Origin of the sequence: Bacillus sp. GbtcB14, assembly GCF_019091205.1 — a bacterium.
Taxonomy (GTDB): Bacteria; Bacillota; Bacilli; order Bacillales; family Bacillaceae_G; genus Bacillus_A; species Bacillus_A cereus_AG.
The window spans coordinates 115,344-173,014 of record NZ_JAGXJT010000002.1; the positions used below are offsets into that span (position 1 = coordinate 115,344).

Genomic DNA, 57,671 nt, shown 5'->3' on the forward strand with positions numbered 1-57,671 from the left:
TTACTTCTCCCCACTCATCATCTTTTATTTCCTTTCTTTCATTATGTACAAATGCGATTGGCTGAACTGAAAACATACGCATTCCCCCTTAAATGTAACCACTTACATTATAAAATATTTTCAGAATGTTTTCCACAAACATGAATTAGGTTACATAATATAATTATATTCTATTTCGTAAAGCGAAATTAACTGCTTCAACTGCATGTATATGAGTTGTGTCAAATATCGGAATGCATACGTCTTCCTGCTTTATTAATAATCCTATTTCTGTACAGCCTAATATAATTCCTTGTGCCCCTTGTTGTACTAACTCTTCTACAACTCTTTTATAATACTCTCTAGATTGAGATGTTATCTTTCCTAAACATAATTCTGTATATATTACTTCATTTATCTTATCTCTAGCTTTTTCTGATGGAACCATTACTTTTATATGATTCTCTTCTATGCGTAATTTATAAAAGTCTTGCTCCATTGTATATTTAGTTCCAAGTAAACCAACCTTTTGAATATCTTTCCTTTTAATTTCTTTCGCAGTTGCATCAGCGATATGTAAGACTGGAATATGAATATTTTCCTTTATTTTCTCAACTACTTTGTGCATTGTATTTGTGCAAATAATTATAAACTCTGCTCCCCCACTCTGTAACGAATATGCTGCATTCCCTAATACTTCTCCTGCTCCATTCCAATCTCCGCTAGACTGGAATCGTTCAATCTCTTCAAAGTCCACACTATAAATCATACATTTTGCTGAATGTAACCCCCCTAATCTCTCTTTTATTTCTTCATTTATGATTCGATAATATTCAGTAGTTGATTCCCAACTCATACCACCAATTAAACCTATTGTTTTCATTAAAACCAACACCTACCTTACACTATTTTTTAAGTGAATCACAACATTTTATTATGTATATTATACACAATAAAACAAGACTTTACGTTTGAAATATAAAGTCTTGTTTTAACTATTTCCAAGGAAATTTTATAAGAATATTCTGAAATTAACCTTCAAATGTTTTTATTGAATCTTCATATTGATAATGAAAACATTCTCGATACAACTGTTTAATTTCATCATATGATGGTACACGTGGATTATTTGCTGGACTTCCACTTTCAATTGCATCTGATGCCATTTTAGAAATAGCTGTTTCAAATTCAATTTCCCCAATTCCGTATTCTTTTAAATTTGGAATACGAAGATCAGAACAAAGTTTTTTGATTTCATCCAGCGTGTAGTCAGCTGCTTCTTCATCAGAATTCGAATATAAATCTTTATTTAAACTACGTCCAATTTTTGCTAATCTTTTCACCGCTCTTTCTTTCGTAAACTCCAACACTGTAGGTAATAGTATTGCATTCGATATACCATGTGGTACATGAAATAACGCTCCTACTGGCCTAGACATTCCATGAACGAGCGTAACAGATGCATTTGAAAATGCTATTCCAGCTTGTAAGGACGCAATCATCATCGCCTCTCTTGCCTCCATATTCTCTCCATCTTCATATGCAATACGTAAATATTTCATAATACTTTCAATAGCGGAAAGAGCAAGTACATCTGTAAGTGATTGTGAAACTTTAGAAATATATGCTTCGACCGCATGACATAATGCATCTATCCCTGTTGCAGCCGTAATATGAGGTGGTACAGAACGTGTTAAAATTGGGTCAATAATTGCTACTTGTGGGGTAAAACTTGGATGCTTCATCATCATTTTTACATCTGTTCGCTTATTCGTAATTACTGCTACACTTGTTACTTCCGATCCAGTACCAGAAGTTGTCGGGATTGCAATTAGTGGTAGCGGATCATTGTCTATTTCCATATCCTTTTGGACATAATCTTCCACTTCTCCACCATTTGTATATAACACGGCAACTGCTTTTGCGGCATCAATACAACTTCCACCACCAATACCGATAATAAAATCACACTTTCCTTCTTTACAAATTGATAACGCTTCTAACACGTGCATATTGGTAGGCTCAGCATTTACTTTATTATATGTAATAACAGTAATACCTTTCGTATTTAATTGTTGTATACACCTCTCAACATATCCTAAATTCTCCATAATTGTATCAGTAACTATAAACGCTCTTTTTCCCAGCTTCTTGGATTGTTCCCCCAATTTTTCAAGCGAATTTCTCCCATATAACACAGACTTCGGCATACGAAACTCAGCAACTTCTTGCAAGTACTCCACCCCTTCTTACCCTAATTAATGTTTTAGTCTATAAAATATCTATTTAATAAATCTATTTAATTCATATCGTACCTAATTTTAATAAATTCCTGTTAAAGTATAGAATGCAATAACCAAAAATACAGCAAGCGTTTTCAATACTGTGATAGCAAATATATCTTTATAAGATTGTTTATGAGTTAATCCAGTTACTGTAAGGATAGTAATAATAGCCCCATTATGTGGTAATGTATCCATTCCTCCCGATGCCATTGACACGATACGATGCATTACTTCTAATGGAATATCAAATTGATTGGCCGCTGCAATAAACTTATCTCCCATTGCACTTAAAACAATTCCCATTCCTCCTGATGCAGAGCCTGTAATACCGGCTAAAATATTCGTCGTTACTGCTCCATTCACTAGAGGATTTGTGAATGTGGCAGAAATACCATCTCTCATAATCGCGAATCCTGGAAGTGCTGCGATGACACCACCGAATCCAAACTCAGCTCCTGTATTCATCGTTGCAAGTAACGCTCCACCAATACTTGTATTCAATCCAGCTTGAAATCCTGTTACTACTCGTTTCCAATATAATAATAACGTTGTTACAATACCTATAATAAGTGCCAATTCTACTGACCAGATTCCAACTACTGCACTTAATTCTACTTTTCCAAATGCTTTCATACCAATTGCAGAAAAATCAAAACCATTCGGATACCATTTCGGTATCATAATAGTAAAAACTTTATTCATTACACCTACTAAAATAAGTGGTATAAAAGCAATCACTTGCTGAACTCTTGTAATTTCAATACCTTTAAGCATTGGCATATCTTTTTGTTCTACTTGCACTTGCAAAGAGGCTGCCATTTCAGTATTCCCATCGTTAAAACCAAAATACCCTTCTCCTGCTGCCTTCGCCTTCTTACGTCTACGCTCTAAATATAGTAAACCTAACGTGAGTACAAAAATTGCCCCTACAATACCAAGTATCGGCGCTGCATAAATGTCCGTTTTAAAAAATGTTGTAGGTATTACATTTTGAATTTGTGGTGATCCAGGTAGCGCATCCATTGTAAACGTGACTGCTCCAAGAACAATTGTTCCAGGGATTAAACGCTTTGGAATATCCGCTTGTCGAAACAACTTAGCTGCGAACGGATATACAGCAAACACTACTACGTACACACTAACACCACTATACGTTAAAATAGCACCCATTAATACAATCGCTAATATCGTACGTTTTTCACCAACTAACTCTATAATTGTCTTTGCAATCGAGTCCGCAATTCCTGACATTTCTACTACTTTCCCAAATATTGCCCCAAGTAAAAATACAGGAAAATATAGTTTAATAAAACCTACCATTTTCTCCATAAAGATATTCGAAAAGAAAGGTAATACAAAACTAGGCTCTGTCAAAAATACCGCAAATAATGCAAATATCGGTGCAAATAAAATAACAGAAAACCCTCTATATGCTACAAACATTAGTAAACTAAGTGCTAATAATATAATAACTAGCTCCAATTATACCCCTCCTTTAAACAGAAAATTCAAAATTTTACAGATAAACTTCTACTTATCTTTTGATTCTGACATCCCTCCTCTTATTCATACAAATTTTTCATGCTAAAAATGTCTAATTATAAATATTCGATTACATATGAAAAATCCCTTTAAACAAAAACGATTTCATCGTCATACGTTATAAAGGGATTTTTAGTCTCTATATTTACTTCTTTACCAAACTATTATCTACACAAAAATGATGAAGTTCTTTTACATCATTTACTATATGAGTCGCACCAACTTCAGTCAATTCTGTTTTACTACCATAACCATATAAAACGCCAATTGAAGCAATTCCATTATGATTTGCACCTATTATATCGTGCTTTCTATCTCCAATCATAACAATGTTTTCTTTATTAAGTTCTTCATTTGTTTGTAAAATATACGCAATAATTTCTTCTTTTTTTATTCTCGTACCATCTAAATTACTTCCAATGATACCTTCGAAATAATTCATTAGTTGAAAATGCTCTATAACTTGTGCAGTAAATATAGTAGGCTTGGAAGTTGCTATAAATAAACGGTTTCCGGTATCTTTTAATTGTTTCAAAAGATTTGGAATACCCTCGTACACATTATTTTCTAACAATCCACGCTGCTTTAAATATTCCCTGAAATAAAAAACAGCTCGTTCTACTTCTCCTTCATTCATATTGTATCTTTCTACGAATGATTGCTGGATGGGTGGACCAATAAATGAATCTAATTCGCTTACATGCAATTCTTCAATTCCAATCTTTTTTAATGCATACAATTCCTTCTTTCAGATCCGTCAATGTTCCATCTAAATCAAATAGAAATGTTGTATACAAATTTAATCCCCCGCTTCTATTTACTTTACATATTATATAGAAGGCTTTTTCATGCCTACCTTTTACTATACTACCATTATTTATCTTTTCAAAAAATTACTCCTTCTATGTCACATACTTTCAGTTACAAAGTGTAATACATATGATAAAGTAAAAAAGTTACAATTATTTTAATAGAAACTGGTGAATCTAATGTCAATTACGTTAATTGTTATAATGGCTTTCACAATTGTTATTCACGCGGTTGAAACAAGCTCCTATAGTATTCGATTAGCTGGAGTGCGTTTAAAGAGAATTGCTGTTGCTTTGTCTGTCGTAGGCATGGTGTTACTTATTTCAAGAACATCTAACATGCTACAAGCCTTTTTGATCGGTGGGATTGTCGATGAGGCAAAACGAGACGCATCCATTAATTTAGAACATATTATACGGCTCGTTCTATTATCCGCCTCTGTCGGTACATTGATTACGATTATACTATATCCGACTTTAACCAAACTATTTGGATATGTCATTCAAAACTTTGAAACAGACGGTTCTTTCATTCGAATGATGAAAACAAATAACATTCAAAAATTAAAGTACACAAAAAAATATGTACGCTTCCCAAAATTAGAAATGATTCATAGACTACGCATTGGTGGTATTCCAAAACGTATTATGCTTATTAACATGTTTGCTACTGCTATTTATACAGCTGGTGTTCTTTCAGCCCTATATGCTTCTTTTTTACTTCCAGCTTACGCGACAAAAGCTACTACAGCTTCTGGACTTATTAATGGTTTTGCTACTATTTTATTAACAGTGCTACTAGATCCACGTATCGCTCTTTTAACAGAGCGAGCCCTTCAATCAGAAGAAGGTGCTGAAGCAATGAGTAAAATGTATGGCTGGTTAATGATTTCTAGACTTTTCGGTACGTTATTAGCACAACTATTATTCATACCAGGTGCTTACTGGATCACATGGATTATAAAACTAATGAATTAGCCCTCAATTAAAAAGCAGGTGGGATAACAAATGACAATACAAACAGAGCAAGATATAATTCGCTTAATAGAAAACGACGAATGGATGATGAACGTATTAAAAATGGCAAAATCACTAGAGTTACCTGATTGGTGGATTTGCGCCGGATTTGTTCGTTCTAAAATTTGGGATACTTTACATAACTATGAAGCTAGAACAACTATGCCTGATGTTGATGTAATTTATTATAATGGTTTACAAAAAGACGAGATATATGAACAATTATTAGAAACGAAATTAATGAATATTGATGCTACGATCCCTTGGTCGGTAAAGAATCAAGCTCGTATGCATGTAGTGAATAATATGCCACCATATTCTTCTTCTGTTGATGCTATTTCTAAATTTCCTGAAACAGCAACGACTTTAGGAGTTACACTTGATGAATTAAACAACGTCATATTAACGGCCCCATGCGGTGTTGAAGATGTGCTTTCCTTACAAGTGAGACCAACAGATCATTTTCTTGAAACAAAAGAACGATTACATATGTACAACGCTAGAGTTAATAAAAAGCATTGGCAAAACAAATGGCCTAATATTACAATCACATATCCAGAAATATAGAAAAGGGTGCTTCTCATGTATAGAAGCACCCTTTTCTTCATTTCAAAAAATGCATGACTGTTTCTGCGAATCTATCTGCTTCCTCATAATGAGGTGAATGACCACTCTCTTCAAATACGATATATTTTCCGTTTCGAGCATCTTTATTAAATGTTGCAATTTGTTTCTTACACGTTACTACATCATGTTTTCCTACAATTAATAACATTGGATTTTGTATCTCTTTTATTTTTTGTAATAATGAAGTATGAACTGCTCCTTCTACTTTTAATTTATCAAAATGAATTTTGGAACGATTTGAAAACACTTCCCACTCTTCATCACTATATAAACTCTCGTCTGTCGCATCTTCCTTATAATTGTAAATCTCCATTCTATTTTCTTCTAATTCATTGCTTAGTCTTATATAAGCTTCTAGCAACTCTTCTGAACTCGCATTGCTAGATGAATAAGCGATGGACTCTTCTGCTACTTCTTCTTTTCCATACTTTTTTAATAACTCCCCTGCCTTTTGTAACAAAGCTCTACTTGTTAATGCAAAATCGAAAGTTGGCCCTTCAAATATTATTTTTTCTATTGAACTAGGATATATCGATGCATATAACAACGCTACATATCCACCGAAAGAATGTCCAATTACAGACCACCTCTCAATTTGTAATACTTTTTTTAGTTCCTCACAGTCTTCAATCAAATCATTTAATCCAAAAGCTTCGTCCTCAGTAATTTCTTCTGATCGACAAACACCTCTTTGATCTATCATTATTACATATAAAGAATCTTTTAAACGTTCCGCTTGATGAAATGAAAAATCATAGCAACTTTCTCCTGGTCCACCATGCAAGTATAGGACTGGTTTATTTTTAAGATTTCCATACGTTTCAACGTATAGCTTTTTCCCTCTAATGTTCATGTATTTCCCTGTTCCCATCAAATTCGCCTTTATAATCATCACCTTCTTTTTTACTGAATATTATAACACTTTAGATTAAATAATCCCTATTACATTTAAAAAGACGATGATTATTGCAAGTGGCGCTACAAATCGAAGTAAAAACGCCCAACAAGTAAATACTTTCTTTCCATAATTTCCACCTACAAAAAACTCTGCTTCTTGCACCTTCTTTTCCATTTTGAATGAAACGAAAATACTAATAAATAGTGCTCCAAGTGGCATTAATATATTACTAGATAAGAAGTCTACTGCATCAAAAATATTCTTTCCGAAAATCGTAATATCACTCCATATTCCAAATGATAACGCGGATGGTATACCTACTAAGAAAATGCCGAAACCGATTATCCATGATAATTTCGTTCTCTTTTCTTGTTCACCATTTGCTAATGCTGACACTACTGTCTCTAGTAGAGAAAATGCCGATGTTAATGTTGCAAATGTAAATAATGCAAGAAATACTGTTAAGAAAAACCCACCGAATGGAATTTGACTAAATACCGATGGTAATACGATAAATAGTAATCCAGGCCCTTCTGTTGGTTCCATTCCTAATGAAAATACGGCTGGAAAAATAGCAAGACCCGCAAATAATGAAACAAATAAATTTAATCCAACAATTGTTATTGCTGATTTTGGTAAACTTTCTTTTTTATTTAAATAGGAACTATACGTGACCATAATCGAAATCCCAATACTAATTGCAAAGAATGATTGGCCCATTGCAAACAAAATACTTTCTGAAGTAATCTTTGAGAAATCTGGTTGTAAGAAAAACTTCACACCTTTCATTGCATTATCAAGTGTTAGTGAGCGAACTATAAGAGCGATAAATAAAACGAACAATGCTGGCAACATATATTTACTTGCTTTTTCAATTCCGTTTTGTACACCTTTTGATACAACCCAAATCGTAATAAACATAAAAGCGAAATGTCCCATAATCGCCCAAGCGGGATTTCCAATTGTTTCAGTAAATAATGCACCGTAATTTTGTCCCGGTGTAATTAGTTGTCCCGTTACTCCTCTGAATAAATAAATGAATACCCAACCACCTACAACGCTATAAAACGAAAGTAATATAAAACACGTTCCAACGCCAAGTCGTCCAATCCAGTGCCATCCTGTATTCGGCGCGATACTTTTAAATGCTCCAACCGCTTGTTTCTGTGTACTGCGACCAATCATAAATTCAGCTATAAGTAGCGGTAACCCAATTAATACAGTAAATAATATAAAGATTAAAAAGAATGCTCCTCCCCCGCTTTTCCCAGCGATATAAGGAAACTTCCATATTGCGCCAAGTCCTATTGCCGATCCTGCTGCAGCCATTATAAAACCTAATTTCGAAGTCCATTGCTCCGTCTGTTTCATCTTATTTTCCTCCTAATTAAATCTTTTTATATAAATAATTAAATTTTATAAACTAATCCAAATAAACCCTCCATTTCTATTTCCATAAAATAAAAAAAATGGCTCAACGTCTCTATATAAAGAGACGCTAAGCCATTTACTTAACGCGGTACCACCCTTATTGATTCCATTATGAATCCACCTTAGTAGTAATCGTTTGATTACAAACCTAATATCGAAGGTTAACCGTTAAGATTTACTAAGAATGTAATTCCGTTCCACCTTACTGCTCCTAGGCGAGTTCAGGATGTCATTTGACTATGTCGCACCAACCCATAGCTCTCTGTACAAATACATGACCTTACTACTCCTATTCAACACATTTTAATATTTAGAATATATTTTCTTTTGAAATTAATATGAAGTATATCGGTTATATTTATAACTGTCAAGGGCTATATTAAAATTTGATGAGAAAGTGCTGAATTTTATGAACTAAAAAATCCGTTGTACTATAAAATAGCACAACGGATACATTTCCTTCCCCTATTATTAAGGGATAAGTCTTGTACAGTCCCTTGGAAAAGCACTCGCCTCTCGTACGTTTGTTAATTCTAAAAATTTATATACAACTCGTTCTAACCCAATTCCAAAACCACCATGCGGTGGACAACCATATCGGAAAGTGTTTAAATAAGATTGAAATGTATCTGGATGTAATCCTTTTTCTTTAAAAGAAGCAAGTAACATTTCATAATCATGAATTCGCTGTGCCCCTGATGTTATTTCTAACCCTTTATATAGTAAGTCGAACGAATCAGTAATAGACGGATTCTCATTATTCCACATCGTATACATCGGCCTAGCTTCTTTCGGATAGTGTGTAATGAAAACTAACTCACTCTTATATGTTTCCTTCACATATTTGCCTAGTAGCTTTTCACCTTCTGTATCTAAATCCCCAATTGGCGACTCTTTCCGGTATTTATTTTTCAAAATTTCTTGAGCTTCTAACAATGTAATTTTCGGTATTTCTGTAATAACAGGTACTTCTATTTGTAATAGTTGTAGTTCTTTTTCACAGTTTTTTGCTACTTGTTGAAACATATATCGTAAAACATCCGTTTCTAATTGCATCACTTCATAAAAATCATGAATAAATCCAAGTTCTACGTCTAACGATATATATTCATTCAAATGACGGGAAGAATTATGATGTTCAGCTCTATAAACAGGTGCAACTTCAAAAACACGTTCTAACCCTCCAGCTACCATCATCTGTTTATAAAACTGTGGTGATTGTGCTAAATAGGCTTCTTTTTGAAAGTATGGAAGTTTAAAAACATTTGCTCCCCCTTCTGCCCCTTGTGAAACAATTTTCGGAGTAAATATACGTGTGAAATCGTTCTCTATTAGAAATTCACTAAAGCCCTGAACAAGTGTAGATTTCACTTTAAATATCGCCGCGGTTCTCTCATGTCTTAATGATAATACCCGCTCATTCAGTAGTTGATCTAAGCCAACTTGCAATTTCTTTTTATTTATTTCAAATGGAAGCGGTTCTGCGCCATTTAATATTTTCACTTCATGAGCAAGAACTTCAACCCCTAATTCTGTTTTCGAAGTCTCTACTATTTGACCAACTACTTGCACAACACTTTCCACATCTACTTTAAACCCAGCTAACTCATTTTCTAATACACATTGCATAACTCCTGATCGATCCCTTATTAATAAAAAACTAACATTACCTAGATGACGAATCTTTTTTACCCATCCTTGAAGTAATACAACCTTCCCGCTTTGCTTTGTACATTCTTTCGTGAGTGAACGCTTCATTATTGACTCCATTACTTTTCCCTCCAGTAATTTTATATTGATTTACGTTATTATTGTTGTCATCGTCATCATCCACGGTCACTCACCTCCCTTCAAAGAATACAAAAATCCGCCCCTATAAATAGGGACGGATTTTTCCGCGGTACCACCCAAATTGTCATAATGACCATCTTAGCCCTGATAACGGTAGGTACCGTTTGCTTTTACTAATTATCACGTTCAAAGCAACACTCACAGGTGTCTTTCCATCATGCGGTATCGCAATCTTCTCAGCAACCGATTGCTCTCTGTAGACCTTTGCATCATGTACTTTTCCTGATCCTCACTTTTTATATTTACAGAGTATTCTATCTCTTTGTTTTGTAAAACGCAAGCCTTTTTTAATATATTTTCATTTTTCATATCCAATTTTGTACAATCTCCTCTAACGCCATTCCACGTGAGCCTTTTAATAATACGATGTCCTTTTTCGTTATAACTTTTAATACTTCCTCTGCTATCTTGGCTTTGTTATTAAATGACTGTATTTTTCCTGTATCATATTTCTTTCTCGCTTCTTCCGCTACAATTTCAGCTAATTCTCCAAAAGTGAATACATATTGAATGCTCTCTTGATTTAGCATTTTACCAATTTCTCTATGATATGTTTCAGCATTCTTCCCTAACTCCAACATATCCCCAATTACTATGATTTTTTTCTTATAAGCATTTAATCTCTGAAACGTTTCAATTGTAGCCTTCATTGAAGAGGGACTAGCATTCCACGCATCATTAATAATTGTAAAACCTGTTTTAGCAGTTAAAAATTGAAAGCGCATATGAGTAATATTTACTTGACGCAATGCTTCCTGTATTTTTTCTGTAGGGACATTATGATATTGACCTATAGCGATCCCGACAATCGTATTTAAAACATTATGTTTTCCATGTAAGGGAACATCGTACTGTATTTTTGAATCATTTAATTTAAAATGAACACCATATTCATCTAATTGCACGTTTGTTGGAAACAAATCGTTTGTATACTTTTCACCAAATGCCTTACAATTTATACTCGATAGATTCTTATTTTTCAAAAGCAATGGTTCATCACCATTATACAAACATAGTCCTTCATCTTTTAAACCATCAATAATTTCTAATTTAGCCTTCGCAATCTCTTCTCTTGATCCAAGCGTTTCTAAGTGTGACTGTCCAATCATTGTAATGATCGCTACATCCGGCTGCGCTATTCGTGATAGATTTCGAATTTGTCCTTTTTCACTCATTCCCATTTCAAGTATTAAAAACTCTGTATCTCGTTTCATTTCTAAAATTGTTAACGGCAAACCGATTTGACTATTTAAATTTCCCTTCGTTTTATGCACTCTATAAGTTGAACTTAAAATGCCTCCTATTATATCTTTAACTGTTGTCTTTCCGTTACTACCTGTAATACCAATTACTTTTACACCTAATTCATTCCGATAAAATTTTGCCAATTGTTGCAAAGCCAACAAAGTGTCATCTACAAATATAATTGGCATCCCTTTTGGCGGAGTACCATAAGACTTTTTCCATAAGGAAGCGACAGCTCCATTATCCATTGCCTCTTTCACATAATCATGTCCATCTTTCACCCTAATGATTGGAACAAATAAATTTCCTTCTTTAATGCTTTTGGAATCTATACAGACACCATGTATTTCTATATGATGAAACGATTCGTGTAATCCTTCTCCATCTACTATCTCTTCAAGTTTTTTCAAATTCATTTGAATCAAATCATCACATTTTTCCATTTTATTACATAAATTCATTTTCATTTACGCATATTAATAAAGTGAAACTTTAATCAGTAGGGGTTCATCCCCACTGATTATTAGTTGAACCAATCGGGCTTTTACGGGCAGCCCCCCACCTAACTTCTTTGCTTTCCCTGAATTTTGAGATGGAGGGTCTGACTGTCCGGTAAATAGCGGGATAAAAATTTCATAGCGAGGTGTTTATATGAAAAAAGCGATTAGTTTCTTTCTTCTTTTGTTATGTCTAATTGTAGTGAATGAAACGTACGCCTACTCACCAAAAGCTTTACCAATCTCCCAAAACTCTGATCAATGGCAAGTGAATATTGATGAACCAAAAAAAATAAGAAAAAAGACGCTTCAAGCTAAAAAAGATGAATTTCAAACATATCAATTTTCAGTAAAAAATGTTGGAAACAGTGAAGTATATAACGTGCAAGTCGAAGTATTCCTCAACGAGCCAAAAACAAAAACGAAATATGAACTCTTTTCCCTAAAGGAAAGTCGTTTAGCGAGTGGAAAAACTGGATTTAGACATGCTAATTTTCCAGTTGCTACAAAAGCAGATGTAGTTGATGTAATCATTACTTGGCAAGAACACCCTTTCCGCTCTATGAGAAACGGTCAAAAAGTTGAGTCTAGAAAATTTAAAGAGCATTTTGTTTTTAAAGATGAAAAAAATAACTAGAATACGGATGAATTTACATTAGCATTCATATAGCTTACTTTACCAGTACCAGTTCTTAAGCAAATTAAAAAGTCGTGGCTTATAAACGCCACGACTTTTTATATTAATTCGTACTAATTCCTCTCGCTGCCCAAATACGATCGATATCAGCAGCATGTTGTCCGCCATATAAAAGAGCATCCGCTTGCTTAATTGCTTTTGCTCCATCATTGAATTTAGAGTTTGGTGTTAATGACCAGTGTGATTGTAAAATAATTTTCGTTGCAACATCACGTCCAAAAGCTTGTGCCATCTCATATTGACCTTGAGCCCAAATTTCACCATCATCGTGTACTTCATTCTTTATATCTTTTGGATACACTTTATTATTATCTAAACGGCGTAAGCACGTTGGATCTGAACTAGAATAAGCAGTCGCATCCCATTCTCCAACACATGCTTTTCCGTATCCTGTAGTTGATACTGCATCTTCATACGTAGCACCTAAAAAGTCACCAAATCCTTCTCCCATCGCTCCACCTTCTGCTGAACTACCAAAGCCCGGAACTTGGTTATCTTGAATCGAATGCCCATATTCATGTGCGATAATACCAGCATCTTCTGCATCATCTACTCCGCCAGTACCGAAAGTTAAAGCTTTCGTTGTCGGAGAATAAAATGAGTTGTCATCTGTCGTTCCATTCACATTGACTTTAATAGAGCGATTATTAATATTTTTAAACCCTAGACTTTGAATGTAACGTTGTAATGTGTCGATATGATAATACGACATCACATCTTCAAAGCTATCATTTGCTCTTGTGTAGTTAAATTGTAAGTTTGTAGATTTTGTTTTTGCTTTTGAAGAAATCGTAACATACTCTCCAATTAAAAATCCTGTTCCATCTAAACCTTTTAACGTAACAGTCTTCAATTGGTTCGTTAGCGCCGTTGAATCTGCATCGTTATTATCTTTTAAGCCTACTTTACTACCACTAGATACGACCGGATTAGGTAAAAATACTTTTCCTGACCCTTCTGCTTTTCGGTTTATATCAACCTTTTTAATTAACTTTCCATTTTCTGCATCAATAAATGTTTCCCATGCACCAAACGGGTTATTAGAATGGACTACAACTTTATATACTGGACGAGCAATCCCTTCTTCAACAATATATCCGAATTCTTTCTCTGTAGGAGCCCATAAGTTTTGCTCACTTGCTTCTCCAACATATGCCATTGATTTTTGGATTGCATCTTTTTCACTAATTTTTGTCGTTACTTCCTTTACACCATTGACGGATTGATAATCAGAAACAGCAAGTACTCCCTTTCCCTCTCCGTTAAGTGTAACTGTGATTTGTTTTGAAAATACAGGCGCACCATTCACAACTTGTTGGAACCTAACATATGAAGCTACTGACGTTTCAGTTGTAGAAATATATTGCAAGTCTGAGAGGTCAGCTTTCAATCCATACTGCGCAGCATTTTCTTTTAAATATTCAGTTGCTTTTTTCTGCGGTGAATAAGCTTCTAGCTTTACTTGCTGCTGTTTTTCCAATGCTGAAACCGTAGAAATCGTCCCCATTACTAATGGCACAGTCATTGCCATTGCCACCATTTTTTTATTAAACATAGAACCACTCCCCCTAATAAAGTAGCTCAACCTTATCCCATTACCACTAGGCAATCATTCCCCACAAAATGGGGGGATAAAAATTGAATCTACGAGTAATTCTCTATAAACAATTCTATTACCTTTCCATTTAGGGTGAATGAAATTTTCTCAATATTTATGTAGAAAGTGAAAACAATACTTTAGAAAGAAATTTCTAAATCCATTCCTTCCCCCTGAAACTTTTTATATTACTGTGTAAAAAAATAGGCTGTTTTTTACCTAACGATAGGTTGAAAAAATCACTTATGAATGATACGATATTAATAACCTTTTTTTAGGAGGATCTATATGAGTAAAAGTGCAGAAACACTCTCTTCAATAATGGAAGCAAGTTATCGCCTTTTTGCTACGTACGGTATTGCTAAAACAACTTATACGATGATTGGTGAGGAGGTTGGTATCGCAAAACCATCTATATATTACTACTTTAAGTCTAAAGATGACTTAATTGAATGTATTTTTACTGAATTATGTAAAGCTATGCAGTTCTCTTCGTATTTTCATACAGTAGAATTTACGAAAATAAATTTTATTGAAAAATGTATTGCAATTGGCCTTAAAATAATTGATGAACAGCGAAACGACCCTTATTTTAATCTTGTGTTGCAAGAATTTGTATTACTATCTTCCAGAAACAATATGTACAAAGATCGATTACTAACTGTGCAAACAGAATATTTACATGGATTTGAAGTACTCCTTACAAAAGCAAATGAACTTCAATTAATTGAAAATAAAAATCTAGTTTCAAAAGCTCATATGTTAGCATTAGTGCTTGATAATATCGGAAATTTTATGATGATTGACGCAAAGATAGATTATAAACAAATTTGGATTGAAGCTGTAAATAGCATTTTTGAAAGAAGGGATTGAAGTGAATACAAATAAGCGCATTATCGGCTTAGATTTTGCTAGAGCTTTGGCGATGTTTGGTATGCTACTTGTCAATTTCATGGTGATAACAGGTGCAGAAGGAAATGGTCCCCCTTTTTTAATAACCTTCATGTCAATATTTGAAGGTAGAGCTTCTGCTTTGTTTGTCATACTTGCAGGCATCGGTATAACTTTAATGACTAGGTCAGCCGTTGCTAGCAATGAACAAATAAACATTTCTAGTAGTCGAAAGACCATATGGAAACGATCACTATTCTTATTTATTTTAGGATTACTACTATATGTAATGGAGTGGACTGGGGATATATTACACTACTACGGTGTTTACCTTTTCGTCGCTGCATTCCTTATTACAGTACGCAAAAAAGTATTACTATTGCTATCTATTATTATCCTACTCATCGCACAATCTCTTCAGCTTACTTTTAATACTTTCGAGGGCTGGGGAGGTCCAACTCCATTTATAAACTATGTAGACTTCTGGACAATAAAGGGTTTTCTTCGCAATTTATTCTTTAATGGCTATCACCCAATTTTTCCTTGGTTCTCGTTCTTCTTAATCGGTATGTTAATTGGCAGGTTAGATCTTCATAATAAGAAAATTAGAGAAAGATTACTCTTACTCGGTATTACAATCACAATATTGACAGAACTTTTATCAAAAGGACTTACACACTTTTTTATTCCATACATCGGCAAAGAGGCCGCCACATTTTTATTTAATACAGGACCCATCTTACCAAACATATTATATATTTTATCTGCTACAGGATCCGCTATTGCTATATTAATCATTTGCCTCAATATCGCTGAAAAATATACAAATAATTTTTTTGTCACCTCCATTGTACAAACAGGACAATTAACATTAACTCATTATGTCAGTCATGTATTTATCGGTATTGGGACATTAATTCTATTAAATAGAATCGAAAATCAATCACTACTATTCGTGTTATTATTTGCTACTGCATTTTTCATTTTCAGCATATTAATTAGTGTGTTATGGAGAAAGAAATTTTCTAGAGGTCCTATCGAATGGATTATGAGGAAATTAGCCGGATAAAGTTCCATCATACAAAAAAGGAAGTTGGAATCATTCCAACTTCCTTTTTCTTTAATGAGCCGCACTTAATTTAATTCGAACTTTCTCTTCACCTAAAGATAGTTCATCGTCTTCATTCGTTAAGTGATCAAATGTAAATTGCTTAACGAGTAAATTTTCTTCCAATAAATCTTTATGGTTCGTTAATGTGCGTTGTAGTTTTTCCTCTGTATCAAGAATTACATCTACTCGTAAATTAACAGGTAAATTCAACTGCTTACGATATTCTTGAACGGCGCGAATGAATTCACGTGCTACTCCTTCTTGTAACAATTCTTCCGTTACATTCGTATCTAACATAACTGTATATTGTCCGTTAGTCGTATTAGAAAATCCTGATTTCGCAACTTTCTCTACTACTACATCTTCAGCTGTTACAACTACTTCTTCTCCTGGTGCTGCTTCGTAAACTGCTCTTTCTGTAGATACAAAGTGCTCTACTTCTTCTTTTGATAATTGTTTTAGCCATGTATTTACTGCATTCACATTTTTACCAAACTTCGGCCCAGCTGTTTTAAAGTTCAGCTTTAATTGATAGGACGTATATTTCGTTTCATCGAGTTCAACATGGAACGCTTTGACATTTAACTCATCCATGACGATATCACGATAAGATTCCCAATCCATATCATTCTCATTATGTGCTAGTAATACAAGTTCTGCTAACGGCTGTTTTACTTTTAAGGAATGCTGATTACGATTACTTCTCCCAAGTTCAACAACTTGTAAAACTGCATCCATTTCCGCTTCTAATTTCTGCTGAAGTAGTGATTCATTTACAACTGGATAATCCTCTAAATGAACGCTACTTCCAGTTAAGTTCAAATGAATATCTTCAGCGACAAACGGTGTAAATGGTGCAATTAATTTACTAATTGTCACAAGTACTTCATGAAGTGTCTCATACGCAGCTGCTTTTTCAGCATTCATACCAGATTCCCAGAAACGATTACGTGATCGTCTTACATACCAGTTACTTACTTCATCTACAAGCGCTGCGATTTCACGAGCTGCATTCGTAAATTGATAATCATCAAGTGCAGTTCTCACTTTTTTCGTTGTACTATGCAATCTTGATAATACCCATTCATCCAATTTCGTTCGCTTTACATCATACGTTTCTTTCGGATTATACTCATCTAAATTTGCATATAAAACGTAGAAACTATACACATTGACTAATGTATCTACAAATTTAGATTTTGCTTCCAGTACTGTTCTTTCAGAAAAACGCTTCGCATTCCACGGAGCACTGTCAACGAGTAGCGCCCATCTTAAAGCATCTGCACCAAACTGATTTACTAAATCAACTGGATCTAGTGCATTCCCTTTACTTTTAGACATTTTCTGTCCTTCTTCGTCTAATACATGCCCTAGCGATAACACTCGTTTATACGGTACTTTTCCTGTATATAGTGCTGATACCGCTAATAAACTATAAAACCATCCACGTGTTTGATCAATGCCTTCTGCAATAACATCCGCTGGAAACTGTTCTTCAAATAACTCTTTATTTTCAAATGGATAATGATATTGTGCAAATGGCATAGAACCACTATCAAACCAAACATCAATTACTTCTGGTGTACGATTCATTGTACTTCCGCATTTCTCGCAGCAAACTTGCACTTCATCTACATACGGCTTATGCAATTCTAAATCTTCAGGTGTTTCTTTCGTACTATGCTTTCTTAAATCAGCAATGCTTTTCGGTGCGAATTGATGATCACAACTTTCACATTCCCATACGTTTAATGGTGTTCCCCAATATCTATTTCGACTAATATTCCAGTCCACCATATTTTCTAAAAACTTACCAAAGCGTCCATGTTTCATATGATCTGGATACCAAGTAACAGAATCGTTGTTTTGTAAAAATGTATCCTTAATTGCAGTTGTTCGGATTAACCAACTCTCTCCTGCATAATAAAGAAGTGGTGAATCACAACGCCAGCAATGTGGGTAGCTATGTTCATACTTTTCTTTATGATATAGTAAGCCTTCCTTCGCTAAATAACGAACGATATCCACGTCACAATCTTTTACAAATTTCCCTTTCAAAAATGGTACTACTTCTGTATACTCACCTTTCTCATCTACAACATGTAAGAACGACAATCCTTCACTTTGAACGACTCTATAATCGTCCTCCCCATATGCTGGAGCGATATGAACGAGTCCTGTACCACTATCTGCCGTGACAAAATCTGCTGCAATTACGTGGTACCCATTTGTAACTTCCTTCATCGGAAACGGCGGCATATAAGATGTGTTTACTAATTCTTCACCTTTATGGACAGATAGTACTTCATAGTCTTCTTTTAATACATCTTGTACACGTTCTTTCGCAACAATGTATACATGACCTTCTTGTTTCGCTTTCACGTATTCCATATTTGGATGTACAGCGAGCGCAACATTTGCTGGAAGTGTCCAAGGGGTCGTTGTCCAACCTAGGAAATATTCATTTTCACTATCTTTCACTTTAAACTTCACTGTTGCACTTAAATCTTTTACTGTTTTATACCCTTGTGCAACCTCATGTGAACTTAGTGAAGTTTGACAACTTGGGCAATATGGTGAAACTCTATGTCCCTTATACAATAAGCCTTTTTCATGAATCGTTCCTAAAATATGCCATACACTTTCGATATATGGATTCTCTAACGTAACGTATGGATCATCCATATCTACCCAATAACCGATGCTCTCAGTGAATTCACGCCACTGCTTTTCATATGTGAATACACTCTCTTTACACTTTTGAATAAATGGCTCAATTCCATACTCTTCGATTTCATGTTTACCAGAAATACCGAGTTGCTTCTCAACACCTAATTCTACAGGTAAACCGTGTGTATCCCATCCCGCTTTTCTTAACACTTTATAACCAGCCATCGTTTTATATCTTGCTACTACATCTTTAATTGTCCGTCCAAGTGCATGACCTACATGCGGTAATCCATTCGCCGTTGGTGGTCCTTCATAAAACACAAAAGATTGTGCGCCTTCTCGATTCTGAATTGATTGCTCGAAAATACTTTGCTCGTTCCACTGCTTACGAATACGTGTTTCTCTCCCTACAGCTGACTCTTTTACATCTACTTTCTTCATCTACAATCACTCCTTTGAATGTTTTAAAGCACACAAAAAACCCGTCCCTATAAAGTAGGGACGGGTTTACCCGCGTTACCACCCTAATTCTATTAGCTCTTCACTAATAGCACTTAGCAACGTACTATCATACGTGTTCTTTGTAACGGTAGACATCCGTCCGGGCTTACTTATTTTCAGCCTCGGCTCCTCGGAGATGATTTTCAAATAACGTCTGAACACCGGCTTTCAGCAACATACCGGCTCTCTGGGGAACAGTACACTATTTTACTCTTTCTCGTCTTCAGATTTGTATACTTTATTAAAAGCTATTTTATGCCATTGGGCAATAAATTGTCAACTAATTCGAAATATATTTTTATTTATACCCTTTTTCGCGATTCTTATACAATTACTTTTCAAATTCTCGCAATGCTGCTAAATTTTCATCATCCTCGATAAGTTCAGCGAAAAATCCCGACTCATCCTCACGAAGGACAAATTCAAGCTCTTCTTTCGCCTCTTCCTTTCTGTTTAACTGCGCTAAATAACAAGCGCGATCATATCTTGCTAACAAATCACTTGTATTCATTGTTAATACTTCATTTGCTATTCTTTCTGCCTTTAGTGTTTGGCCGGCACCATGATATGAAGACGCTAAAGAAAGAAGAATTACTGTTTCATTTGGATGATGTATAGAAGCATTTTCTAATATATGAATCGCCTCTTCAAACCGTTCTTGACTTTGGTACATTTCTCCTAAAGCAAGAAACGCTCTACTTACAAACGGTGTTTGCTCCGTTAATTGCAAGGTAATCTTTTCTGCTTTTCTTTCTTCCCCTATTTTAAAGAATACTTGTGCTTGTAAAAGAAGAGTATCATAATCATCTGGTAACTCTCGAACCATTTGCTTCGTTACTTCCGAAGCATCCCGTAACATATCTTCTTCCTCACACTCTATGAAAAGATTTACAAGTTGCTTCGCTACATCGTAATCCCATTTATTTTCTAACGATGTTTGCAATACATCTATCGCCTCTTTATACATCGCCACATTCTCGTAAAACAGTGCAAATCTCTGCGCCACCATACTATTTTTCGGATTTAACTTTAACGAAATTTCATACAAATCAATGATTGTAGTAATAATCGAAATTTCTTTCGCACGGTTTTTCATACGATAAAAAGCTCTCGTAATTATGGATTTCTTCGGCTGTTCATTTTGTTGACGTTCAACCCATCTTTCCGTCACCGCAGATGCAGCATACATAAACGCCATACTTCTTTCTGCCTTTTTCACTTGTAATGTATGAAGAAAATCTCGTATGTTAGACAATTTTTTATGTTGTTCTATCGCTTTTACATATACATCAAATATACGTTCATTCTTTACATCTTTTTGTATCACTTTCATTGCAATCTCAATTGCTTTTTCATTTCTATTTTTCACTAACACTTTTGCATAATGATATAGAACTTCTGTATGCTCACCATCTAATTGTAGCGCGTATTCAATCCATGCCTGTTCTTTATCTATTTCATCCATCGCTCCATACACATATGCAATCGCATCTAATCGCCATATTTCAGGTACTTCGTCCGTTAATTGTTCTAGTTCCGTCAGCAATTCTTCCTGAAGATTCATTTCTACTGAAAGCTGTGCCAAATATTCCATATTAATATGCAACGGCTCTTCTTTCATCGCCTGAACCATATGACTTTGTTCTTTAGAACGATTTTCTTCTTTTTCGTATATTTCCGCAAGCTGTAAATGTACCCCTACGAAATTCCCATCAAGCTCTAAACATGTTTCATACGCTTGTTTCGCTTCTGTCAATTGCCCTAATGCCATAAGTGTTTCACCAATTCGGTAATACGGTAATGCCGTTTCTTTTTGCTCTATCACCCTTTTATATCTTTTCATCGCTTGGCCGTACTGCCCAATAGATTCATATAAAATACCTATATAACAACCGTATTCACTTACTTCATTTCTTTCTTTGTATAACGTGCTTAAGAATGCTATTCCTCTTTGTACAAATACCGTTCCTTTAATTCGATTCACATATTCATCTAACGCACTTGCTACATTATATTCACTCTGCTTTATACCATTCTCTAACTTAGACAATGCTACTTTAAATCCTTCTTCACTTCCACCAAGTTCAACTTCAGCATCCCACAAAACCATTCCCGCATTCATTAGAAAATCTTGACTCTTTTCAATTTGTTTTTCAATACCGAGAATATATTCTTTCGCTTCCTTGTATTGTTCTCTTGCCATATAAACTTGTGTAAGTCCGAAATGAGAATAAACATCCTCATCATTTTCTTCTAAAGCACGCTTATACAATACTTCCGCTTCTTCCAGACTATCATTTTGAAAATGATAGTCACCTAATTTTACGTATAAAGGTGCCTTATCGTCACAATTCTCAATACCTTTTAATAAAATTTCTTTCGTACTTTCCTCATCCTTCAAATCAGATTCGTATATTTCCGAAAGTTTCGTATAAATGTAAGGTGCATTACTATCCAACTGAATTGCTATTTTAAGCCCTTTTATCGCTAGATGTAATTTCCCTAAATGATGTGCACATCTCGCTCGCTCATACCATACATGTGCCTCATTTTTATACTCTTTTAACAGATCGTTAAAGATTTCATACGCTTCTTCATATCTTTCTAAATCTATTAATATTAACCCATGATTCGTTAAAGTGAATCTTTCTGGACTACGTTCTAAAGCAACTTGAGAAAACTGCAACGCCTTTTCAGATTGGTCAATATACGTATATGATAAAGCGAGAAAACTCCATGCAATCGGCTGATCTGCATCTAATTGTAATGAGGAACGAAAACTTGAAATCGCTTCTATATAACTTTCCTGTTCAAAAGCGTATCTTCCGTTTATTAAATGATATAAAGCACGATTATTTTTCTTCTCCACACTCGCGAGCATTTGTCCAGCTTTTTCTAATTCTTGAAGGCGGATAAAGCACTGTGCACCATGCAATTTAACAAAATCTGAGTTCGGAAACTTCTCCATTAACTTTTCAATACAAGATAAAATAAACTCATTATCTACCTCAACATCTAAGTGCTTAACCGTATATAACCACGTATTCGGATTATCACTCGTCTCTTTTAAAAATTGTACTAAGTTATGAATCCCCTCTCTATCATGTTCATCTAAATGATCCGTAAGAGAAAAAATAGATTTAAAATAATGATTTTCTCCTTCATTTAAAAATGCTAGTTGCTCCTTCTTTCCTTTCGGAACAAACGTAATCGCTAAACATCCTGTGTAACGATATTTTTCTTGCAACTTACTATATTCCACAATAACTGGTTCGATAAAGTTTGGATCTTGAACATAAAAAGCTTGTAACGTATCATCATATCCAGATAGTACTTGCACATGTGAAGCATGCTCAATATCTATACTTAATAAAACAGGAATCCCTTCATCCAGCAGTCTCTTATAATTTTCCTCATTACCTTTAAAATAACGATATTCATAACCTAATTGTTCTAAATACGAAACAGTATCTGAAAACTTCGAGCCTGTCATCTCAAAAATAAACTCTGCTATTTCATCTTGTGTACGTTTTTCTCCCCATAACTGCAACATCATTTCTAAACTTGTCGGAACACAATAATTATCCTTTTGTACAATAGGAACTATAGGTAAGTGCACCTTTTTTCCATCTGGATTTTTTGCTAAATTATGATATAAAGACTCTTTTAAACTTTTTTCTTCTTTTAATAACTGTTGTAAATCTGCAAGTTTATTCATTTTGTAAAGCGCTTCTGCACGTAAATGTACAAAGTAAGCTTTATACGCATGATAAGGAAGCTGATTATTTATATTATCTATTACCGCTAACATTTCTTCATACTTCCTTAAATCTAATAAATATTTTACCTTTTCAAAATGAAAATATGGTACTTGCGGGAACTTTACAATCGCATCATCAATTAGCTGTAATGCACGTTTTTGTTCTCCTTGATTCGCATATAACTGTGATAATAAATAGGTAGATAGCTCTTCACAATCTTTATGCTGCATACCAGCTATAAATTGTTCTTCTGCTTTCTCCCATTCACCTGTATGCATATAAACGTAGCCCCATTTATCAAATACGGCACGTGCACTGTACTCCTCTGCCTTTTGCATATAGATTAGGGCTTCTTCATTTCGTTTCATTTCCAACAAACATCGTACTAACGTAAAATATGTTTTCGCTAAAAGATCAACTTCTATTTCTTCTTTATTTACCTCTTCTAATGATTCTTTTAACAACTGTTCTACTTCAAGTATTTTTCGTTCATCAATTAACTCATCACAATATAAAGAGAGCGTTCTCAAATTTGGGAATTTTTTATAGGCGTAGCGAATGAGGAATGAACTGTATTGGTGCATAAGCCCTTCATCAGTCAGGCGTATTAATATATCAAACTCCTTATGCGAAGGAATATTAGCAAGCCAGTTCTTCAAATAAGATAAAGTATTCTTTTCTTTTATATATAAAATTTCATTATTTATTTCCTGTAATCCATCTATAAATCTCTTGTCTTTCAAACAAGCATCTAACTGCTTAAAATCTAGCATGTATTCACCTCGAATATTTATTTATACTGCTACTTGCTTAGATTTTACACATCATATTGTCGGTATTCAACTAAAATATCCTATAATGGATAGTATTATTTAATATTATTCGAATTTATAACAAAATATAGTAAAAATGATTGTTTTTCTCTGTATTTTGTTTGATTATATGGAATAACGTAACATGAGGATCTTATCTTTTGGAAGCTGAAATCCGTACATGAAAATATATCGGCGATTATACGGTGGATATCGATTTACCGACATATAATGACGCCCCTCAACATATAGCTGCCTTTTAACATACTATTTCACCAAATGTAATTTTCATATTCGGAGCATATACTAAAGAGGAATGTAGATGAAAGACTTTAAAAAATCGTAGTTCTGCTTCATATTGAGCTAGCGCATCATCATATGTTAACCCTCTAGCCATTAAACGTTCTATAAATTGCTGTTTATCACCTGGATCTCCTGCAATCCCCTCTTCTTTTAAGGAGTGATACAACTTTTCTTTACCATTACGATGCATATTAGAATCTAAAAAGTTTACTTTATCACTTACTCTACATTGAATATTTTTTACACCTAGTTCACTTAAAAACATCGGTATTTTCATACCAATATTTCCATCTTTTCCGCTTCTCTGCGTGTCACTTTCAAATAACTTTTGCAAAGCTCCTAGCCTAATAATTTCCGATTGATTCTCTCCACCTAAAGAGTATGAAGACATATTTGATATCCAATGTGGTTCAAAACAGATTATTTTTCCGTTCCTTTTAACTGAATGCATCATTTTATGTAGCATCGTTTTTGGTGAACTCATATGTAATAAGAAGGCATGACAGATTGCTATATCATATGTATTGTTCAATTCAATTTCTATAGCATCTCCCTCTAGAAATTCTGACTCGTACGGAAGTAAACGAAACAACTCTCTCGCTTCAGCTAGTAATGTTTCTCCACTATCAATACCTGTATACTTTGAACCTGCTGGAAGTAAAGGTAACAAAACTAAACCTAAATAGCCATATCCACAACCGAAATCTACGATATGTACGGGCTTAGTAATCTTCCAAACTGTATTTACTAAAAAGCTTACATAATCGTCATTGTAATATAAATCTCTTGTGTTTTTTAAATATGTTAGTTTACTGTTCCAATCGTACGTTTCCAAATTTAACGCCTCCTTTATATATATGACATTACAATTCTCCATTTAATATGGACATTCCTACACTTAAAACAATTCTAGAAAAGTTTAAATGTAATACATTTAAACTTCTGCTTTCACATTTTCTATCAAAATAAATAGGCATACATATCTACTATGATACGTATACCTATTTGCTTTACATCTCCTCAGGAGCATCCACCCCAAGTAAACGTAATCCCTCTTTTAACACAACTGTCACAGCATACACTAATGCAAGTCTACTGTCTTTCTCTTCACTCTCTTCTAATATACGCACATTTCCATAATATTTATTAAACGATTGTGCTACATCTAATACGTATTTCGAAATGATTGATGGCTCATTTTTGTTGAAGGCTGCTTCAATTACTTGCGGGAATTTATTTAGTAGTTTTAAGACGCCCCAGCTATGATTATCTTTTAATGTAAACGTACACGTTTCAAATTCTACACTTTCTTTTCTTAAAATAGAGCAAGCGCGTGCATGTGTGTACTGTACATATGGCCCTGTTTCACCTTCAAATTTCAGCATGTTTTCTAATGAAAATTCAATATTATGCATACGCTCATTTTTTAAATCGTGGAAGATAATTGCTCCAACACCAACTTGCTTTGCTACTTCTTCTTTTTGTTTTAAGTTTGGATTTTTCTCTTCAATATTTTGTTTTGCAAGTTCGATTGCTTCCTCAAGTACTTCTTCGAGTAAAATAACTCTTCCTTTACGTGTCGACATTTTCTTACCGTCTTTTAAAATGAACCCAAACGGTACATGTTCCATACCCTCAACCCAATTGTAACCAAGCTTTTTTAATACAGTGAAAAATTGATTAAAATGTAAACTTTGTTCTGGGCCAACTACATATAACGCTTTATCGAACGCATATGTGTTTTGACGGTATACAGCTGCCGTTAAGTCACGTGTTGCGTAAATCGTCGCACCATCTGATTTTCTTATTAAGCAAGGCGGCATTCCCTCTTCTTCTAAATTAACGACTAACGCGCCTTCTGACTCTTCAAGCAAATCATGCTCCTCTAAAATCCCAATAAAATCTTCCATTAAATTGTTATAAAAAGCTTCTCCTTGAAAATTAGTAAATTCAACACCGAGAAGTTCATAAATACGAGAAAATTCTTTTAAGGATTCGTGACGGAACCAATTCCAAAGCTCAACAGCTTCTTCATCACCTTCTTCTAATTTCTTAAACCAAGCACGCCCTTCTTCTTCTAGTTCTTCGTCGTCTTTTACCTCTTCATGGAATTGAACGTATAACTTAAATAATTCACGGATTGGATCCTCTTTAACTACTGCTTCATTTCCCCATTTTTTATAAGCAGTAATTAACTTTCCAAACTGCGTTCCCCAATCCCCAATATAATTAATTCCTACAACTTCATAGCCGCATTTTTCAGCGATATGTTTCAGTGAATTTCCTATCATTGTAGAACGTAAATGCCCCATCGAAAAAGGCTTTGCGATATTAGGAGAGGAATAATCAATTACTACTGTTTTTTCACATCCAAAATGGTTTTGACCGTACTCTTCTTTCTCCGCTAAAACCGTTTTCAATACTGCATCACTGACAGTTTCACGATTAAAAAATACATTTACATAAGGACCAACGGCTTCTACTTTCGTAAAAAACGGATCATTTAATTTCTCAGCAACTTCCTTTGCAATAATAGCCGGTGCTTTTTTATATTGCTTCGCTAATGAAAAGCATGGGAACGCTGCATCTCCAAATTCATCTTGTTTCGGTGTTTCAATTAAATCCAAAATTTGTTTTTGCGTTAATTCATTCGTGAAAATATTAGATAAACTTTCCGCAAACTGCATTTTATAATCCATGATTTAACCTCCTTATTTTTTAAAACACAAAAAACTCGTCTCTAAAAAAGAGACGAGTTTTAACCCGTGGTACCACCCTTGTTGTTCGTTAAGAACCACTTTCCCGTTTATAACGAGGACAGGGGGCCTCGGCTTACTCTACTATTCGTTCAAGAAGCGTCTCCGAAGTGCGCTTCATCTTTTTCTTCCGCACTAGGCTCACACCATCCCTAGCTCGCTTTCCTTCAAAAAAAGACTACTCTCTTCATCACAGACAGTATATTTAATTAATTATTGCTTATTATACATCTTTTCAAACAATTAGCAAGGGTCAATTACACCAAAGTGAAACTTAGCACTTTTTCTTTTGTATACTTGAAAATTATGTTTTTCAAATCTAGAACTACGGAAATGATCTTTCAAAACGACACGCTTTCTCGCCACACGCTTCGCTTCCGCAATTGTTTCGTCAGTAATATCATGATACAAAGCGAAGTGTTTTAATCCTTTTATTCCATCTGATTCTATAACAGTTTCTTCGAACATTGGATCAAGGTAAACGACATCATAACTATTATCTTCACATTGTTTTAAAAATGAGTAATGCTCCGTTTGCTTCACCTCGATTTGTTGCATTGCCTCATCAATTTCAGAAACAGATGAAGACCATGTTTTCAAACCATTTTCCATAATATAAGCCATATACTCATTGCCTTCAAGTCCCGTTACTTTTCCGCTTTCACCAACAATATAACTAGCTACAATACTATCTGATGCCATGCCAAGCGTACAATCTAACACTGTCATTCCGCTCTCTAATTGCGTGGCTTGTACAAACGGATCATGTTCTCCGCGCATTAACCTTTTTACACGAAACATCGCTGAGTTTGGATGAAAGAAAAACGACTCTTCCGTTCCTCTCGGATAAATAGCTAATCGGTTTTTCCCTACAACAAGTACATCTTGTTCATACTGCTCATGTAGTTTATGTACTGGTATGTCATTACGTTTAACGAAAGAACGATTTAATTCTGCTGCTACCTTGCTTGCATAATCTGTCATTTCTTTGTTGGTTCTTCCTGCTGTTGTTACGATCATTTTTTCACCTCTATATAAAGAAAAGAGGGAGATTTACTCTCCCCCTTCTTTAGCAATTCTTTTCGAAAGCTTGTTCTAAGTTCGTAATAATTTCGTCCATAGTTGCACCTTCAATTTCATGACGGTGAATGAAGTGAACAACTTCTTTTCCTTTTAACAATGCCATAGATGGTGAAGATGGAGGAATTTCTCCGAAGTATTCACGCATTTTTGCAGTAGCATCTTTATCCTGGCCTGCGAATACAGTTACAAGATGCTCGGGTTGTTTTTCAGCACGAACAACTGCTTGACCTGCTGATGGACGTGCTAAACCAGCTGCACAACCACAAACTGAGTTTACAACTACTAAAGTTGTACCTGCTGTGTTTTCCATAAATTCTGTTACAGCTTCTTCTGTAGTTAACTCTTCAAACCCAGAACGCACTAATTCTTGACGCATTGGGATTACCATTTGGCGCATGTATTCTTCATAAGCATTTGACATCTTGTAATCTCTCCTTCAACTTTCATTCCAAATTCATCATATCACGCTCTATTACTAGGTGCAAAAGAAAGATTACGATGATTTCATTTTTTTGTAGGAATTTCACAAACCCCACCGCGGCAATGTCCAACTGGGACAAGTTTTCTATTATTAGCGATATAATCGTATACTTTACTTCCAAATCCGAGTACGATAGATAATTTTATAAAAGGCACAGCAAACCAGTAAGATGGAACGGTCTTTGCTAATACATGTATGCTATGAATTCCATCATACCACTTATTATTTTTTAAAATATACAATCTTTGTTCCATCTTACTTTGTAGTTCTTGAGAAAGTTCATACTTCTCAACTACATCTTCATCTCGAAATGAAACAAATTTCATCTTACCCTTTTTATCTAGTTTTTTCGTACGTTCTGCAACCGCCGTACACATCGGACACCAACTATCATAGAAAACAATCATACATTATTCCCCTTTCCGAGACTCCGTCATTTGTTTCCATACAGAACCTTTTGCTTCTTCTCCGCCTTCAATACGCTCTAATGCTAGACGCGCTTGCATCGCTACTTCAAACTCTGGATCATCTTGCGCTGCTTTTAATGCAGGAATCGCACTTTCATCTCCAAGTTCAAATAAGAACATCGCTGCACGCCAGCGTACTAATTTACTTGAATCTTTCAGAGATTTAATCATAACGAACATCGCTGCTGGATCACCTACGTCTGATAAGCAATCGCCCGCTGTACGGCGAACACTTACTGAACGATCTAATAACGCTTTATATAATAACGGCAATACTCCATCACCTTTTACCATACCTAAATACGCTGTTGCTAAGCGGCGGATCGAAACTTTTTCATCATCTAACGCCATCTTTAACACTGGCATATCTTCTTCAGTAGGATCCATTTGTTCTAATGCTGCAAAACGTTTTTTCCAGTCAGCATCTTTCATCATCTCTTCTGTTACTTTATATGGCTCACGCTTTTGAATCGTTACTTCAACAGCCCCTGCCTGATTTAATAATTCTTTAACCGTCTCATTTACACGTTCTTCTGAATAAGCAGCAACAATCTCTTCTACTACTTCTTTCCCTATTTCTTCAAAATTACCGTAACGTGTACTTTGTTCCACCCATTTACGCTCTTTTACAACGTTTGGTGCAGACATTTGTACTTTCATAATTGATTCTTTAAAACGATCAGGTAAGCCCACACGCTCTTCTGTTGTTCCATCTGTTAACTTTACTTGCATTGGAATTGTAAAGAACATTTGAACAAACACTTTCACTTCCCCAAAATGAGCAAGTTGTTGTTCTTCACTTTCTTCTACTACCTCTTCACCGAAAACAGCACGAACTTGTTGTAATAAAACTTTCCAGTCATACTTCGCATTTCGCTCCACTGCTAAAAAGTCGGCTACATGATATACACCTTTAATGCCTTCAATTTTCAAAATTTCTTGCACTTGCATTGGTGCTTGTTCTTTATTTTCATTTGTATAATTATTACGCGCTCCTGATGGTAATACTTCATTCAAAATAACTTTCATTGTATTTGGACTTGGCGTCGGTTCAATTGCTTTAATCTTCACGTAAAAAACTCTCCTTTATTGCGTGTTCTTACGTGTATTGTAACATGTTCCACCTCTCTAAACCTACTCGGATGCTTTATTTTGCTGATTTCTTTCCATCATCATACTTTCCCTTTCCACCTAATTCTCCCAAATCCATTATTTAAAGTCCCATCTTATTGTGATGCCCCTCCCGCCTTCTCTCCAAAAAGGTAATACTCTCAATCACAACTTCAGTTCTATATATTCTCTTGCCTTGTTCATCATCGTAATTACTCGTCTGAATACGCCCTGTAATCCCAACGAGTGATCCCTTCTTACAATATTCAGTTACATTCTCAGCCGATTTTCTCCAAACGACACAATTAATAAAATCTACTTGTTGCTCACCTAAACTATTTCGAAAACCTCTATTCACCGCAACACATATTCTTGCATAAGCGGCGCCTTGCTTTGTGTAGTATAATTCTGGCTCCTTTGTCAATCTACCGATTAATACAACTCGATTCATCATAAGTTATACCACCTCACATATTTTTCTTCATTGTAAGGAGAAAAATATGAATGGTAAAAAGCACAAAATGATATATCCGTAAGTAGAAAATATTATTTTAGACCTTACAAAACAAAAAAAGAAACCATACATATTTCAAACATGTATGGTTTCAAAATTTATTACACTTCACTACAAGATATGTAATACCCTCCGCGAGCCATCTTTATTTCAGCACGGTACATTACATTTTCTAAGTAGAAAGTAATCGGTTTAACTTTACTCTCAAACTTTAGTCTTTCATTGCATTCAGTTGCATATCCTTCAATCGCTGAAGTAATAACTTCTGATGATGGATACGTTAAATCTTCATCTAGTTCTATGAAAAAACTTTTAGAAAATAGTTTTTTCATAATCCCCTTCTTCTCTTTCATCATATTCCATCTCCTTCAATTCACGTTGATAACATCCATATTATACCATACGTTCAATATATCTTTGAAAATAAAAAAATCCTGCATTTTTCATGCAGGATTTTTTATTAGTCATTTTTCGTAAAGTAAGAAACGAAACGAAGAATTTCTAAGTATAACCAAACTAATGTAAGCATTAGTCCCATCGCAGTGTACCACTCCATATATTTCGGAGCTTGACTACGTACACCATTTTCGATTAAATCGAAATCTAGTAATAAGTTTAATGCAGCAACTACGATAACAACTGCACTAATAATAATACCAATTGTACCACCTTGGTGAATGTACGGCACAGTTACACCAAACATGTTTAGAAGAAATACGACTAAATACATAACCATAATTCCAAGTGTTGCTGCCATCACGCCTGTACGGAATTTATCCGTTACTTTTACTACACGTGTTGCATATAACACTAACATTGCAAATAGAATTGAGATTGTTAGTAATACAGCATTTAAAACGATAGAATCGCCAAATTTCATTGTATAAACCGCTGAAATACTCCCTAATACAACCCCTTCTACTGCTGCATAGATTGGTGCACCAAAAGGTGAAATACGTGGGAAGAACATAGACGCAAATGCGATGATTGCTGCAATTACTAATGCACCAATTAGCACCGGCATTTTCATCGTGCCCTCAATCATCTGTATGTATGAATAGACAGACGTTGCAAGTAGCAAGATAAGCATAATAAACGTTTTGCCTACTGTTCCGCCAATTGTCATCGCAGAAGCGCTTGCTCCCTCTTTACGGAATGCCTCTTTTTTCAACATTGGATTAGATGTTCTCATTTTTTCCCTCCTAAAATAGGTTCTACCAATAGTGTAAAGTTTTTCTCTTTACTTTTCAATATATGCAGCTTGTTTTTATTTTAATCCTTCAACGATGTCTGATAGTTCACTCCATCTTTCCATCGTTTTTTCTAGCTCTTCTTCTGTTTTCTGCTGTGCTTCAGATAATTCTTGTGCCTTTGTGAAGTCAGATCCAACTTTCGCAAGTTCTTCTCCAATTGACTCAATTTTCTCTTCAAGCTCGGCAATTGTATCTTCAATCGTTTCCCATTCACGCTGCTCATTGTATGAAAGTTTACGTTTACGTTGTTGTTTCGGCGCTTCTTCTACCACTTTTTTCTCTTTTTGAACTTCGGCCTTCTCAATAAGTTCTTTCATCTTTTCCATTTCTAAATAGTCCGTATAACTACCTAGGAATTCACGCACTTCGCCTCCGCCACTAAAGATGAACAATTCATCTACTACTTTATCTAAGAAGTAACGGTCATGCGATACAGTTAAAACGACACCTGGGAAATCTTCTAAATAATCTTCCAGTACTGTTAATGTTTGTGTATCTAGATCATTCGTAGGTTCATCAAGTAATAGTACGTTTGGTTCTCCCATTAAAATACGTAATAAATATAAACGTCTTCTTTCACCACCAGATAGTTTACCAAGCGGTGTACCATGTGAATGCGTCGGGAATAAGAAACGTTCTAGCATTTGAGATGCACCAATTACTTTTCCATCTGTCGTATGAATAACTTCTGCAATCTCTTTAATGTATTCAATCATACGCTGATTTAAATTCATTTCTTCATTTTCTTGCGTATAATAAGCAACTTTTACAGTTTGTCCTACTTCAACTTCACCACTATCAGGAGCTAACTTACCTGCAAGCATATTTAATAGAGAAGATTTTCCGCTTCCATTCGCTCCAATGATTCCGATACGATCACCTGGTTTCACAATATGATTAAAGTTGTGTAATACCGTTTTATCACCGAATTTTTTCGTTACATCTTTTAACTCAAGTACTTTTTTGCCAAGGCGACTCCCGCTAAGCGCAATATCAACTGACTGTTTTGCAGCCGGGCCTTCTTGACCTTTTAACTCATCAAATCGTTGAATACGTGCCTTTTGTTTCGTAGAACGGGCTTTTGCACCACGGCGAATCCATGCTAGTTCGCGGCGATATAAGTTTTGACGTTTTGATTCTTGCGCAATTTCTTGCTCTTCACGAAGTGCTTTCGCTTCTAAAAATGTGCTATAGTTTCCTTCGTAGCTATATAGTTTACCATTATCTAATTCAAAAATACGGTTCGTCACACGATCTAAGAAATAACGATCATGGGTTACAAGTAATACCGCACCTGTATATCTTGCTAAATATTCTTCTAACCATTCAACTGTCTCATGGTCAAGATGGTTCGTAGGCTCATCTAAAATTAATAAATCAGGTGTTTCAATAAAACATTGTGCCATTGCGATACGTTTTTTCTGTCCACCAGATAAATTCCCAACAATTGCAGTGAAATCTGTAATTCCTAATTTCGTTAAAAGAGATTTCGCACTTGCATTTGCTTCCCATGCACTCATTGCATCCATACGTTGCTGCACTGCAAATAATTGTTCCTGTACTTTTTCATTACTTGGATCTTTTTCGATATGTAATAACGATTGTTCATAATCACGAAGAAGACGAATTAAAGGTGTATCACCATGGAACACTTGCTCTAATACTGTTAGTTTTTCATCAAACTCTGGTTGCTGTGATAAATAACTAATTGTATAACCACGTGAATGCGTCATATCTCCTGTATCAGGAGTTTCTAACCCTGCAATAATTTTTAATAATGTCGATTTACCAGTACCGTTTACACCAATAATTCCAACACGTTGTCCTTCTGTAATACTACATGATAATCCATCAAATAACGGTTTTTCTCCGTATGATTTCGATAAGTTTTCCACAGTTAACATTTTCATATTTGTGCATTCCACTCTTTCATAAATTGTTCAATAAACTGTTCCATATAACGATGACGAACTTCAGCCTCTTGTTTCGCTGCGTTCGTGTTCATTAAGTCTTTTAGTTTTAAAAGTTTTTCATAAAAATGATTTAAAGATGGATCGTTATTTTTTCTATATTCATCTTTCGTCATCACTTCACGCGGCGGAATAGTTGGATCATACATTAATCTCCCTTTCGCTCCACCATACGCAAATGTACGAGCTATTCCAATTGCTCCAAGAGCGTCTAAGCGATCCGCATCTTGAACAATCTTCCCTTCAAGTGACCCCACTTTGCCGCCATGACCACCTTTATAAGACATATTGGCAATAATATGAAGAACATGTTTACTTTCCTCTTCTTCCACATGTAACTCTTCTAACCAATCAGAAACTTTTTTCATTCCAGCTTCTTCACTTTCATTTAACTTCTCATCTGCCACATCGTGAAGTAATGCTGCCATTTCAATTATAAAACGATTTCCCCCTTCTTGCTCGGATAAAGAAATCGCCAGTTTATGTACGCGCTCAATATGATACCAATCATGCCCACTCGCATCTTTTTCTAAAATATGTTTTACAAAAGTAATTGTTTTTTGAATCTTTTCTTGTTTTGTCATTTTATCTTCACCCAGTTACTTATTGTAACACGCCCGCATTTTTTCATCACATATTTTCTTGTCCGCCCATACACTGGGTGGTAGGCATCATCATGAAGGAGGAATAAACATGTTCTATAATAATCAACCGCCTTACCCAAGGCAACCATTTTATCCTCAACAACAGGAACAACGGTATGAAGAACAATATGAGGAACAAGAACAACAATTCGAACAAAATCCATACGCAACAACGCAAAACCAAGAAGCTAATTATCAACAAAACGCATACGACACACGCCCAAATTATGAATACCCTCAAAATCCATATGCAGCACCGCAGTATCAAGAGCAACAAAATCCATATGTAGCACCACAAAATCAAGAACAACAATTTCAGCGAAATCCATTTGCAACACCGCAAACTCAAGAAACTGAATATCAACAAAATCCATATACAGCACCACAAAATCAAGAACAACAATTTCAACAAAACCCATACCAAACTCAGTCTCAACAACCGCAATACCAACAACAAATGTATCAACCAAACTACGACGCACGTGTCTCACCACCTAAACCACCAACAATTGATCCGACTCAACCACAAATTTTACCACCTGGACCTACATTCGATATTACACAGCCTCAAATCTTACCACCTGGACCAATTACAGAACCAACGCAACAACAAATTCAACAAGTTGTCGGTACACAGTTTTTACCTTTAAAGAAACCTGTACTAGATTTTGTAAAACCTTGGGTAGATTACGGTTTAAATGAAGCAAAACATACATCACACAAACATGCTTTGACAGAAGTTGCTGCGATTATGTTTTTAGTTGGGAAAGGATTTAATCCGACGATTGCACATTATATTGTGGAATCTTGGGAGAAGAATGAGCAGTTTTAGAAGTTTTTATTCTCACAAAACTATAAAAGTGTCACAAATGCCTATTTTATAAGCATTTGTGACACTTTTTGTTTGTTATTTAAAATGTCATTTCAATACTGAATTGCTGCAATTACCTTTTCCTTCTAGGGCCTATAATTAATTTAATCGCCGTTCTTTCTTGATCATTAATAGTAACCTCTTGAAATGCCGGAACAAAGGCTAAGTCAATACCACTTGGTGCGACAAATCCTCTTGCAATCGCAATTGCTTTTATTGCTTGATTTAAAGAACCCGCCCCAATCGCTTGAATTTCTACATTTCCACTTGTTCTTAGTACACCTGCAATTGCACCTGCCACTGAATTTGGTTTTGATTTTGAAGATACTTTTAATATATTTTCCATGTAAGTTGCTCCCTCTATTATTTAATCGCTCTTTTGTTACCGTTTAAAATAGTTCAACGTATCTTTTACTACTATTCACACCAAAAGCAAACAATGCTACATATGTACATTCATTCGATACTTTTCGTCTTCTTCCTGCCCCACTACGTAAATAAAGAGAAACAACCGTAAACTCTAATATACAAATACTTTTAAAAATAGACATTCGCTTAAACGATCCCATCATTGCAACTAATGATAATGGTTTTACTTTTACATGTAAAAGTAAAATATGCGTGCCCACTTTACTTCAATCTTTCAAGATATTCCACTGTTATTTTTACCAAATCATTAACCTTTTCTTCTTCAAAAATTGCTACATCTACTATTCTATTACTATATTTCATCGTATTAGCACTTTATACTCCAAATCTATCACCTTTTATATAAGACAGGCATAAAATACTACGAGTATACACTTCATTCATAATAGGGGGTAATATATTGGGTTCGTACTATCATTCTTCAAACTCCAATAAAAAATGTTCATGTAAATCTTCTTCTTCTAGCTCATATAAAAAATGCTCATGCAATTCCTCTTCTAGTTCCTGTAAAAAAAGCTGTCCCGCATACGGCACTTTTTGGCAAACTGAGTTTATAACAGTTCCTTTTGGAGATCCTTTTCCATTTAATCACGTTGGTCCTATAGCAGGAGGAGTTTCCTTACTAAATCCTACTACTATACAATTTAGTCAAGCTGGTGATTATAGAGTTTCTTTCATTTCAACGATTAACACTACTTCAATTCCTGTATTTCCACATATTCCAGTCATGACTATATTTTTAAATAATAATCCACTTGCTAATAGTCAAGGTGATTTCGCTTTCCAAATGAATACTTCATCAAATAACGAATGTCTTCAACTAGCAGGCGAAACGATTGTTACAGTGACAGCTAATTCCACTCTTCAACTGAAAAATAATAGTGGTTTTAATCGTCAAAGTATTGCAACTTGTGATAATGGTATTAATTCAGTTGAATTAACAGTTATAAAACTAAGTTAATAATCCTCTTCACGTTCAGATGCTATTTCAGCATCTTTTTTTATTGAATAATGTTCTTTTGATTCCTATAATCAAACATAAATTCCATTGTACGTTTCTGTTCATCTAATAAACATGAAAAAAGTACCGAACTCTTCTACTACAAAAGTTCGGTACTTTTTATATTAAAAACTTCTCATTCTTTCTTACTTCTCCACATAAACCGACTTAACAATTGTACGATTATACGGTTGTCCTTCTTTATTCGTCCCTTTTATATCCATCGTAACGTTATATACTCCTGGTTGCTTTATGTCCTTCAAAGCACCAGTAAACGTATTGTTATTACCATTTTGTAATTCATTGTATTCAGAGACTAGTTTCCCTTCTTTATTCACGACTCTTACCGTTATAGAAAGATCCCCTTTCATTTCAGGTGCCACAGGTGATTTTTTCAATTTATACTCAGATTTATTCGCTTTAACTTTTGTAGGCATTTGGAGAACAAATGGCGCGCCACTCTTGTAATCGCTTACAATTAAAAATGCATCTTTCGACTGCTTCGCCATCATTTTAACTTTCCATTCTCCTACATCCATTTTATCAAATTTAAATGTTCTAATAGTCGCACCACCAAAGAAAGATTCACCTTCACCGGTAGTTATAGCGCTGTCCTTATTTGTATACATTTTTCCTTTTGGAGATATCATTTGTACTTCTACATCAGAAGACGCTGTTAATATAGAAACGATTCCTTCAGCCTTTTTATCAACTGTAACGGTTTGCTCAATCCACTGATTTTTTGGCAATTCTCCTCCTAAAATATTTTGATTTGAAGTTGTATTTAATTGTTCTATATATTCATTTGAACTAGTGCTGGATGCTACTAAAGCTGGTACGGCTACATTTGCTGTACGTAAATATGGTTCAATTCGAGAGAAAACAGCAGATCCTTTTCGTATATTATCATGATCAAATTTGGAATCTGTAAATAAATGTGTTCCATACGGCAACTTAGCACTCCACTCATTTACTAGTCCATCATTTGAACCGTATGATGACAAATATAACCCGCCCATAGATAGCGCAGAAAATACTGGTCCCCAGCTAGTCCCAGTAGCCGTATAGTAACGATTTAATTTAGCTGCTGGATTATTATCAATCGTTGAACGAAATTTTGCCATTTCGCCCATTTGTAATGAATACGTACCCTCATCTTTTTGACCTAATATAGAAGCCAGCCATCCTGCCCACCAACTATATGATAAATCCGCTAAATTTGAACCATGATGTGGCGTCGCAAGCGTAATAACATTTCCGACAAATCGATTTGCACCATATCCTACTAACGCAGCTTGTGTATCGATACCGCCTTTACTATGTGCAACAATATTAACTTTTTTACCGAAATGATTATATATTTCTTCTAATTTTTGTGCTAACAATTTTCCGTTATCCCACTGACTAGCTGATCCTTTCCCGGCGGCATCATATAATTGGATAAATACTGTTTGATAACCTGCTTTTAAAGCATAGTCATACATATCATTTATATCGTGATACACTGTCTTTCCATACCAACTATCAGCATTCCCATTCCTCCCTTGTACAAAGAGAATTGGAGGCTTATTCTCATCATAATTAGCAGGTTTTTGCCCTAAAAACCATTCTCCAGGTGTAAATACTTCTGTATCAGGAAATCCCTTTCCAAGCTCTTTTACAACTTCTGCCCGTACATTCGTGCTAATCATTGGAGCCATGATAAAAAATACAATTAGTAAAGTAACACATCTTCTCATCAATCGCATGTTATTCCCCCTACTTTTTTTGAAAGAAGGTGCTCTTTGTAATATTTTTTATCTTCTCTCTTAATAATAGATAATCTTTTTACTTAAACAAGATCTTGCCCTATTTTCAAAAGATTACTAGTACACCCTCTTCCTTAACACACGTTATTCTCTTTGTTTCTATCTCTTCCTTTTGGGAGAACACTACAAAAAAGTTTCTCAATAATTTTTAACTGTACTAAATCCAAATATCCCTAAACCATCATTGTTTATATAAAGTATACAAATCTTGAAAAAACTTTAGTAAAAAAACACTTTATTACCAGCTAATTATAAAAAAGATTAATGAAGATATGTACTTTTATTTAATTACATACAAACTAAAGAAATAGAAGCTTATATTGCAAGACTTTCCTACAATCGATAATTAAACTGAAATTTCAGAATAAAAAATATTTTTTCCAGAAACATATATTATGATAATTTTTTCAGACTTGAATTAAACTTTTAGAAGTACTAACCTAGCGGTGAGCAGAAGAAAATTCTGCAAAAAGAAAGGAGAATGCTTTATGATGACCAAGTTACAAAAGGAGTTTTTTAAACGATTAAAAATTCCTGCAAAAGAAATAACATTTGATGATTTAGATGAAATCCTCTTAAAAATGGGATTGATTCTCCCCTATGAAAATCTTGATATTATAGCTGGTACTATTAAAAACATCTCAAAAAAGAACTTAGTAGAAAAGTTACTTATTCAAAAACGCGGCGGTCTTTGTTATGAATTAAACTCCTTATTGTATTACTTTTTAATGGATTGTGGTTTTCAAGTATATAAAGTAGCCGGTACTGTTTATGATCTTTACGATAATAAATGGAAACCCGATGATGGTCATGTCATTATCATATTAAATCATAATCATAAAGATTATGTTATAGATGCAGGTTTTGCATCTCATCTCCCTTTACATCCAGTCCCTTTTAGCGGAGAAGTCATCTCTTCTCAAACGGGAGAATATCGAATCCGCAAACGAACTACCCGAAAAGGTACACACATTTTAGAAATGAAAAAAGGGGCTAACGGGGAATCTACAAACTTCTTGCAATCTGAACCTTCACATAAATGGAAAATAGGCTATGCTTTCACTTTAGATCCAATAGATGAAAAAAAAGTGAATAACATTCAAAAAATAATTGTAGAGCATAAAGAATCTCCTTTTAATAAAGGCGCTATTACTTGTAAATTAACTGATTATGGTCACGTATCATTAACAAATAAAAATTATACAGAAACCTTTAAAGGCACCAAAAATAAACGACCAATAGAATCAAAAGATTATGCTCGCATTCTTCGTGAATCTTTTGGAATAACGCAAGGGAAATATGTAGGAAAAACACTAGAAAGAGGCTAGTTGACTAGAAGTATTTCATAATAAAGCAGATTCCACATTTAGAATCTGCTTTATTTTATATTTTGTTATAACGAATTTTTTTTGCTGTTACCCTTTAATTTTCAATGATATACTCATCATCATATTTATCATATTGGAGCCCTGACCCTATTTTTGATTCCGTAACTTGATCTCTTAAAAACGGTGCAGCTTCCATTTTGCTAGTTGCAATTTCAATTCCATATTTTTTCGTTAAATGGGCTAATTCTATTAAAAACCACTCTCTTCGTAATGTAACTGGAATATCAAATGTTCTTCTTTTCATATATAATAGCACCTCTTTAATTTCATAACTTAATGAACATCATTACATGCACGTGTGAAAACTACCTTTCATCACTAACATCCAATGAAACATTATAGTATATGCATGTCCATTTTAAAGGTGCTATTACAAAACAATATCTTAGTTTACATAATCATATTATGTAAGAGTAGAAGAGAAAGGTATATCCCTTCCCTTCTACTCTAGAAATTTAAATTAAGAACATCTTGGTACACCTAAAGCTAAGAATAAACCTGCTACTCCCGCAGTAATCGGTACTTTTAACGTAATAACATCGTCTACTTTCGTTACTAAAAAGAAAGCATTACCTTCTTGTAATATGCAAGTTACCAATAATTGAAATTCCATTTAAACCCCCTCCTTTCAATCGTTATATTATACTTTATGAATTCTATTTAAAAATGTAATAGGAAATATATCTATTTTTCCTTATATACAAAATAAATGTTTATAAGTCTATTAAAAATACTAATTTTCTAAATTTATATAAATCGTGTAATATCCAATAAGTTCCTATATAATCAATAGTGAAAATCTTACAAATGGAGGTATAAAAATGGCGATTTTGAGTAATATTGGTACAGCTTTATTTTTTATTGCTTTTATTCTTTTAATACTATGTATCATTTCATTCTTTAAGAAAAATGGAACAGCAAAACAATATGGTCGTCCTACTGTTATTCTTTTTATGATTTCAATTCTCTTAATAGGAATGGGCACTACAAAATCTGAACACCCAGTCATCGATTTTTTTGCTACTTTAAGTTTAATTTTATTTATTTTTTTCCTTGTTCTAGCAATCTTATCCGTAATTAAAAAGACAGGTATAGCAAAAAAACAATTTATTATCACTGCTATTTTATTTGTCATTTTTGTTGCATTATCAAGTATTTCAAATCCTACTTCTGAAAAAACGACAGCAGCTAGTAAAAAAGTTTCTTCTAACAATGCAGAACAAAAAGAGAACGAGCAGAAAAAAGAACTAGAAAAGAAAGAAGCGGACGAAAAAACTCAAAAGCAAGAAGATGAGAAGCGTCAAGCCGAAGAACAAGCTCGTAAGCAAGAGGATGAAAAACGCCAAGCCGAAGAGCAAACTCGCAAACAACAAGAAGAACAAAAACGTCTAGCTGATGAACAAGCTCGGAAACAACAAGAGGAGCAAAAACATCTAGCTGATGAACAGGCTCGCAAACAACAAGAAGAACAAAAACGTCTAGCTGATGAACAGGCTCGCAAACAACAAGAAGAGCAAAAACGTCTAGCTGATGGACAAGCTCGCAAACAACAGGAAGAGCAAAAACGCCAGGCTGATGAACAAGCTCGCAAACAACAAGAAGAACAGAAAAAAGCACAACAAGCTCAAACACAACCAGCTGCAGGAAATACTAGTAATACATACTACAAAAATTGTGCTGCAGTTAGAGCTGCTGGAAAAGCTCCATTATATAGAGATCAACCAGGATATAGCTCTCATCTCGATCGTGATGGCGATGGAATTGCATGTGAAAAATAGTAATAAAAAAGAAGCTTCTAGTAAGCTTCTTTTTTATTACATAGTATTGCGACTAATTACCTCCCCTCTCTCTTCCTTTTATAAAACTCATTTTATTATTCTCAAAAATGACACATTATAAGTGATTTCAATCACCATATTGATTTTCATTTATCGCTATTCTTAATTTAGATACTACATTAAAACTTTATGGAGGCATTCATATGGAACATACATTTACTGAAACTTCAATTGTTGGTGAGATTGTTACACAGTTCCCGAAAGCTAGTGATCTTTTTAAATCGTATAGAATAGATTTTTGTTGTGGTGGTAATAAGCCGCTTATTGATGCAATTCATGAAAGAAATTTATCAGCTTCTGAAGTAATTACAGAGTTAAATACGCTTTATCATAATACGAAACGATTAAATGAATCTGAAATTGATTGGAAAAATGCTTCTTATCGTGAATTGATTGATTATGTAATTAATAAGCATCATCGTTATTTAAATGAAGAGTTACCGCAGTTAAGTCCATATGTGACGAAAGTATTACGCGTTCATGGAGCAAATCAGCCTCATTTAGCTCAAATTCACAAGCTGTTTCATGAACTTAAAATGGAATTAGAACAGCATTTAATTAAAGAAGAAACAGAAGATTTCCCATTAATTTTAGAATTTGAACAAAATCCAACTGATGAAAACTATGCAAAGCTACGTAAAGTAGTAGATGAACTAGAAAATGAGCACAATCATGCCGGAAATATTATAAAAGAACTTCGTAAAGTGACAAATGACTTTACTCCTCCAGAAGGAGCTTGCGGCACTTATCGACTTGTGTATCAACGTCTTGAAGCGCTAGAGTCTGATTTATTTGAGCACATTCATTTAGAAAATAATATTTTATTTCCACGTGCGATTACGAAAGCATAAAGTGAAACTATAATGAGTGGCGGTTTTGTTCATCCCACACTTAACTTCTTTGCTCCAGCCGAGTTTTGAGGTGAAAGTTTTACTCCCCGAATAAATAAGTCGTAGGACATGAGTAGCAATGCTCATGTCCCTCTTTTTCATTGTGTGAAAAATATTTACACTTCTCAACTCTCTCTACCCATATAACCAAGCTTCCTATTCTATTCACTTCTCTTTTCATATAAAACTACAAATCATTATTTACCATATTGCCCTTAGTTACGGAAACAATTATACTAGATGTAATCAGATAAATAATCTGAATATTCTTAGAATTAAAGATAAGAGTTTCACTACTCGCAAATAGAAAGACACATTCTATTTTCCACTAAATAGATTAGAAAACGATAATAACATTAGGAGGATTACGATGCACCAGCTTGATTCATTACATCCCATTATAGAAAAAATAATTAATAATATTGAAAAGTTAATGGTCGGAAAGCGAAAAGAAACGATCTTAGCTTTGACAGCTCTGTTAGCGGAAGGTCATGTACTATTAGAAGATGTTCCTGGCGTTGGGAAAACAATGTTAGTACGTGCTCTTTCTAAATCTATTGATGCTGATTACAAGCGCATTCAATTCACACCTGATTTACTGCCATCAGATGTAACAGGTGTTTCTATTTATAATCCAAAAGAGCTCCAATTTGAGTTCAAACCTGGACCAATCATGGGGAATTTTATACTTGCTGATGAAATTAATCGTACATCACCAAAAACACAATCTGCCTTACTTGAAAGTATGGAAGAAGGCAATATTACAATAGATGGCATGACTAGACCGTTACCAAAACCGTTCTTTGTAATGGCTACACAAAATCCGGTCGAATATGAGGGAACATATCCTTTACCGGAAGCACAGCTCGATCGTTTCTTATTGAAATTAAAAATGGGATATCCTACACCAGAAGAAGAATTTGAAATTTTAAACCGAATGGAAAAGACAAATCCCCTCTCTCATTTGCAAGCTATTACTACAATAGAAGAATTACTTTATTTACAACAAATCGTACGGGAAGTAAGTATGGACAAAGCAATCAAGCATTACATTGTAAAGCTTGTTAGTCAGACGCGTTCTTATAGTTCTATACAACTTGGTGCAAGTCCGCGTGGCTCGATCGCTTTAATGAAAGCTTCACAAGCTTATGCATTCATCCATGGCAGAAATTATGTTATTCCAGACGATGTTAAATTTTTAGCTCCTTACGTGTTGGCTCACAGACTCATTTTAAAAATGGAAGCAAAATTTGAAGGAATAACAGGCGAACAAGTCATCGCAAAGATCGTTGCGCGAACTACCGTACCTACTCAAAGGAAAATGAACCTTTGATGAAACGGATACTACGAGCACTCTATCATTTTACTAAGTTATCACTCTTTCCATTATGTCTAGTCTTAACATTTGTATACGCTATGCTTCAAGGAGGATTTGTAAGTTGGTTTTTGTTTTACAGTGCGATTCCTATTGGCCTTTATTCACTACTGCTCCCCTTCTATGCTTTACGGAACGCCGAAGTAAAACGAATAACAAATCAAGCTGAATATGTAGCAGGAGAACTATTTTTAAGTACGATTACAATAAAAAGAAATTTTCCTTTTCCCTTACTTTATTTAATTATAGAAGATGTGCTACCATCACAATTTACAAATTGTAAACAAACGAAGATAAATAAGGTTATACTCTTTCCAGGATTGAAACGAAATATTTCGTTTCAATATGCTATAGACACAATCCCTAGAGGAGAGCACACTTTTTCAAGCGTACGTGTCAAAACTGGTGATTTATTCGGAATGATGGCGAAAGAAATAACTTTTTTAGTTCCAGATACATTTTTAGTCTATCCTCAGTATGTAGATATAACATATCGACAAATGGAAAATCATTTCGAACAAGGAGCACTTTCAGCAAATATAAATTTAGTAAAAGACTCTACCATTTCTGTCGGTGTGAGAGACTATAAACCTGGTGACCGCTTTTCATGGATTGATTGGAAAGCAACTGCACGAACAAACACCATTATGACGAAAGAGTTTGAACAACAGCGTAGCCATAATATTATGATATTCATGGACAGAACCCCATCCCCTCTATTCGAATCAGTCGTCACCTTTACTGCTTCTATTGTCAGGTCTGTCTTGAAGCAAAATTCACCAGCGTCATTCGTATCTGTCGGAAAAGAACGAACTTTTTTCCCTTTAGACAATGGAGATAGTCAGTTGCATCAAATCTTTTGTCATTTAGCGAAAGTACAAGCAGATAGTGTATTCCCACTCTCCCGGAGTGTAGAAATGGAATTAAGAAAAATTTATGAGCCTGTCACGATTATACTCGTGACAAGCGATCTTTCTCCCGATATTCAAAAGGCGGCTGACCATGCTGCTATTAAAAATAGAAAATTAATGGTGTTTGTCGTAAAAGAAAAACCGAATCAACTCTCACATCGAGAACTCAGTATTCTAGAAACTCTACAAAAACGAAAAATATTTGTAAAAGCTGTTTATGAAAACCGCTATACAAACGTATTTTTTGAGGTGAGCAAATGATAACATTACAAACAAAAAAACAATGGGATATGAGTAGATTCTTCATGCATGCATGCGCATTTCTACTTTTACTAGAATGGCTAAGACCCCTTCTAGGTATTACAAACGTAGGTAGATTAGACGTTTTTGTAATATTTATAGGAATTTGCTTCACCCTCTCTTTTTTTCAAACAAAGTGGCAGATTCCAATAAAGATTATCACGATTTTATTCATCATTCATTTCCTATATTATAAAAATGCTTTTATAAATCCATCTTGGCTAACGAAATTTTTCACTGATATTTCTCAAAATTCCTCCCTGTTATTTCAAGGGAATTTGCTGGATATCTCTCCAGTTTTTCCAACACTTTTATTTTTTTTATCATTTTGGTTTTTAAGTGCTTTCATTTCTTTTTGGATGATTCATAAAAAACGTGGGTTGCTATTTCTTATATTGACTATTATTTATATCACCGTTTTTCATAACTTACATTTATACAATGCAAACTTCGCTATTATTCGTACTGTTGTCATCGGCTTTTTTATGCTTAGTCTTCTTCGCATAGAACGAATAAAAGAGATGGAACACTTACAACATTATGCTAGAGAAATCTCAAAATTACTTAGACCTCTTACAGTGTTTATTGTATTGTCAGCAACCATCGCATACTTTGCTCCAAAATTTGGTCCTCAATGGCCAAACCCAATGGATTTTTTAAAATTCAACACATCCGAAGCAAGTAAACAGCAAGAAGTTTCTAAAATTGGGTATGGTTTAGATGACTCGAGATTAGGTGGTCCTTTTAAGGCTGATCCTACAATTGTTTTCACAGCACAAACGCAAAACAAACAATATTGGAGAGTCGAAACGAAAGATTTTTATACCGGAAAAGGATGGGAGGTTTCTGAAAATCAAAAAAAGGTTTCTTTTAAAAATAAAAACGACGTCTTGAGCTGGTACGAACAAAATACAAAAACGGAGACAAGAAAGTCAACAATCAACATGCAAAAAAGTTATCCTCACCTTACCTATCCAGCGGGATTAGTATCTGTTGAGGCTTCTTCAGATGCATCATACAGCGTTGATCCATTTTCTGAAAAAATCTATACGATGGACGGAGACTCCTCCACTACTTTACATTCATATAAAGTAACGTATGAGGTCCCCGAGTTTTCCATAGAAAAATTGAAAGCTGTAAAAACGAATGAAGGCCAAGAAACAAATCCTTACTTCATGACAAAGTACACGCAACTGCCCGAATCATTACCGCAGCGAGTAAAAGACTTAGCTGCTAATCTAACAAATGATAAAGACAACCGATATGAGAAAGTATTAGCTATTGAAAACTACTTTACCGACCATTCTTTCGTATATGAAACAACGAATGTGTTGTTCCCTGCCAAAAACCAAGATTATGTAGATCAATTTCTTTTTGATACAAAAAGCGGCTACTGTAATAATTTCTCAACATCTATGATCGTGTTACTTCGTTCTGCCGGGATTCCTGCTCGCTGGGTAAAAGGATATACGGAAGGAACTCTTGATAATACGCTTGCCTCTGCAGAAGGTGAGGATGTTTATAAAATCGCGAACGATAACGCACACTCTTGGGTCGAAGTATATTTCCCTGGATACGGATGGATTCCATTCGAACCAACAAAAGGATTTACTAATCCCTATAATTTTACAAATAATACTCCTGCTCCTACTATACAAAATAGTGAAGAAACTAATTCTCAAAACGCGCAAATGCACCAAAGAAACAATGAAGCAAAGCTCAAAAGTTTAATAGAAGATACAGAAGAAGCTCCTACTAAAAAAATTACAAATGCTAAAAATAGATTTTCTTGGTGGTACGTATTCCTCTCTTCGATACTAATTAGTATTATAGGATACACTCTCTTCGCTACTAGAATGAAATGGATTACATTTTTTATCATTCTTTTCTATAAATACCGAAAAGATGATGCTGTTTATAGCAAAGCTTACGGTGCACTTTTAAAACAATTTACTCGAGTCGGTATACGACGAAGTGAAAGTCAAACATTCCGAGAATATGCTCTCCACATCGACACACTTTACAACTCGGCCGATATGCAACAACTTACTTTCAGTTATGAGAACGCTATGTATCAAAAGGGACAGGCTGCAGCAGAATGGGAAAAATCCGTACACTTATGGGAAATCCTTATGAAAAAAGCAGCTTCTCCGCCTAAATCAAATGACTTCCATTCAGCGATTTAATCTTGATAATGTGAGTTAAAAGAAAAAGCCTCAAAGAACAACATTGTTCTTTGAGGCTTTTTTAATAAAGTGAAACTTCTAGTTATTCCCCAAGTACCTTCTCAATCTCAACCTCTAAATCCACCGGCTTCGTTTGCGGCGCAAAACGCCCTACTACTTTCCCGTCTTTTCCGATTAGAAACTTAGTAAAGTTCCATTTCACTGCTTTCATACCGAGTAAACCTGGTGCTTGTTCTGTCATGTATGTATAAAGCGGATGTGCCTTATCACCTTTCACATCAACCTTTGCAAACATCGGGAAATTCACACCATAGTTTAACTCACAAAAACTAGTAATATCTGCTTCTGTACCTGGTTCTTGTCCTCCGAATTGATTACAAGGGAAACCGAGTATTTCTAATCCTTGGTCTTTATACTTATCATATACTTCTTGTAACCCTTTATATTGCGGTGTAAAACCACACTTGCTAGCTACATTTACAATAAGAAGCGCTTTTCCTTCGTAATCTTTTAACGACTTATCTTCTCCTGTTATCGTTTTAGCTGAAAAATCATAAACTGTCATGATCCTTGCCCCTCTCTTCACTATCATTCTATGTTTATACTATACTACATTCGTGAATATACAGCTCTTATTACGTATTCTCCTCCGAAATGACAGCGCTTTATTTCTGTTCAAAAATTCGACACAAACTACTAGACTTTTATGTTGGAAAGTTTTACAATTGAATTGTGAACAAAATGTGACAGTTTATATTCCATTATAAAAGAAAAGGATGGTGTTCATTATGAAAACTGCACAACATGAAACGATTTCAAATCGCGAGTTTTATTTCGTACTATATATGATGTTATTGTATGTGATCGGCTGGGTAATCGATGTTAATGGTTTATTTTTAAGCTCCTACTTTAATTTAGCAGGAGAGATTATGCTGCCAATCGTTGGTGGCATAGTTGGACTATTCGTTATGTCTATCAATAAAGAACAAACGAAATAATAACACTTTAAAAAGGCAGAAGACGGGCTTTCGTTTTCTGCCTTTTTCCTATTTTAGCGTATAATAGAAACATACAGTAAATAAGGAGTGGTAATGATGAAAAAAATAGAGCAATTATCTTCTCACCTATATCTTATTGATGATTTCGATTTACAACATAATGAACGAACTGGTACGTACGTTTTATTAGGTGACGATATTACTTTAATTGAAACTTGTGCAGCCCCTTCTCTTCCGTATATTTTAGACGGCTTACAACAATTACATATTGATTTAAACGATGTTAAAAACATTATCGTTACACATGTTCATTTAGATCACGCCGGGGCTGCTGGTTTAATGATGGAAAAATGCCCAAATGCTACTTTATATGTGCATTCTCGCGGTGCTCGTCATATGATTGATCCAACAAAACTCATTTTAGGCGCAAAAGCTGTATACAAAGAAGATTTCGATAAACTGTTTGATCCCATTCTTCCTATAGAAGAAGAACGTGTTCGTATTGTACAACATGGTGATACGTTACAAATTGCCGAAGACCGCATCCTTACATTTTATGATACTCCGGGACATGCAAAGCACCATATTAGCATTCACGATTCATTAACAAACGGCATTTTTACTGGCGATACAATTGGCATTTATTATAGAGAACTCGCAGACGTTGGTATAGAACTATATCTCCCATCAACGTCTCCTTCACAATTCCAACCAGATGCGATGATTGCTTCAAAAAATCACATTCAAAGTATGAATGTAGATACTATTTATTTCGGTCATTACGGTGCATCATCCAATGTTACAGAAGTATATAACCAGCTTGAACATTGGCTACCTATTTTCGTTCATACTGGTAAAGAGGTCTTTGAACAGTATAATGATTTCGATGAAGCGACTAAAGCTTTACAAACTGTATTAATGGATAAGATCTCTTCCCACCTTACAAAGTTAAACGTTCCATCAGATCATTCCGTTTATAACATTTTACATCTAGACATAGAAATTAGCGCGATGGGCATTATTGATTATTTCACGAAGCAAGAAAAAGCAAACTCCACTATTAACTAACCGTAAAAGAAGAGATATACAACAGTAGTTATTGTATATCTCTTTTTTCTTTGAATATATCTTTAATAAAGGATGGTGGAATGCAATGCAAAAAGTGATGCTATACCTCTGCTTTACATTATTTATCGTCTTATTATTATTTGTCGGAGTGAAAATTCAATTTTATTTAGATACAGATGCGCAGGTGAGTTTTAACGTTTATCCAAGATTATTCTACTTTACACTCTTCCCTCTTATAGTTGGCATTTTATTACGATTCCTTCAATCCATTAATCGAGAAACAAGTAAACAAAACTGGCGCTTTCAACCGGATAAATTTATCGCTATTACTGTGCCTACGCTATTCATTTCCTTTTCTCCAGCTCTACTCTTTTCACCAGTTGGTGCATACCTACCTTATTTAACTAATATTATTCTTATAAATACAACTTTTGTTACGATAATAAGCTTAATAGCTGGCTATTCCCTTTTAGATTGCTTTATACAAAAAGATACTGCAAATATGAAAAAATATAATTGAGTACTCTATTGAATCGTGCAAGCCAAGGTTTGTACTTCCTTCGCTTGTTGTTAGCATAATTGCATTTAGCAAACAATGCAACAGAGCCAAATAATCAATTTTTAAGTGTCGTTGGTTACGGTGGTTTATTTATAAGTGCGATATTACTTGTAAGAGTAGCTATTCATGCGGTAAGAAAATTTAAATAATAATAAAACGAGTATACAATCACATAGATTGTATACTCGTTTTTTATTGTTTACATATTCAATATGTACTAGGAAATTTATGTTAAACTAAAGAAAATCGTGTACTAATTCAAATGACACTTCAACTAAGGGAGAATTATTATGTATAGACTTTTTGGATTCTCGTGTCTAATGTTTCTCGCAAGTATATGTTCTTTCTTTATTCTAAGAGGACCTAATGCAAATTTAACTTTAATTATTACGATTCTAGCTATACTTTCATTACTCGGTATTCTTTTTGCAATCGCATCAAAGAATTGGTTATTCGGAATAGTTGGTACAGTATTAAATGGCGTAATAATAGTAGTTGTATACTTCCTATTGCTTGCAAAAGGAATAGGTGGTTAATATATTTACGTTTCAATAAGAAAAGCTCACAGCTTAAGCTATGAGCTTTTTTACTTATCTCACCTTTTCATCTACATACTCCAAAAACCGCTCTGCTTGAATAAATCTTTCTTTATACGCCTCAGGTACGTCTTCTACTTTCATTCCACCAGTTGATTTTGTCTTCACTCGTACGATTTCATACGTCATTAAAGCTTCCACATAACGATCAAACTCTTCTTGTGTTAATACTTCTTTACTAGATTTATGACCATTTAATTTATCAAAGTATGGTTGAAGCCCCATACTTACCCTCTTCATTTCATCTCTTTTTGCTGGTGATAATTGATCATAATCAATATTACCGTTCGAATCTCCGTATGCAAGCTTTGCATTTGTTAATTTTTTTAGTTCTTTTGTAAACTCTTCATATTCCTTCGCACCCATGTCATCTTTCGCTTCTGATAATTTTGCATTCAAACGCATATACGCTTCTAATGTCATCGCTCCGGCATGTTTTTTTAAATTCTCAAAAGATCCGTATATACCATCCGCCATAATAGATTGATACGCAAAACCAGTCGTCGGGATTAAAAGAGCTGCTGCAAGCACTCCTGCAATAAGATGTTTCTTTCTCTTACGCCCCCCTCGATTCATTTTTATTTGAATGATAACTTTTTCTTTTAACTCCGGCGGGGCAACAATCCCCTTCGCCTCTTCTCGTATAGATTCTCTAACTCTACAATCTAAACTCATTTCACATTCCCTACCTCTCCTAAAAAGATTTCTTCTACTTGCTCTTTTTGACGTAGTTTTTTTAATGCTGCGTGAATTCTAGATTTCACAGTACCAATTGGAATATGTAATATTTGTGCTACTTCTTCTTGTGAATAATCGTGTAAGTATCTTAATATAATAACTTGTTTCAATTTATACGGTAATTTATGAATGAGTTCGATTAGTTTTTGGTTTGATATTTTACTTACAACATCGTTAGAAAAATCAATTTGTACTGGTTTTCTTTGCTCTTCTGCTTTTTTTATAATTCGTAATCGCATCCACCTCTTTCTTCTATAAGAGTGAATTTGTTTAATCGCAAGTCCAATTAGCCAAGGACGAAATAGCTTCTCGTTATCATACTTACGAAGTGATTCATATAGTTGTATGTATATTTCTTGAACGACATCATCTACATCTGTTTTATCATCTATTAAAAAATGTACTGTTTTATATACTTCTTGAATCGTTTTATCATACAACTCGCTATATGCTTCTTTATTTCCCGCTAGAGTTAATTGAATTAATTCCTTATACCCTGTTTCAATTCCCACTTACCATCCCTCCTTTGTCTTACACTATATATTGGCAAGTAATTGATATTTCGTTCGATTTTTAAAAAGATTTTTTATATAAATTAATATAATGATCCAATGAATTCATAAGCTTCACTTATAGCTTTGCATAACTATTATATAATTTTCTAATTTCTAATGACGATTTAAAATGATTTATACAGTCAAATTAAGGAGGATATATGATGAAAGCTATCATTGTAACGTCGTTCGGTGGTCCTGAAATGATGAAATATACAGATGTGGATATGCCGGCTATTTCAGAAGATCAAGTTTTGATTCGCGTTGTTGCTACTAGTGTAAATTTCGCTGATATTAAGTCCCGTTATGGAAAAAAAGGAAATACAGCACTACCTTTTATACCAGGGATAGATGTCGCTGGTATTGTAGAACGTGTCGGTTCTCAAGTTAAAAATATTCATCCTGGTCAGCGAGTCATTGCTTTTCCTCAAAATGGATCTTACGCAGAATATGCTGTCGCAAACGAAAACCTTACTTTCGGTTTACCTGATAAAGTCGATTTTCAAACTGCAGCTGCTTGTCCGATTGTATCTTTTACAAGCTTTAATTTACTCGCAAATGTTGCAAGACTTCAACAAGATGAGTCTGTACTCATTCATGCAGCGGCTGGTGGAATTGGTACTACAGCGATTCAACTTGCAAAACTATTAGGGGCTGGAACTGTTATCGGTACTGTCGGAAATGAATCGAAAAGTAAAATCGCTTTAGACTCTGGAGCTGATTATGTTATTTGTCATCAAAATGAGGATTTTGTAGAGAAGGTCAATGAGCTGACAAATGGTGAAGGGGTCGATGTAATTTTAGATTCTATGTCTGGAACGGTTTCGGAAAGAAGTTTAAAATGTCTTGCTTATTATGGTCGCCTCGTTCATTTCGGAAATGCCAGTGGTGAAATTGGCAACTTCCAAACGAAAGATTTACATGCAAGTTGCCGCTCTATACTTGGTTTTAGCTTTGGTACTACACGGAAAAAACGTCCTGAACTCCTCCAAAGAACTGCAAATGAAGTTTTCCGTTATTTACGTGATGGAAGTTTGCAAATTAAGGCTACGAAATCTTTTCCACTTCAAGATGCAGGGAAAGCACATGAATGGGTCGAAAGTAGAAAAAGTACAGGGAAAGTCATACTAACTGTCCAGTCCTCTTCCTGAAATGAATACTTGAAACCGAGGTGTCATTCATGGGATCACGAATTATGCATGCTATTATCGCTAACAAGATTGCCGAAAAACTATATATCCAAGATAAAACTTCTTTCATACTTGGAGGTGTAGCCCCCGATGCAGTTCATTCAGCAGAAGAAAAAGGAACTTCACACTTTTACGCTGGCACAACGAAAAACTATACGAGAAGGATAGATTTCAATTCTTTTTTTCAAAAATATAAAGCTCATATGGATTCCCCTTTTCTCCTTGGCTATTATACCCATCTCATTGCCGATGACAATTGGCTAAGTGGATTTTTTCTACCTTGGCTAAAAAATAGAATAGAAAATGACGAAACGATCGCACCTATGTACTATAACGATTTTAAATTGTTGAATGCAAAGTTGCTTCATCATTACGATAAAGAACAGCAGCTCTTCTCTCTTCTCAATCAAGAGGCTCACATTATAGATATTGAAGAGGTTTCTAAAGAAAACGTTTTAGCTTTTCGAAAGTATCTTTTTGAAGATATGTTGTATCCTGAGCAACATTTACATGAAAACTTGCAAGTATTTACGTTCGATCAAATCGTTGGTTATATTGAAACAGCTATTGAAAAAGGGACATTTTTTATTAAACAACTCTCTAATGAAAAATCCACTTCAAACATGTAATCCCCCTCAATATATACGAGGGGGATTTTCACATAGCAATATTATTATTTGTTCTTTTCCATAACCGCAAAATAATTGCCTTCACTATCAGCAAAGTTAAATACTTTACCAGAAGGCATTGTTACCATTTCACCAACAGTAACATTTTTATTTTTTAAATCTGTATATAATTGATCAAGATTTTCTGAGAAGAACATTAAGGACGGTGTACCAAGATTTAATTCTGGGCTCATCTTAGAAATAACTTCTTTATTATGTAATATAATGCTCGTTTCTGCACCGCTTTTCGGAGCGATTTCAATCCATCTCATTCCTTGCTTATTATCTTCCTCTGCAACTACATGAAACCCTACCTTTTCTGTCCAAAAATTGGCCGCCTCATCTTGATTGTTTACATATAACATAATTTGTCCGACTTTATGAATCATCGTTTTTCCCCCTAATGGTTTTTATATTCTCTGTAGGTTTCTACAGGTACTATTATTATTCCTTTTTCATTCAATTACAAACAAAAAAGACGTAACTACAAATAGTTACGCCTTCCCCATTATTTATCTAGGCTTTTTCTTCCCAGTAAATGCTGGTTTCTTTTTCTTTGGTGCTTTCGGTTTCGTTTCTACAAACGATCCGTTGAACATTTCTTGCTTCGTAAATACGATGCCTAGTTTTTTTGCAAATTGAAGTAATTTACGTTCTTCTTGTTCTGTTACAAGAGAAACGACAGTTCCTTCTTTACCCATACGTCCTGTACGTCCTGAGCGGTGAATGTATTGGTCTACTGTGTCTGGTAACTCCAAGTGGATTACATGTGTTAAATCATCGATATCAATACCGCGTGCTGCAATATCAGTAGCAAGTAGAATTTCTAATTTCCCGCTGCGGAAAGCACGCATCGTTGCTTCACGCTCTTGCTTACTTGCCTCTGAATGAAGAGCTGCTGCTTTCATTTTACGGAATTGCAATTTCTGAGTAATTTCATCTAAACGGAATGGGTCATTTAAGAAAGCAACTGCTTTTACATCGCCCATATGCATAATTCTTCTTACGTAATCATTTTTTTCGCGTCGCTCACAAATGATATACGTATGCTCAACTAAGCTTTTTGACTCTGCACGTGTTATACGTACTAATTGTGGTTCAACTGCTAAATCACGTGCAGCATCTTCTGCTGCCTTTGTAATTGTCGCCGAGAAGAATACTAATTGACGATCTCGCATTGTAGATTTAATTACATCTTGTACTGCGCCCATCATCTTTTGTTTTACAATTTGATCAAACTCATCAAATACAATCGTTTTCACTTCATGCATTTTTAGCTTTTTCATACGAATTAATTCTAAAATACGTCCTGGTGAACCGACAATTACTCTCGGATGTTTCTTTAATTTTTCAACTTGGCGCTTAATATCTGCACCACCAATTAAAGATGCCCCTGAAATTTCAGTCCCTGCTGTAAACTTTTGAACCTCTTCGTGAATTTGCATGACAAGCTCACGTGTTGGCGCTAAAACAACAACTTGTGGTTGTTTTACTTCAGGATTAATTTTATGTAAAAGGGGTAATAAGTACGCTAATGTTTTTCCTGTTCCAGTTGGAGATTCAGCTATAACGTCTTGTCCTTCTAAAATAGTTGGAATCGCTTGTTTTTGAATTTCAGTTAATTCTTTAAAACCAGCCTTCTCCCAAGCTTGTTGTAAAAATGGTTGCATATCTTTTATCATTTGTTTTTCTCCTTTATCTCTATTTTTGAAGAAAATGTTGTATTGTTCGCACCGTTTCTATCATGTGTGAAATAACAGCTATTAAATCATCAACATGGTCTTCTGTAATCGCTTTTTGAAATAGAACCTCTACCTTATTATGATATGAAATCGCTTGCTTATTATATTCGTATGAAAGTTTTTGCGTAATCATTCTTTCTTTTCCCCATATAGAATGCATGAAAGTTTCTATTTCCTCGCATACTACCTCTGGCTTTTCTATCGGGAATGAAAATGCTAACTTCATTTCGCAACCTGGTGTAAATTGTGGTACTTCTAATATTTCACCAGACAAGTTCTTTGCATCCACAGATAGTGAAAATGTTGCTTCTACTAACGGTTCTAATGGTTCTGTTAGTTGAAATGAAATATGATATATACGACTTAATGAAGCAAGGTCCATCATATCCTTTCGATCTGTTACAAGAATATCTCCATGTAAATCAAAATCATAAACAGCGCCTTCTACGATTACTTTTAAATTATCAAAAGCAGTTGGATCAAACATAATTTCCTCCAAAAAACAGGCGCCTTTCGATGGAAAGGCGCCACTTGATGTATATATAGTTTACAGATAAACGAGATGAATTACAACCTTTTAGAATAAACCTACTGCTTTTCCATCTTCATTTACGTCCATTTGTAGTGCTGCTGGCTGTTTTGGAAGGCCTGGCATTGTTAGCATTGTTCCTGTTAATGCAACGATAAATCCTGCACCAATTGATGGTTTCAGCTCACGAATTGTAACGATAAAGTCTGATGGACGACCTAATTTTGTTGCATCGTCAGAAAGAGAGTATTGTGTTTTCGCCATACAAATTGGTAGGTTACTCCATCCTTCTCCTTCATATTGAGCTAATTGCTTACGTGCTTTCGGAGCAAACTCAATATCTTTTGCGCCGTACACTTTTTGAGCAATTGTACGGATTTTTTCTTCTAATGGTAATTCTAATTCATAAAGTGGTGCGTAGTTGTTCTCACCTTTTTCGATTTCCTTTAACACTTTTTCAGCAAGATCAACTCCGCCTTGGCCACCCTTCTCCCAAACTTCCGTTAAGGATACTGCATAGCCACGCTCATTGCACCACTCTTGTAAGTAAGCAACTTCTGCATCTGTATCTGTAATGAATTTATTAATTGCAATTACGAAAGGCACACCGAAGCTTTGAATTGTTTCAACATGCTTCTGTAAGTTTTCCATACCTTTTGCTAATGCGTCTACATTTTCTTCTTTTAATTGATCTTTTGCTACGCCGCCATGCATTTTAAGCGCACGAATAGTCGCAACAATAACAACTGCTTCTGGTTTAATGCCAGCTGCACGAGCTTTAATATCTAAAAACTTCTCTGCACCTAAATCAGCACCGAATCCAGCTTCTGTAATAACATAATCACCTAATTTTGCTGCCATTGTTGTAGCGATAACACTGTTACAACCGTGAGCGATATTCGCAAATGGTCCGCCGTGAATGATAGCTGGTGTATTTTCTAACGTTTGTACTAAGTTTGGTTTTAATGCGTCTTTTAATAATAATGTTAACGCACCTTCTACACCTAAATCTTTAACCGTTACAGGTTGATTTGCAAAGTTATAAGCAACTACGATGCGAGATAGACGCGCTTTTAAATCTTGAATATCTGTTGCAAGGCAGAATACGGCCATAATTTCAGATGCTACTGTAATATCGAAACCGTCTTCACGTGGTACACCTTGAACTGGTCCACCAAGACCAATTACTACGTTACGTAGGGCACGATCATTTAAGTCAACACAGCGTTTC

At 34.8% G+C, this 57,671-nt stretch carries 54 protein-coding genes, 1 pseudogene and 4 other annotated features (2 of these 59 cut by a window edge); of the genes and pseudogenes, 20 read left to right on the forward strand and 35 right to left on the reverse strand.

Going from position 1 to position 57,671, the window contains the following annotated elements; translation table 11 throughout:
- The 5 genes and pseudogenes from KVT31_RS05575 to KVT31_RS05595 form a co-directional block, all read right to left on the reverse strand.
- On the reverse strand, nucleotides 1-76 hold the beginning of the coding sequence (locus KVT31_RS05575; protein ID WP_088096272.1) for an SAM-dependent methyltransferase. Its footprint begins 398 nt before the window's first position; only the first 76 of its 474 coding nucleotides appear in the window; it begins with the start codon at nucleotides 74-76; the stop codon falls past the left edge of the window.
- A gap of 87 nt (nucleotides 77-163) precedes the next feature.
- Complete coding sequence (locus KVT31_RS05580) at nucleotides 164-862, reverse strand: aspartate/glutamate racemase family protein (protein ID WP_088096271.1); 699 nt, start codon at nucleotides 860-862, stop codon at nucleotides 164-166.
- A 148-nt stretch (nucleotides 863-1,010) separates the two neighbouring features.
- Nucleotides 1,011-2,213: an alcohol dehydrogenase EutG gene (gene eutG / locus KVT31_RS05585; protein ID WP_088096270.1), complete on the reverse strand. Its 1,203-nt coding sequence runs from the start codon at nucleotides 2,211-2,213 to the stop codon at nucleotides 1,011-1,013.
- Between the two features lie 87 nt (nucleotides 2,214-2,300).
- Complete coding sequence (locus tag KVT31_RS05590) at nucleotides 2,301-3,746, reverse strand: GntP family permease (protein WP_088096269.1); 1,446 nt, start codon at nucleotides 3,744-3,746, stop codon at nucleotides 2,301-2,303.
- 205 nt (nucleotides 3,747-3,951) lie between these two features.
- Nucleotides 3,952-4,603: pseudogene (locus KVT31_RS05595) on the reverse strand (HAD family hydrolase).
- 192 nt (nucleotides 4,604-4,795) lie between these two features.
- Between KVT31_RS05595 and KVT31_RS05600 the strand changes: the two are divergent.
- Nucleotides 4,796-5,593 carry a lipid II flippase Amj family protein gene (locus tag KVT31_RS05600; RefSeq protein WP_088096268.1) on the forward strand — a complete coding sequence of 266 codons (798 nt, stop codon included), beginning with the start codon at nucleotides 4,796-4,798 and terminating at the stop codon, nucleotides 5,591-5,593.
- Between the two features lie 30 nt (nucleotides 5,594-5,623).
- Nucleotides 5,624-6,199 carry a nucleotidyltransferase family protein gene (locus tag KVT31_RS05605; protein ID WP_088096267.1) on the forward strand — a complete coding sequence of 192 codons (576 nt, stop codon included), beginning with the start codon at nucleotides 5,624-5,626 and terminating at the stop codon, nucleotides 6,197-6,199.
- A 37-nt stretch (nucleotides 6,200-6,236) separates the two neighbouring features.
- Here the strand turns inward: KVT31_RS05605 and KVT31_RS05610 are convergent, their stop codons facing one another.
- The 4 genes from KVT31_RS05610 to KVT31_RS05625 form a co-directional block, all read right to left on the reverse strand.
- A complete protein-coding gene (locus tag KVT31_RS05610) occupies nucleotides 6,237-7,151 on the reverse strand; it encodes an alpha/beta fold hydrolase (RefSeq protein WP_088096266.1) in 915 nt (304 codons plus the stop codon).
- Nucleotides 7,152-7,187: 36 nt separating this feature from the next.
- Nucleotides 7,188-8,528 (reverse strand): sodium-dependent transporter, encoded by a 1,341-nt coding sequence (locus KVT31_RS05615; RefSeq protein ID WP_088096265.1) that lies wholly within the window; start codon nucleotides 8,526-8,528, stop codon nucleotides 7,188-7,190.
- Between the two features lie 117 nt (nucleotides 8,529-8,645).
- Nucleotides 8,646-8,894: a binding site (T-box leader), on the reverse strand.
- Between the two features lie 165 nt (nucleotides 8,895-9,059).
- Nucleotides 9,060-10,358 carry an aspartate--tRNA(Asn) ligase gene (gene aspS / locus KVT31_RS05620; RefSeq protein WP_088096264.1) on the reverse strand — a complete coding sequence of 433 codons (1,299 nt, stop codon included), beginning with the start codon at nucleotides 10,356-10,358 and terminating at the stop codon, nucleotides 9,060-9,062.
- Between the two features lie 108 nt (nucleotides 10,359-10,466).
- Nucleotides 10,467-10,678, reverse strand: a binding site (T-box leader).
- A gap of 66 nt (nucleotides 10,679-10,744) precedes the next feature.
- Nucleotides 10,745-12,127: a UDP-N-acetylmuramoyl-tripeptide--D-alanyl-D-alanine ligase gene (locus KVT31_RS05625; RefSeq protein WP_140392452.1), complete on the reverse strand. Its 1,383-nt coding sequence runs from the start codon at nucleotides 12,125-12,127 to the stop codon at nucleotides 10,745-10,747.
- Between the two features lie 208 nt (nucleotides 12,128-12,335).
- Between KVT31_RS05625 and KVT31_RS05630 the strand changes: the two genes are divergently transcribed.
- The gene (locus KVT31_RS05630; protein WP_088096263.1) at nucleotides 12,336-12,818 is read left to right on the forward strand and encodes a hypothetical protein; all 483 of its coding nucleotides are present in this window, start codon (nucleotides 12,336-12,338) and stop codon (nucleotides 12,816-12,818) included.
- Nucleotides 12,819-12,921: 103 nt separating this feature from the next.
- Here the strand turns inward: KVT31_RS05630 and KVT31_RS05635 are convergent, their stop codons facing one another.
- Complete coding sequence (locus KVT31_RS05635; protein WP_088096262.1) at nucleotides 12,922-14,433, reverse strand: M36 family metallopeptidase; 1,512 nt, start codon at nucleotides 14,431-14,433, stop codon at nucleotides 12,922-12,924.
- Between the two features lie 330 nt (nucleotides 14,434-14,763).
- On the opposite strand from KVT31_RS05635, the gene KVT31_RS05640 reads away from it, so the two are divergent.
- Together KVT31_RS05640 and KVT31_RS05645 are read left to right on the forward strand one after the other, a co-directional pair.
- A complete protein-coding gene (locus KVT31_RS05640; protein ID WP_088096261.1) occupies nucleotides 14,764-15,348 on the forward strand; it encodes a TetR/AcrR family transcriptional regulator in 585 nt (194 codons plus the stop codon).
- A 1-nt stretch (nucleotide 15,349) separates the two neighbouring features.
- A complete protein-coding gene (locus KVT31_RS05645; RefSeq protein WP_140392444.1) occupies nucleotides 15,350-16,435 on the forward strand; it encodes a DUF418 domain-containing protein in 1,086 nt (361 codons plus the stop codon).
- 51 nt (nucleotides 16,436-16,486) lie between these two features.
- Here KVT31_RS05645 and ileS read toward each other — a convergent pair whose 3' ends face one another.
- The 13 genes from ileS to KVT31_RS05710 form a co-directional block, all read right to left on the reverse strand.
- Nucleotides 16,487-19,588: an isoleucine--tRNA ligase gene (gene ileS, locus KVT31_RS05650; RefSeq protein WP_088096259.1), complete on the reverse strand. Its 3,102-nt coding sequence runs from the start codon at nucleotides 19,586-19,588 to the stop codon at nucleotides 16,487-16,489.
- A gap of 53 nt (nucleotides 19,589-19,641) precedes the next feature.
- Nucleotides 19,642-19,881, reverse strand: a binding site (T-box leader).
- 98 nt (nucleotides 19,882-19,979) lie between these two features.
- Nucleotides 19,980-24,182: a bacteriocin-processing peptidase family protein gene (locus tag KVT31_RS05655; protein WP_088096258.1), complete on the reverse strand. Its 4,203-nt coding sequence runs from the start codon at nucleotides 24,180-24,182 to the stop codon at nucleotides 19,980-19,982.
- A gap of 298 nt (nucleotides 24,183-24,480) precedes the next feature.
- Entirely contained in the window at nucleotides 24,481-25,359 is an 879-nt protein-coding gene (locus KVT31_RS05660; protein WP_098342605.1) for a methyltransferase, read from the reverse strand.
- 175 nt (nucleotides 25,360-25,534) lie between these two features.
- Nucleotides 25,535-27,223 carry an arginine--tRNA ligase gene (argS, locus tag KVT31_RS05665; RefSeq protein ID WP_088096256.1) on the reverse strand — a complete coding sequence of 563 codons (1,689 nt, stop codon included), beginning with the start codon at nucleotides 27,221-27,223 and terminating at the stop codon, nucleotides 25,535-25,537.
- A gap of 45 nt (nucleotides 27,224-27,268) precedes the next feature.
- Nucleotides 27,269-27,483: a binding site (T-box leader), on the reverse strand.
- A 40-nt stretch (nucleotides 27,484-27,523) separates the two neighbouring features.
- Nucleotides 27,524-28,300, reverse strand: coding sequence for a class I SAM-dependent methyltransferase (locus KVT31_RS05670; RefSeq protein ID WP_217613515.1), 777 nt, complete (start codon nucleotides 28,298-28,300; stop codon nucleotides 27,524-27,526).
- A 49-nt stretch (nucleotides 28,301-28,349) separates the two neighbouring features.
- Nucleotides 28,350-28,784, reverse strand: coding sequence for a BrxA/BrxB family bacilliredoxin (locus KVT31_RS05675; protein WP_088096254.1), 435 nt, complete (start codon nucleotides 28,782-28,784; stop codon nucleotides 28,350-28,352).
- Between the two features lie 83 nt (nucleotides 28,785-28,867).
- Nucleotides 28,868-29,251 carry a thiol-disulfide oxidoreductase DCC family protein gene (locus KVT31_RS05680; RefSeq protein ID WP_088096253.1) on the reverse strand — a complete coding sequence of 128 codons (384 nt, stop codon included), beginning with the start codon at nucleotides 29,249-29,251 and terminating at the stop codon, nucleotides 28,868-28,870.
- 3 nt (nucleotides 29,252-29,254) lie between these two features.
- Nucleotides 29,255-30,382 carry a conserved virulence factor C family protein gene (locus KVT31_RS05685; RefSeq protein WP_088096252.1) on the reverse strand — a complete coding sequence of 376 codons (1,128 nt, stop codon included), beginning with the start codon at nucleotides 30,380-30,382 and terminating at the stop codon, nucleotides 29,255-29,257.
- Nucleotides 30,383-30,524: 142 nt separating this feature from the next.
- Nucleotides 30,525-30,875 (reverse strand): single-stranded DNA-binding protein, encoded by a 351-nt coding sequence (locus KVT31_RS05690; RefSeq protein WP_088096251.1) that lies wholly within the window; start codon nucleotides 30,873-30,875, stop codon nucleotides 30,525-30,527.
- 161 nt (nucleotides 30,876-31,036) lie between these two features.
- Entirely contained in the window at nucleotides 31,037-31,291 is a 255-nt protein-coding gene (locus KVT31_RS05695; RefSeq protein WP_088096250.1) for a DUF4318 domain-containing protein, read from the reverse strand.
- 104 nt (nucleotides 31,292-31,395) lie between these two features.
- On the reverse strand, nucleotides 31,396-32,127 hold the full coding sequence (locus KVT31_RS05700) for a Bax inhibitor-1/YccA family protein (protein ID WP_088096249.1): 732 nt from the start codon (nucleotides 32,125-32,127) through the stop codon (nucleotides 31,396-31,398).
- 75 nt (nucleotides 32,128-32,202) lie between these two features.
- Nucleotides 32,203-34,098 carry an ABC-F family ATP-binding cassette domain-containing protein gene (locus tag KVT31_RS05705; RefSeq protein ID WP_088096248.1) on the reverse strand — a complete coding sequence of 632 codons (1,896 nt, stop codon included), beginning with the start codon at nucleotides 34,096-34,098 and terminating at the stop codon, nucleotides 32,203-32,205.
- Nucleotides 34,095-34,742: an HD domain-containing protein gene (locus KVT31_RS05710; protein WP_088096247.1), complete on the reverse strand. Its 648-nt coding sequence runs from the start codon at nucleotides 34,740-34,742 to the stop codon at nucleotides 34,095-34,097. Before KVT31_RS05710 ends, KVT31_RS05705 begins: the two co-directional genes overlap by 4 nt.
- A gap of 109 nt (nucleotides 34,743-34,851) precedes the next feature.
- Between KVT31_RS05710 and KVT31_RS05715 the strand changes: the two genes are divergently transcribed.
- The gene (locus KVT31_RS05715) at nucleotides 34,852-35,634 is read left to right on the forward strand and encodes a hypothetical protein (protein ID WP_088096246.1); all 783 of its coding nucleotides are present in this window, start codon (nucleotides 34,852-34,854) and stop codon (nucleotides 35,632-35,634) included.
- A 112-nt stretch (nucleotides 35,635-35,746) separates the two neighbouring features.
- On the opposite strand, the gene spoVS is transcribed toward KVT31_RS05715, so the two are convergent.
- Complete coding sequence (gene spoVS, locus KVT31_RS05720; protein ID WP_088096245.1) at nucleotides 35,747-36,019, reverse strand: stage V sporulation protein SpoVS; 273 nt, start codon at nucleotides 36,017-36,019, stop codon at nucleotides 35,747-35,749.
- 43 nt (nucleotides 36,020-36,062) lie between these two features.
- Nucleotides 36,063-36,302: a hypothetical protein gene (locus tag KVT31_RS05725; protein WP_088096244.1), complete on the reverse strand. Its 240-nt coding sequence runs from the start codon at nucleotides 36,300-36,302 to the stop codon at nucleotides 36,063-36,065.
- A 200-nt stretch (nucleotides 36,303-36,502) separates the two neighbouring features.
- Between KVT31_RS05725 and KVT31_RS05730 the strand changes: the two genes are divergently transcribed.
- Entirely contained in the window at nucleotides 36,503-37,063 is a 561-nt protein-coding gene (locus tag KVT31_RS05730; RefSeq protein WP_088096243.1) for a preprotein translocase, read from the forward strand.
- 185 nt (nucleotides 37,064-37,248) lie between these two features.
- Here the strand turns inward: KVT31_RS05730 and KVT31_RS05735 are convergent, their stop codons facing one another.
- Nucleotides 37,249-38,850, reverse strand: coding sequence for an esterase/lipase family protein (locus tag KVT31_RS05735; protein WP_088096242.1), 1,602 nt, complete (start codon nucleotides 38,848-38,850; stop codon nucleotides 37,249-37,251).
- Between the two features lie 548 nt (nucleotides 38,851-39,398).
- Here KVT31_RS05735 and KVT31_RS05740 point away from each other — a divergent pair.
- Entirely contained in the window at nucleotides 39,399-40,238 is an 840-nt protein-coding gene (locus KVT31_RS05740; protein ID WP_088096241.1) for an arylamine N-acetyltransferase family protein, read from the forward strand.
- A 94-nt stretch (nucleotides 40,239-40,332) separates the two neighbouring features.
- Here the strand turns inward: KVT31_RS05740 and KVT31_RS05745 are convergent, their stop codons facing one another.
- Nucleotides 40,333-40,542, reverse strand: coding sequence for a hypothetical protein (locus tag KVT31_RS05745; protein ID WP_000830253.1), 210 nt, complete (start codon nucleotides 40,540-40,542; stop codon nucleotides 40,333-40,335).
- Nucleotides 40,543-40,758: 216 nt separating this feature from the next.
- Nucleotides 40,759-40,911, reverse strand: coding sequence for an exosporium protein ExsG (gene exsG / locus KVT31_RS05750; protein ID WP_000395678.1), 153 nt, complete (start codon nucleotides 40,909-40,911; stop codon nucleotides 40,759-40,761).
- A gap of 208 nt (nucleotides 40,912-41,119) precedes the next feature.
- On the opposite strand from exsG, the gene KVT31_RS05755 reads away from it, so the two are divergent.
- From KVT31_RS05755 to KVT31_RS05775, 5 genes are all read left to right on the forward strand, one after another.
- Nucleotides 41,120-42,076, forward strand: a complete 957-nt coding sequence (locus KVT31_RS05755) for an excalibur calcium-binding domain-containing protein (RefSeq protein ID WP_088096240.1) — start codon at nucleotides 41,120-41,122, stop codon at nucleotides 42,074-42,076.
- Nucleotides 42,077-42,279: 203 nt separating this feature from the next.
- Nucleotides 42,280-42,987, forward strand: coding sequence for an iron-sulfur cluster repair di-iron protein (gene ric, locus KVT31_RS05760; RefSeq protein WP_088096239.1), 708 nt, complete (start codon nucleotides 42,280-42,282; stop codon nucleotides 42,985-42,987).
- Between the two features lie 409 nt (nucleotides 42,988-43,396).
- Entirely contained in the window at nucleotides 43,397-44,359 is a 963-nt protein-coding gene (locus tag KVT31_RS05765) for an AAA family ATPase (protein WP_088096238.1), read from the forward strand.
- Complete coding sequence (locus KVT31_RS05770) at nucleotides 44,359-45,573, forward strand: DUF58 domain-containing protein (protein ID WP_088096237.1); 1,215 nt, start codon at nucleotides 44,359-44,361, stop codon at nucleotides 45,571-45,573. Before KVT31_RS05765 ends, KVT31_RS05770 begins: the two co-directional genes overlap by 1 nt.
- On the forward strand, nucleotides 45,570-47,798 hold the full coding sequence (locus KVT31_RS05775) for a transglutaminase TgpA family protein (protein ID WP_088096236.1): 2,229 nt from the start codon (nucleotides 45,570-45,572) through the stop codon (nucleotides 47,796-47,798). Before KVT31_RS05770 ends, KVT31_RS05775 begins: the two co-directional genes overlap by 4 nt.
- A gap of 82 nt (nucleotides 47,799-47,880) precedes the next feature.
- Here KVT31_RS05775 and bsaA read toward each other — a convergent pair whose 3' ends face one another.
- The gene (gene bsaA / locus KVT31_RS05780) at nucleotides 47,881-48,363 is read right to left on the reverse strand and encodes a glutathione peroxidase (RefSeq protein ID WP_000219426.1); all 483 of its coding nucleotides are present in this window, start codon (nucleotides 48,361-48,363) and stop codon (nucleotides 47,881-47,883) included.
- Between the two features lie 223 nt (nucleotides 48,364-48,586).
- On the opposite strand from bsaA, the gene KVT31_RS05785 reads away from it, so the two are divergent.
- The 5 genes from KVT31_RS05785 (at nucleotide 48,587) to KVT31_RS05805 (ending at nucleotide 50,959) form a co-directional block, all read left to right on the forward strand.
- Nucleotides 48,587-48,796 carry a DUF3925 family protein gene (locus KVT31_RS05785; protein ID WP_002127081.1) on the forward strand — a complete coding sequence of 70 codons (210 nt, stop codon included), beginning with the start codon at nucleotides 48,587-48,589 and terminating at the stop codon, nucleotides 48,794-48,796.
- Between the two features lie 96 nt (nucleotides 48,797-48,892).
- Nucleotides 48,893-49,864, forward strand: a complete 972-nt coding sequence (locus KVT31_RS05790) for an MBL fold metallo-hydrolase (protein WP_140392443.1) — start codon at nucleotides 48,893-48,895, stop codon at nucleotides 49,862-49,864.
- Nucleotides 49,865-49,949: 85 nt separating this feature from the next.
- Nucleotides 49,950-50,384: a hypothetical protein gene (locus KVT31_RS05795; RefSeq protein ID WP_088096234.1), complete on the forward strand. Its 435-nt coding sequence runs from the start codon at nucleotides 49,950-49,952 to the stop codon at nucleotides 50,382-50,384.
- A 59-nt stretch (nucleotides 50,385-50,443) separates the two neighbouring features.
- Nucleotides 50,444-50,572, forward strand: coding sequence for an ABC transporter (locus KVT31_RS05800; RefSeq protein WP_088096233.1), 129 nt, complete (start codon nucleotides 50,444-50,446; stop codon nucleotides 50,570-50,572).
- A 141-nt stretch (nucleotides 50,573-50,713) separates the two neighbouring features.
- Nucleotides 50,714-50,959 carry a hypothetical protein gene (locus KVT31_RS05805; RefSeq protein ID WP_088096232.1) on the forward strand — a complete coding sequence of 82 codons (246 nt, stop codon included), beginning with the start codon at nucleotides 50,714-50,716 and terminating at the stop codon, nucleotides 50,957-50,959.
- Nucleotides 50,960-51,013: 54 nt separating this feature from the next.
- Here KVT31_RS05805 and KVT31_RS05810 read toward each other — a convergent pair whose 3' ends face one another.
- A complete protein-coding gene (locus KVT31_RS05810) occupies nucleotides 51,014-51,694 on the reverse strand; it encodes a DUF3600 domain-containing protein (RefSeq protein ID WP_088096231.1) in 681 nt (226 codons plus the stop codon).
- Complete coding sequence (locus KVT31_RS05815; protein WP_088096230.1) at nucleotides 51,691-52,269, reverse strand: sigma-70 family RNA polymerase sigma factor; 579 nt, start codon at nucleotides 52,267-52,269, stop codon at nucleotides 51,691-51,693. The genes KVT31_RS05810 and KVT31_RS05815 overlap by 4 nt, the downstream gene beginning before the upstream one ends.
- A 206-nt stretch (nucleotides 52,270-52,475) precedes the next feature.
- Between KVT31_RS05815 and KVT31_RS05820 the strand changes: the two genes are divergently transcribed.
- Both KVT31_RS05820 and KVT31_RS05825 read left to right on the forward strand, forming a co-directional pair.
- The gene (locus KVT31_RS05820) at nucleotides 52,476-53,462 is read left to right on the forward strand and encodes a quinone oxidoreductase family protein (protein ID WP_088096229.1); all 987 of its coding nucleotides are present in this window, start codon (nucleotides 52,476-52,478) and stop codon (nucleotides 53,460-53,462) included.
- Between the two features lie 29 nt (nucleotides 53,463-53,491).
- The gene (locus KVT31_RS05825) at nucleotides 53,492-54,130 is read left to right on the forward strand and encodes a zinc dependent phospholipase C family protein (protein WP_088096228.1); all 639 of its coding nucleotides are present in this window, start codon (nucleotides 53,492-53,494) and stop codon (nucleotides 54,128-54,130) included.
- Between the two features lie 44 nt (nucleotides 54,131-54,174).
- On the opposite strand, the gene KVT31_RS05830 is transcribed toward KVT31_RS05825, so the two are convergent.
- The 4 genes from KVT31_RS05830 to KVT31_RS05845 all read right to left on the reverse strand — a co-directional run.
- A complete protein-coding gene (locus KVT31_RS05830) occupies nucleotides 54,175-54,558 on the reverse strand; it encodes a VOC family protein (protein ID WP_088096227.1) in 384 nt (127 codons plus the stop codon).
- Nucleotides 54,559-54,681: 123 nt separating this feature from the next.
- Entirely contained in the window at nucleotides 54,682-55,851 is a 1,170-nt protein-coding gene (locus tag KVT31_RS05835; protein WP_088096226.1) for a DEAD/DEAH box helicase, read from the reverse strand.
- A gap of 19 nt (nucleotides 55,852-55,870) precedes the next feature.
- The gene (locus KVT31_RS05840) at nucleotides 55,871-56,398 is read right to left on the reverse strand and encodes a hypothetical protein (RefSeq protein WP_140392442.1); all 528 of its coding nucleotides are present in this window, start codon (nucleotides 56,396-56,398) and stop codon (nucleotides 55,871-55,873) included.
- Between the two features lie 90 nt (nucleotides 56,399-56,488).
- On the reverse strand, nucleotides 56,489-57,671 hold the 3' portion of the coding sequence (locus KVT31_RS05845; RefSeq protein WP_046953671.1) for a formate--tetrahydrofolate ligase. 506 nt of this gene lie beyond the right edge of the window; only the last 1,183 of its 1,689 coding nucleotides appear in the window; its start codon lies off the right edge, out of view; it ends in the stop codon at nucleotides 56,489-56,491.

Bases quoted from the DNA above. Each gene is read 5' to 3' on its own strand.
- KVT31_RS05580 (WP_088096271.1), bottom strand. From the start codon at position 862: ATGAAAACAATAGGTTTAATTGGTGGTATGAGTTGGGAATCAACTACT.
- KVT31_RS05600 (WP_088096268.1), top strand. From the start codon at position 4,796: ATGTCAATTACGTTAATTGTTATAATGGCTTTCACAATTGTTATTCAC.
- KVT31_RS05605 (WP_088096267.1), top strand. From the start codon at position 5,624: ATGACAATACAAACAGAGCAAGATATAATTCGCTTAATAGAAAACGAC.
- KVT31_RS05610 (WP_088096266.1), bottom strand. From the start codon at position 7,151: ATGATTATAAAGGCGAATTTGATGGGAACAGGGAAATACATGAACATT.
- KVT31_RS05615 (WP_088096265.1), bottom strand. From the start codon at position 8,528: ATGAAACAGACGGAGCAATGGACTTCGAAATTAGGTTTTATAATGGCT.
- aspS (WP_088096264.1), bottom strand. From the start codon at position 10,358: ATGGAGTCAATAATGAAGCGTTCACTCACGAAAGAATGTACAAAGCAA.
- KVT31_RS05625 (WP_140392452.1), bottom strand. From the start codon at position 12,127: ATGGAAAAATGTGATGATTTGATTCAAATGAATTTGAAAAAACTTGAA.
- KVT31_RS05630 (WP_088096263.1), top strand. From the start codon at position 12,336: ATGAAAAAAGCGATTAGTTTCTTTCTTCTTTTGTTATGTCTAATTGTA.
- KVT31_RS05635 (WP_088096262.1), bottom strand. From the start codon at position 14,433: ATGTTTAATAAAAAAATGGTGGCAATGGCAATGACTGTGCCATTAGTA.
- KVT31_RS05640 (WP_088096261.1), top strand. From the start codon at position 14,764: ATGAGTAAAAGTGCAGAAACACTCTCTTCAATAATGGAAGCAAGTTAT.
- ileS (WP_088096259.1), bottom strand. From the start codon at position 19,588: ATGAAGAAAGTAGATGTAAAAGAGTCAGCTGTAGGGAGAGAAACACGT.
- KVT31_RS05655 (WP_088096258.1), bottom strand. From the start codon at position 24,182: ATGCTAGATTTTAAGCAGTTAGATGCTTGTTTGAAAGACAAGAGATTT.
- argS (WP_088096256.1), bottom strand. From the start codon at position 27,223: ATGGATTATAAAATGCAGTTTGCGGAAAGTTTATCTAATATTTTCACG.
- KVT31_RS05670 (WP_217613515.1), bottom strand. From the start codon at position 28,300: ATGATCGTAACAACAGCAGGAAGAACCAACAAAGAAATGACAGATTAT.
- KVT31_RS05675 (WP_088096254.1), bottom strand. From the start codon at position 28,784: ATGTCAAATGCTTATGAAGAATACATGCGCCAAATGGTAATCCCAATG.
- KVT31_RS05680 (WP_088096253.1), bottom strand. From the start codon at position 29,251: ATGATTGTTTTCTATGATAGTTGGTGTCCGATGTGTACGGCGGTTGCA.
- KVT31_RS05690 (WP_088096251.1), bottom strand. From the start codon at position 30,875: ATGATGAATCGAGTTGTATTAATCGGTAGATTGACAAAGGAGCCAGAA.
- KVT31_RS05695 (WP_088096250.1), bottom strand. From the start codon at position 31,291: ATGATGAAAGAGAAGAAGGGGATTATGAAAAAACTATTTTCTAAAAGT.
- KVT31_RS05700 (WP_088096249.1), bottom strand. From the start codon at position 32,127: ATGAGAACATCTAATCCAATGTTGAAAAAAGAGGCATTCCGTAAAGAG.
- KVT31_RS05705 (WP_088096248.1), bottom strand. From the start codon at position 34,098: ATGAAAATGTTAACTGTGGAAAACTTATCGAAATCATACGGAGAAAAA.
- KVT31_RS05710 (WP_088096247.1), bottom strand. From the start codon at position 34,742: ATGACAAAACAAGAAAAGATTCAAAAAACAATTACTTTTGTAAAACAT.
- KVT31_RS05715 (WP_088096246.1), top strand. From the start codon at position 34,852: ATGTTCTATAATAATCAACCGCCTTACCCAAGGCAACCATTTTATCCT.
- spoVS (WP_088096245.1), bottom strand. From the start codon at position 36,019: ATGGAAAATATATTAAAAGTATCTTCAAAATCAAAACCAAATTCAGTG.
- KVT31_RS05735 (WP_088096242.1), bottom strand. From the start codon at position 38,850: ATGCGATTGATGAGAAGATGTGTTACTTTACTAATTGTATTTTTTATC.
- KVT31_RS05740 (WP_088096241.1), top strand. From the start codon at position 39,399: ATGATGACCAAGTTACAAAAGGAGTTTTTTAAACGATTAAAAATTCCT.
- KVT31_RS05745 (WP_000830253.1), bottom strand. From the start codon at position 40,542: ATGAAAAGAAGAACATTTGATATTCCAGTTACATTACGAAGAGAGTGG.
- exsG (WP_000395678.1), bottom strand. From the start codon at position 40,911: ATGGAATTTCAATTATTGGTAACTTGCATATTACAAGAAGGTAATGCT.
- KVT31_RS05755 (WP_088096240.1), top strand. From the start codon at position 41,120: ATGGCGATTTTGAGTAATATTGGTACAGCTTTATTTTTTATTGCTTTT.
- ric (WP_088096239.1), top strand. From the start codon at position 42,280: ATGGAACATACATTTACTGAAACTTCAATTGTTGGTGAGATTGTTACA.
- KVT31_RS05765 (WP_088096238.1), top strand. From the start codon at position 43,397: ATGCACCAGCTTGATTCATTACATCCCATTATAGAAAAAATAATTAAT.
- KVT31_RS05770 (WP_088096237.1), top strand. From the start codon at position 44,359: ATGAAACGGATACTACGAGCACTCTATCATTTTACTAAGTTATCACTC.
- KVT31_RS05775 (WP_088096236.1), top strand. From the start codon at position 45,570: ATGATAACATTACAAACAAAAAAACAATGGGATATGAGTAGATTCTTC.
- bsaA (WP_000219426.1), bottom strand. From the start codon at position 48,363: ATGACAGTTTATGATTTTTCAGCTAAAACGATAACAGGAGAAGATAAG.
- KVT31_RS05785 (WP_002127081.1), top strand. From the start codon at position 48,587: ATGAAAACTGCACAACATGAAACGATTTCAAATCGCGAGTTTTATTTC.
- KVT31_RS05790 (WP_140392443.1), top strand. From the start codon at position 48,893: ATGAAAAAAATAGAGCAATTATCTTCTCACCTATATCTTATTGATGAT.
- KVT31_RS05795 (WP_088096234.1), top strand. From the start codon at position 49,950: ATGCAAAAAGTGATGCTATACCTCTGCTTTACATTATTTATCGTCTTA.
- KVT31_RS05805 (WP_088096232.1), top strand. From the start codon at position 50,714: ATGTATAGACTTTTTGGATTCTCGTGTCTAATGTTTCTCGCAAGTATA.
- KVT31_RS05810 (WP_088096231.1), bottom strand. From the start codon at position 51,694: ATGAGTTTAGATTGTAGAGTTAGAGAATCTATACGAGAAGAGGCGAAG.
- KVT31_RS05820 (WP_088096229.1), top strand. From the start codon at position 52,476: ATGAAAGCTATCATTGTAACGTCGTTCGGTGGTCCTGAAATGATGAAA.
- KVT31_RS05825 (WP_088096228.1), top strand. From the start codon at position 53,492: ATGGGATCACGAATTATGCATGCTATTATCGCTAACAAGATTGCCGAA.
- KVT31_RS05830 (WP_088096227.1), bottom strand. From the start codon at position 54,558: ATGATTCATAAAGTCGGACAAATTATGTTATATGTAAACAATCAAGAT.
- KVT31_RS05835 (WP_088096226.1), bottom strand. From the start codon at position 55,851: ATGATAAAAGATATGCAACCATTTTTACAACAAGCTTGGGAGAAGGCT.
- KVT31_RS05840 (WP_140392442.1), bottom strand. From the start codon at position 56,398: ATGTTTGATCCAACTGCTTTTGATAATTTAAAAGTAATCGTAGAAGGC.